At 34.4% G+C, this 57,671-nt stretch carries 48 protein-coding genes and 2 tRNA genes (1 of these 50 running past the window's edge); 27 read left to right on the top strand and 23 right to left on the bottom strand.

From position 1 onward, the window contains the following. Nucleotides 1–44, top strand: partial view of a Gfo/Idh/MocA family protein gene (locus GOQ17_RS11605; protein ID WP_159637576.1) — the end only. The gene continues 1,027 nt to the left of window position 1, outside the view; 44 of the gene's 1,071 nt are visible here — the last part of the coding sequence; its start codon lies off the left edge, out of view; its stop codon occupies nucleotides 42–44. Nucleotides 45–98: 54 nt separating this feature from the next. Here GOQ17_RS11605 and GOQ17_RS11600 read toward each other — a convergent pair whose 3' ends face one another. The 3 genes from GOQ17_RS11600 to GOQ17_RS11590 all read right to left on the bottom strand — a co-directional run bounded on the left by GOQ17_RS11600 (nucleotide 99) and on the right by GOQ17_RS11590 (nucleotide 1,356). After that, a complete protein-coding gene (locus tag GOQ17_RS11600) occupies nucleotides 99–1,052 on the bottom strand; it encodes a glycoside hydrolase family 43 protein (protein WP_159637575.1) in 954 nt (317 codons plus the stop codon). Between the two features lie 138 nt (nucleotides 1,053–1,190). After that, nucleotides 1,191–1,275: transfer RNA gene (locus tag GOQ17_RS11595), tRNA-Leu, on the bottom strand. Between the two features lie 5 nt (nucleotides 1,276–1,280). Next, nucleotides 1,281–1,356: transfer RNA gene (locus tag GOQ17_RS11590), tRNA-Gly, on the bottom strand. A gap of 525 nt (nucleotides 1,357–1,881) precedes the next feature. On the opposite strand from GOQ17_RS11590, the gene GOQ17_RS11585 reads away from it, so the two are divergent. After that, a complete protein-coding gene (locus tag GOQ17_RS11585; RefSeq protein ID WP_159637573.1) occupies nucleotides 1,882–2,913 on the top strand; it encodes a porin in 1,032 nt (343 codons plus the stop codon). An 80-nt stretch (nucleotides 2,914–2,993) separates the two neighbouring features. Here GOQ17_RS11585 and GOQ17_RS11580 read toward each other — a convergent pair whose 3' ends face one another. The 3 genes from GOQ17_RS11580 to GOQ17_RS11570 form a co-directional block, all read right to left on the bottom strand. After that, nucleotides 2,994–3,410, bottom strand: coding sequence for a tail fiber domain-containing protein (locus tag GOQ17_RS11580; protein WP_159637572.1), 417 nt, complete (start codon nucleotides 3,408–3,410; stop codon nucleotides 2,994–2,996). Nucleotides 3,411–3,465: 55 nt separating this feature from the next. Then, on the bottom strand, nucleotides 3,466–3,759 hold the full coding sequence (locus tag GOQ17_RS11575) for a hypothetical protein (protein ID WP_159637570.1): 294 nt from the start codon (nucleotides 3,757–3,759) through the stop codon (nucleotides 3,466–3,468). Nucleotides 3,760–3,849: 90 nt separating this feature from the next. Continuing rightward, complete coding sequence (locus GOQ17_RS11570; protein ID WP_159637569.1) at nucleotides 3,850–4,326, bottom strand: regulatory protein RecX; 477 nt, start codon at nucleotides 4,324–4,326, stop codon at nucleotides 3,850–3,852. A gap of 18 nt (nucleotides 4,327–4,344) precedes the next feature. On the opposite strand from GOQ17_RS11570, the gene GOQ17_RS11565 reads away from it, so the two are divergent. The 9 genes from GOQ17_RS11565 to GOQ17_RS11525 all read left to right on the top strand — a co-directional run bounded on the left by GOQ17_RS11565 (nucleotide 4,345) and on the right by GOQ17_RS11525 (nucleotide 16,952). Beyond that, nucleotides 4,345–6,828, top strand: coding sequence for a bifunctional UDP-N-acetylmuramoyl-tripeptide:D-alanyl-D-alanine ligase/alanine racemase (locus GOQ17_RS11565; protein ID WP_236537133.1), 2,484 nt, complete (start codon nucleotides 4,345–4,347; stop codon nucleotides 6,826–6,828). 14 nt (nucleotides 6,829–6,842) lie between these two features. Beyond that, on the top strand, nucleotides 6,843–7,439 hold the full coding sequence (locus tag GOQ17_RS11560; protein WP_159637568.1) for a DUF502 domain-containing protein: 597 nt from the start codon (nucleotides 6,843–6,845) through the stop codon (nucleotides 7,437–7,439). Between the two features lies 1 nt (nucleotide 7,440). After that, a complete protein-coding gene (locus GOQ17_RS11555) occupies nucleotides 7,441–8,031 on the top strand; it encodes a sensor histidine kinase (RefSeq protein ID WP_159637567.1) in 591 nt (196 codons plus the stop codon). A 243-nt stretch (nucleotides 8,032–8,274) separates the two neighbouring features. Next, nucleotides 8,275–11,511 (top strand): SusC/RagA family TonB-linked outer membrane protein, encoded by a 3,237-nt coding sequence (locus GOQ17_RS11550; RefSeq protein ID WP_159637565.1) that lies wholly within the window; start codon nucleotides 8,275–8,277, stop codon nucleotides 11,509–11,511. A 17-nt stretch (nucleotides 11,512–11,528) separates the two neighbouring features. Continuing rightward, nucleotides 11,529–12,995 (top strand): RagB/SusD family nutrient uptake outer membrane protein, encoded by a 1,467-nt coding sequence (locus GOQ17_RS11545; RefSeq protein WP_159637564.1) that lies wholly within the window; start codon nucleotides 11,529–11,531, stop codon nucleotides 12,993–12,995. Nucleotides 12,996–13,010: 15 nt separating this feature from the next. Continuing rightward, a complete protein-coding gene (locus tag GOQ17_RS11540; protein ID WP_159637563.1) occupies nucleotides 13,011–13,865 on the top strand; it encodes a PKD domain-containing protein in 855 nt (284 codons plus the stop codon). A 51-nt stretch (nucleotides 13,866–13,916) separates the two neighbouring features. After that, entirely contained in the window at nucleotides 13,917–15,020 is a 1,104-nt protein-coding gene (locus GOQ17_RS11535) for an acyltransferase family protein (protein WP_159637562.1), read from the top strand. Between the two features lie 38 nt (nucleotides 15,021–15,058). After that, nucleotides 15,059–16,597, top strand: coding sequence for a DUF4832 domain-containing protein (locus GOQ17_RS11530; protein ID WP_159637561.1), 1,539 nt, complete (start codon nucleotides 15,059–15,061; stop codon nucleotides 16,595–16,597). A gap of 88 nt (nucleotides 16,598–16,685) precedes the next feature. Further along, nucleotides 16,686–16,952 carry a hypothetical protein gene (locus GOQ17_RS11525; protein ID WP_236537132.1) on the top strand — a complete coding sequence of 89 codons (267 nt, stop codon included), beginning with the start codon at nucleotides 16,686–16,688 and terminating at the stop codon, nucleotides 16,950–16,952. Between the two features lie 59 nt (nucleotides 16,953–17,011). Here GOQ17_RS11525 and GOQ17_RS11520 read toward each other — a convergent pair whose 3' ends face one another. The 3 genes from GOQ17_RS11520 to GOQ17_RS11510 form a co-directional block, all read right to left on the bottom strand. Beyond that, entirely contained in the window at nucleotides 17,012–17,425 is a 414-nt protein-coding gene (locus tag GOQ17_RS11520; RefSeq protein ID WP_159637560.1) for an SPFH domain-containing protein, read from the bottom strand. Between the two features lie 10 nt (nucleotides 17,426–17,435). After that, nucleotides 17,436–17,903: a GNAT family N-acetyltransferase gene (locus GOQ17_RS11515; protein WP_159637559.1), complete on the bottom strand. Its 468-nt coding sequence runs from the start codon at nucleotides 17,901–17,903 to the stop codon at nucleotides 17,436–17,438. A gap of 121 nt (nucleotides 17,904–18,024) precedes the next feature. Then, the gene (locus GOQ17_RS11510; protein WP_159637558.1) at nucleotides 18,025–19,038 is read right to left on the bottom strand and encodes a pirin family protein; all 1,014 of its coding nucleotides are present in this window, start codon (nucleotides 19,036–19,038) and stop codon (nucleotides 18,025–18,027) included. Between the two features lie 155 nt (nucleotides 19,039–19,193). On the opposite strand from GOQ17_RS11510, the gene GOQ17_RS11505 reads away from it, so the two are divergent. From GOQ17_RS11505 to GOQ17_RS11495, 3 genes are all read left to right on the top strand, one after another. Continuing rightward, nucleotides 19,194–20,087 (top strand): hypothetical protein, encoded by an 894-nt coding sequence (locus GOQ17_RS11505; RefSeq protein ID WP_159637557.1) that lies wholly within the window; start codon nucleotides 19,194–19,196, stop codon nucleotides 20,085–20,087. A 49-nt stretch (nucleotides 20,088–20,136) separates the two neighbouring features. Then, on the top strand, nucleotides 20,137–21,087 hold the full coding sequence (locus GOQ17_RS11500) for a hypothetical protein (protein ID WP_159637556.1): 951 nt from the start codon (nucleotides 20,137–20,139) through the stop codon (nucleotides 21,085–21,087). A 79-nt stretch (nucleotides 21,088–21,166) separates the two neighbouring features. Then, complete coding sequence (locus tag GOQ17_RS11495) at nucleotides 21,167–22,399, top strand: IS256 family transposase (protein WP_159637555.1); 1,233 nt, start codon at nucleotides 21,167–21,169, stop codon at nucleotides 22,397–22,399. 98 nt (nucleotides 22,400–22,497) lie between these two features. On the opposite strand, the gene GOQ17_RS11490 is transcribed toward GOQ17_RS11495, so the two are convergent. The 7 genes from GOQ17_RS11490 to GOQ17_RS11460 all read right to left on the bottom strand — a co-directional run bounded on the left by GOQ17_RS11490 (nucleotide 22,498) and on the right by GOQ17_RS11460 (nucleotide 34,859). Beyond that, nucleotides 22,498–23,922: an arylsulfatase gene (locus GOQ17_RS11490; RefSeq protein ID WP_159637554.1), complete on the bottom strand. Its 1,425-nt coding sequence runs from the start codon at nucleotides 23,920–23,922 to the stop codon at nucleotides 22,498–22,500. Between the two features lie 71 nt (nucleotides 23,923–23,993). Then, nucleotides 23,994–25,775 carry a RagB/SusD family nutrient uptake outer membrane protein gene (locus GOQ17_RS11485; RefSeq protein WP_159637553.1) on the bottom strand — a complete coding sequence of 594 codons (1,782 nt, stop codon included), beginning with the start codon at nucleotides 25,773–25,775 and terminating at the stop codon, nucleotides 23,994–23,996. A 15-nt stretch (nucleotides 25,776–25,790) separates the two neighbouring features. Further along, entirely contained in the window at nucleotides 25,791–29,189 is a 3,399-nt protein-coding gene (locus GOQ17_RS11480) for a SusC/RagA family TonB-linked outer membrane protein (RefSeq protein WP_159637552.1), read from the bottom strand. 181 nt (nucleotides 29,190–29,370) lie between these two features. Then, on the bottom strand, nucleotides 29,371–30,438 hold the full coding sequence (locus tag GOQ17_RS11475; RefSeq protein ID WP_159637551.1) for a FecR family protein: 1,068 nt from the start codon (nucleotides 30,436–30,438) through the stop codon (nucleotides 29,371–29,373). Between the two features lie 83 nt (nucleotides 30,439–30,521). After that, nucleotides 30,522–31,064: an RNA polymerase sigma-70 factor gene (locus GOQ17_RS11470; protein WP_159637549.1), complete on the bottom strand. Its 543-nt coding sequence runs from the start codon at nucleotides 31,062–31,064 to the stop codon at nucleotides 30,522–30,524. Nucleotides 31,065–31,194: 130 nt separating this feature from the next. Continuing rightward, nucleotides 31,195–33,795 (bottom strand): ATP-dependent chaperone ClpB, encoded by a 2,601-nt coding sequence (gene clpB / locus GOQ17_RS11465; RefSeq protein ID WP_159637548.1) that lies wholly within the window; start codon nucleotides 33,793–33,795, stop codon nucleotides 31,195–31,197. Between the two features lie 203 nt (nucleotides 33,796–33,998). Then, complete coding sequence (locus tag GOQ17_RS11460) at nucleotides 33,999–34,859, bottom strand: sigma-70 family RNA polymerase sigma factor (RefSeq protein WP_079642450.1); 861 nt, start codon at nucleotides 34,857–34,859, stop codon at nucleotides 33,999–34,001. Between the two features lie 253 nt (nucleotides 34,860–35,112). On the opposite strand from GOQ17_RS11460, the gene GOQ17_RS11455 reads away from it, so the two are divergent. Continuing rightward, nucleotides 35,113–35,322 carry a helix-turn-helix domain-containing protein gene (locus GOQ17_RS11455; protein WP_159637547.1) on the top strand — a complete coding sequence of 70 codons (210 nt, stop codon included), beginning with the start codon at nucleotides 35,113–35,115 and terminating at the stop codon, nucleotides 35,320–35,322. Between the two features lie 16 nt (nucleotides 35,323–35,338). Here the strand turns inward: GOQ17_RS11455 and fmt are convergent, their stop codons facing one another. Continuing rightward, nucleotides 35,339–36,259 (bottom strand): methionyl-tRNA formyltransferase, encoded by a 921-nt coding sequence (gene fmt / locus GOQ17_RS11450; RefSeq protein WP_159637546.1) that lies wholly within the window; start codon nucleotides 36,257–36,259, stop codon nucleotides 35,339–35,341. A gap of 95 nt (nucleotides 36,260–36,354) precedes the next feature. On the opposite strand from fmt, the gene GOQ17_RS11445 reads away from it, so the two are divergent. From GOQ17_RS11445 to GOQ17_RS11430, 4 genes are all read left to right on the top strand, one after another. Continuing rightward, entirely contained in the window at nucleotides 36,355–37,572 is a 1,218-nt protein-coding gene (locus GOQ17_RS11445; RefSeq protein WP_159637545.1) for an ABC transporter permease, read from the top strand. A gap of 96 nt (nucleotides 37,573–37,668) precedes the next feature. Then, entirely contained in the window at nucleotides 37,669–39,804 is a 2,136-nt protein-coding gene (locus GOQ17_RS11440; protein WP_159637544.1) for a cation:proton antiporter, read from the top strand. A gap of 11 nt (nucleotides 39,805–39,815) precedes the next feature. Further along, the gene (gene icd / locus GOQ17_RS11435; protein WP_159637542.1) at nucleotides 39,816–41,081 is read left to right on the top strand and encodes an NADP-dependent isocitrate dehydrogenase; all 1,266 of its coding nucleotides are present in this window, start codon (nucleotides 39,816–39,818) and stop codon (nucleotides 41,079–41,081) included. Beyond that, the gene (locus GOQ17_RS11430) at nucleotides 41,081–41,338 is read left to right on the top strand and encodes a hypothetical protein (RefSeq protein ID WP_159637541.1); all 258 of its coding nucleotides are present in this window, start codon (nucleotides 41,081–41,083) and stop codon (nucleotides 41,336–41,338) included. The genes icd and GOQ17_RS11430 overlap by 1 nt, the downstream gene beginning before the upstream one ends. A 26-nt stretch (nucleotides 41,339–41,364) precedes the next feature. Here the strand turns inward: GOQ17_RS11430 and GOQ17_RS11425 are convergent, their stop codons facing one another. From GOQ17_RS11425 to serC, 5 genes are all read right to left on the bottom strand, one after another. Next, complete coding sequence (locus GOQ17_RS11425; RefSeq protein ID WP_159637540.1) at nucleotides 41,365–41,544, bottom strand: hypothetical protein; 180 nt, start codon at nucleotides 41,542–41,544, stop codon at nucleotides 41,365–41,367. Nucleotides 41,545–41,658: 114 nt separating this feature from the next. Next, the gene (lysA, locus tag GOQ17_RS11420; protein ID WP_159637539.1) at nucleotides 41,659–42,825 is read right to left on the bottom strand and encodes a diaminopimelate decarboxylase; all 1,167 of its coding nucleotides are present in this window, start codon (nucleotides 42,823–42,825) and stop codon (nucleotides 41,659–41,661) included. 16 nt (nucleotides 42,826–42,841) lie between these two features. Next, nucleotides 42,842–44,158: an aspartate kinase gene (locus GOQ17_RS11415; RefSeq protein WP_159637538.1), complete on the bottom strand. Its 1,317-nt coding sequence runs from the start codon at nucleotides 44,156–44,158 to the stop codon at nucleotides 42,842–42,844. 121 nt (nucleotides 44,159–44,279) lie between these two features. Next, nucleotides 44,280–45,227 carry a D-2-hydroxyacid dehydrogenase gene (locus GOQ17_RS11410; RefSeq protein WP_159637537.1) on the bottom strand — a complete coding sequence of 316 codons (948 nt, stop codon included), beginning with the start codon at nucleotides 45,225–45,227 and terminating at the stop codon, nucleotides 44,280–44,282. Between the two features lie 12 nt (nucleotides 45,228–45,239). Beyond that, nucleotides 45,240–46,307 (bottom strand): 3-phosphoserine/phosphohydroxythreonine transaminase, encoded by a 1,068-nt coding sequence (serC, locus tag GOQ17_RS11405; RefSeq protein WP_159637535.1) that lies wholly within the window; start codon nucleotides 46,305–46,307, stop codon nucleotides 45,240–45,242. A gap of 337 nt (nucleotides 46,308–46,644) precedes the next feature. Here serC and gyrA point away from each other — a divergent pair, with 337 nt between their 5' ends. Genes gyrA through GOQ17_RS11390 form a run of 3 tightly spaced genes read left to right on the top strand, consistent with a single transcriptional unit; the run spans nucleotide 46,645 to nucleotide 51,479 of the window. Further along, nucleotides 46,645–49,194 carry a DNA gyrase subunit A gene (gyrA, locus tag GOQ17_RS11400; RefSeq protein ID WP_159637534.1) on the top strand — a complete coding sequence of 850 codons (2,550 nt, stop codon included), beginning with the start codon at nucleotides 46,645–46,647 and terminating at the stop codon, nucleotides 49,192–49,194. A gap of 6 nt (nucleotides 49,195–49,200) precedes the next feature. Continuing rightward, entirely contained in the window at nucleotides 49,201–50,298 is a 1,098-nt protein-coding gene (locus tag GOQ17_RS11395; RefSeq protein ID WP_159637533.1) for a tetratricopeptide repeat protein, read from the top strand. A gap of 11 nt (nucleotides 50,299–50,309) precedes the next feature. Further along, entirely contained in the window at nucleotides 50,310–51,479 is a 1,170-nt protein-coding gene (locus tag GOQ17_RS11390; protein ID WP_159637532.1) for a tetratricopeptide repeat protein, read from the top strand. A 437-nt stretch (nucleotides 51,480–51,916) separates the two neighbouring features. On the opposite strand, the gene GOQ17_RS11385 is transcribed toward GOQ17_RS11390, so the two are convergent. Then, nucleotides 51,917–52,792: a 1-aminocyclopropane-1-carboxylate deaminase/D-cysteine desulfhydrase gene (locus GOQ17_RS11385; RefSeq protein WP_159637530.1), complete on the bottom strand. Its 876-nt coding sequence runs from the start codon at nucleotides 52,790–52,792 to the stop codon at nucleotides 51,917–51,919. A gap of 122 nt (nucleotides 52,793–52,914) precedes the next feature. Here GOQ17_RS11385 and GOQ17_RS11380 point away from each other — a divergent pair, with 122 nt between their 5' ends. From GOQ17_RS11380 to GOQ17_RS11360, 5 genes are all read left to right on the top strand, one after another. Beyond that, a complete protein-coding gene (locus GOQ17_RS11380; RefSeq protein WP_159637529.1) occupies nucleotides 52,915–53,949 on the top strand; it encodes an RluA family pseudouridine synthase in 1,035 nt (344 codons plus the stop codon). 13 nt (nucleotides 53,950–53,962) lie between these two features. Further along, complete coding sequence (locus tag GOQ17_RS11375; RefSeq protein WP_159637528.1) at nucleotides 53,963–54,820, top strand: aminotransferase class IV; 858 nt, start codon at nucleotides 53,963–53,965, stop codon at nucleotides 54,818–54,820. Between the two features lie 147 nt (nucleotides 54,821–54,967). Continuing rightward, nucleotides 54,968–55,903: an exonuclease domain-containing protein gene (locus GOQ17_RS11370; protein ID WP_159637527.1), complete on the top strand. Its 936-nt coding sequence runs from the start codon at nucleotides 54,968–54,970 to the stop codon at nucleotides 55,901–55,903. A 13-nt stretch (nucleotides 55,904–55,916) separates the two neighbouring features. Next, nucleotides 55,917–56,876 (top strand): thioredoxin-disulfide reductase, encoded by a 960-nt coding sequence (gene trxB / locus GOQ17_RS11365; RefSeq protein WP_159637526.1) that lies wholly within the window; start codon nucleotides 55,917–55,919, stop codon nucleotides 56,874–56,876. Between the two features lie 340 nt (nucleotides 56,877–57,216). Then, the coding region (locus GOQ17_RS11360; protein ID WP_159637525.1) for a DUF4372 domain-containing protein at nucleotides 57,217–57,671 on the top strand (455 nt) is incomplete at its 3' end.

The raw sequence follows: 57,671 nt of genomic DNA, 5'->3' as shown, positions 1-57,671 counted from the left end.
CTTGTGACGAAAGTGTTAAAACTGGAGAAATTATCAAGCTTTAATTAGTGCTGAATTAACAAAAATGTCCCTTATAAATTATAATAAGGGACATTTTTTTATTTTAAGGGTTGTTTGACACCTTCAAAAGTCATTTTCACGGGTAGAATTTTTCCGTCCTTATCAAATTTCATTTCATCAATACAAGTAACACGGTCATGCGCGCTTGTTTTTCCTAATGGACGACGGTGGTATACGATATAGTATTTTTCTTCATTGGGAACTTTAATAACTGAATGATGTCCAGCTCCAGTGGCAATATTAGGATCTTGTTCTAAAATCGTATTAATACGTTCAAATGGACCTAATGGATTGTCTGCAATGGCATATGCAACTTTGTAGTCGGGGCCTGTCCAACCACCTTCAGACCACATAAAGTAATACTTACCATTTTTTATAAACATAGTGGGACCTTCAACATAATCCTTTGGAGTCACTTCTTTGTAATATGTGCCATCGTCAAAGGGAATTAATTTTGTGAAATCTGGACTAAGCTTAACGACATTGCAATGTTTCCAACCACCATAATACATATAAAAGGTGCCATCTTTATCCTTAAATACATATTGATCTATAGGTTGTGCGCCATTAATGATGTCGCTGATTAACGGTTTTCCCAGTAAATCTTTATAGGGTCCTTCGGGTTTGTCTGCTACTGCCACACCTATACCTCCAATTTGACCTTGATGGACATCATTTGCTGCGAAGAAAAAATAGTATTTACCATTATTTTCAATGACTGAAGGTGCCCACATGGCACGTTTTGCCCATTTAACTTCATTATTATCTAAAATATTAGGATGTTTTGTCCAATTCACTAAATCGTTGGAAGAAAAGGCATCGAATTTAATTTGTTCTTCAAAAGGCGCAGAATAGGTGGGATAAATCCAATATTTGTTGTTATAAATAATTGCTTCAGGATCCGCATAATTTCCTGGGAAAACAGGGTTTTGTTGACTAAGTGCATTTAGCCCACAAAATAAAAACATAGATAGTATAAATGATTTTCTCATAAAGTATAAGGATTGGTAATAGATTGAATTAAAGATAGTGATTAAAAGTTATGTTGAAAGTAACATATTAATCACAATACCATTTACTTTGAATAAGTATAAAACAAAAAAAGCCCGACATTATTGTCGAGCTTTGCGTACCTAGGGCGGGAATCGAACCCGCACTCCTTTAACAGGAACAGGATTTTAAGTCCTGCGTGTCTACCAGTTCCACCACCTAGGCAACTCTGGAGCGAAAAACGAGATTCGAACTCGCGACCCCAACCTTGGCAAGGTTGTGCTCTACCAGCTGAGCTATTTTCGCTTTTGTAAGTCTTTCAATTTTGTTCCGAACATCGCGTCCTTCCCGATTTGATGATGCAAATATAGAGCTATAATCCATTTCTGCAAAATGTTTTTGAAAATAAAATGCCTATTTGTTGATGAAATTAGGCATTTATTTGATAATCAGTAAGAATAATTTATATGAACGTTTGAGAGAGGAAGATTTAAGTAATTATTTCTGGAGTAATGTTGTTTTTATTGATTGATGATTGGTTTATTTTACTTTTTTACATTGTTATTTCTGTTTTTTATTATAAAAAATTCTATATATTCTTAAAAGTTTGTATTAATAAATTATTTAATTAGTTTTCTTATATAAGAATTTCAATAATTGTTGTTTTGTATTGAAAAATTTCCATTATTTGTATTTTTAATTTCAATAATTCAGATTTTAGTATAAAAAATATTGGTTTTAGTGTTTTTTTATTTGTATAATTTGTTTTATTGTAATTAATATTATGAGAATTTTAAAAATTAACCTATTAAATCAACTAAAAACAAATTTATGAGAAAAAAATCTTTACTTTTATCACTATTTATGATGGGGGCTTTTGCGTATGCGCAAGAAAGCATCAGTGGAATTGAAATTACTGGCTCAGCAGACGCGTATTATAAATATGATTTCGCTAAAGGTGAGAATATTGAAACATATTTCGCTAATGATCATAACTCAATTTCTTTGGGTATGCTAAATCTAGGATTGAAAAAGTCGACCGGTAAAGCATCCTTTGTGGGTGAGGTATCATTTGGTCCTCGAGGTCAATATTTAACCATTCCAAATGGAGATGGCACAGATGATAATTCTTTTCATATCCAAAATTTATATGTTGATTATGCTTTTACCGATAAATTTTCAATGACCGCAGGTTACATGGGAACATTTATTGGTTATGAAGTTATTTCTCCTGCTGCTAACTTTCATTACAGTACATCCTATCTTTTCGGGGCAGGACCTTTTCAGAATGCTGGTATTAAGGGAACTTATGCTTTTTCGGATAAAGTATCTTTAATGGCTGGATTATTTAACGATTGGAATGTCTATAAAGATTTGAATGGTGTATCACATTTTGGTGCACAGCTAAGTTTAGCACCAGTAGATGGTTTGAGTATATATGCGAATTTTTTGACAGGTTCTTCTGCCGGAGGTAAGGAGGAATATTCTTCTGGAACAATTTACGACTTAGTAGCGAGTTATGATGTGTCTGATAAATTCTCACTAGGACTTAATGCTGCGGATTATTCTTTTAAATCAGAGGGAGGCTACCAAGGAGTGGCATTATATCCAAAATTTAATGTCACAGATTATGCGCAAATTGGTTTAAGGGGCGAGTATTTTAAATGGAAAGACGTAAGTGATACAGAAGGAGCATCGGTTACTTCATTAACTCTGTCAGGAAAATTAACGCATGGTGGTTTGTCATTAATTCCAGAATTCAGATTTGATTCGGATGATTCTAAGCCATTCTTTAAAAGTGATTTTACCACGCCAACGAAATCTGCTTCACAATTTTCATTAGCATTGGTATATGCTTTCTAAAAAAGAAAATCTATAATTAGTCAATTGGTTTTATAAATGGAAGAAGGGATTTTGAGTCATTCAAAATCCCCTTCTTTTTATTATTCAGATACCTTTTTAAGGTTTTCTAGTTCCTTACGGAGGGCTTCTATCTCTGCTTTTTGTTCTTTAATGGCTGCTACTAATACTGGAATTAAATTTTCATTATTTACTTCGTCATATTTAAATGCTTTAGTAGCGTTTTTTCCAGTTTTATATATTTTTGATTGCGTCTGAAGAACCTCAGGTGAGGCATTTTCCGTGGTAAAACCATATTGTTTTGCTTTTGGTAATTCAAAGGCTTTGTATTTTACAGTGTTATAATTAAATGTCACTGGTTCTAGGCTGTTTAGCACAGCAAAAGGCTGAGAAATTGTTTGTACATTAACTTTTAATTCTTTCTCATTGATTTGTTGAGCATTAGCTGTATGCGCAACACCAACAATTGCGCCTATGATGACGATTGATTTTAAAGTCATAGTTATATGTTTTAAAAATGAAATACTTGATAATTAGTCTAAACGTATTGTAAGACTACACGTTAGGAGGCGGGTAATGCAATTGAAAATGCCTTAAAGGTAAGCTATTTATGCGATCAAAATAGTTGTGTGCAATACTATTAGGTAGAAAGATAAATGAGAAACTAGACAGAAAAAATACTTCTATTTCATATAGTTTTTCTATTTCTTTGGTTTCTTTTTCTGTAGAAAGTTGTTCAACGAATTCAATTTCTTGTGTAGCAATATGTAGGATAGAAGAAGTCGTCTTGTATGCCAAGCAGATCAATAAAATTACAGAAAGAGAATATTGAACTAATTTTCTATGCATTTGCTACATTTTCATTTTTGTAAAAATAGAAAAAAGTTATTTTTTGTGAAATATTAATTCTGTTACTTTTTTGTCATATATTATTAAAGGCTAATGCTTTAACCTTTCGAATATTAAATCACTTTCATAACCTTTGGATTGAAGATAGCGAACTATTTTGCCTTTATCTTCATAAGATAAATTTTTAGAATTTGAAATGCCTCGCTTTGCTATCAATATATCAATCTTGGTTAAGTATTCTTCGTAGTCAATTTCTTGAAGAGCGATTTTTATTAATGGAGCAGATATTCGCTTTGCTTTTAGATGTTGAATGATTTTTATTTTTCCCCAATCTTTAAGACGGAATTTTCCTCGTGCAAATGCTTTGGCAAAGCGTTCTTCATTCAAGAAATTATCTTCAATTAGCGTTGCAATAATATTTTCAACATCCACTTCATGCAAACCCCATTCATATAATTTGTCACGTACTTCTTGTTGTGCGCGCTCTTGATATGCACAATAGCTTTCGATCTTCAGCTTTGCTTGATGTGGAGTGTATTTTTTCTTCTTTCTTTCGAAATCATCCATACTACAAATCTTCAAAAAATGATAGACTTATTAAAAAATAATGGTGAAATTTGTATTAACTATAAAGCTATGTACGTAATTTCTGATTTCCTTACTCGGTTAAAACCTTTCAAAACAATACTTCATCATCCTAGTTTGCCGTTTGATATACTATCGTATGATTCCCGAAAGATAAAAAGTGGACAGCGTTGTTTGTTTTTTGCATTGAAAGGTCAGAAAGATGGACATCGCTATATAGCAGATGCATATGAAGCTGGAGTAAGGAATTTTGTGTTGTCAGATGCCAAATTTGAGGTCGATGGTTTCGCTGAGGGGAATTTTTTGTGGGTTGATGATACACTAGTTGCATTGCAAGAAATTGCTTTGCAGCATCGGGAGAGTATTGATGCATTAGTTATAGGAATAACTGGAAGTAATGGTAAAACCATTGTGAAGGAGTGGTTGACACAATTGCTGCAAATTGATAAAAAAGTGTATCAGAGCCCTAAGAGTTATAATTCCCAATTAGGTGTCGCTTTATCACTTTGGAATCTCCATAATGATTTCGATGTAGCTCTCATAGAGGCAGGAATCAGTAAGACGGGGGAGATGGAAAGATTGGAAAGGATAATTGAGCCTAAATGGGGAATATTCACTTCTTTAGGAACAGCACACCGTGAAGGATTTCCTTCAAAGGAGGTCAAATTAGAAGAGAAATGGAAATTATTTGAAAAGGTTGAAAAAATAATTGTTCCATCGGGACAACTTTCTGTAGATTACTTAATTGATGAAAGAATAGTTAGTTGGGGTAATCTATCTGAAGATAAGCTTTATGTAAACTCCATGCTTACAACTGGGCAAAGCACGTTAGTTAATTTGTCTTATAATAAACAGGATTTTAAAATTGAAATACCATTTTCGGATAAAGCATCCATCGAAAATATACTAACCTGTATTTTGACAATGCTGGAAATGGGATATACCTCGCAAACAATTTGCGAACGCATAAGTAACCTGAGACACTTGGATATGCGCCTACAATTGAAAAAAGGCAAAAATAATAGTAGCATTATAGATGATACGTATTCAAATGATTTAGCCTCATTGAGCATTGCTTTGGATTTTTTAAATCAGCAAAATCAAAATCCAAGAAAGAAATTAATACTAAGTGATTTTGAAGGGGAGGCATGGACAGAAAAATTTCAATTAAAACTTCAAGCATTGTTGTCGTCGGTTCATTTGGATGAAATTATCTTTATTGGAGAGCGTTTTACAGATTTGAAATTAAAAATTCCAAGTCAAGTTCGAGTTTTTAACTCTACAGATGATCTGATCTCTGATCTATCAGATTTAGATCTATCTAACGCTGTAGTCTTGATCAAAGGTGCGCGTAAGTATAAGTTAGAGCTTATAAGTAGAAAATTGGTGGAAAAGTCTCATGAGACTGTATTTCAAATTAATTTGCAATCACTGGAGCACAACTTGAAACAATATCGTTCTATAATAGCGCCTCAAGTGAAAATGATGGCTATGGTTAAGGCATTTTCGTATGGAAGTGGATCTTTTGAGGTGGCTAATGTGTTGCAATTTAATAATGTTGATTACCTTACTGTTGCGTTTGTAGATGAAGGTAGTGAATTGCGACGAGCGGGTGTTAAACTTCCAATTATGGTATTAAGTCCACACGAAAGTACATTTGAAGATGTAGTATTATACTCGCTTGAGCCAGAGATATATTCTGTAAGAATACTTAAATCTTTTGTTGAGTTTTTGTCAGAAAGAAATATTGTTGATTATCCTATTCATATTAAGCTCGATACAGGTATGCACAGACTTGGGTTTATGGAGAATGAAGTCGACGAATTGATGCTGATATTACAAGAGCATAGAGAGCTAAAAGTTATTTCTGTTTTTTCTCACTTAGTAGGTGCTGGCTCAGATGTATTGAAAGAATTTACCAATCGGCAAATAACTGTTTATAATAAAATGGTCAATAAAATTAAAAAAGTACTTGAGTATGATTTTATTCGACATATTTGTAACACATCTGGGATAGTTCATCATCCAGAAGCACATATGGATATGGTTCGGCTGGGGATAGGGCTTTATGGTTTTGATTCCAATTCTAAAGATTTGAATTTAGAAGAGGTAGGTCTTTTAAAGACGACAATTACACAAATAAAACATTTAAAGGCGGACGATACTGTTGGTTATGACCGTAAAGGTGTTTTGAAAAGGGATTCAAAAATCGCTACAGTAAAAATCGGCTATGCTGATGGATATAGTCGTAGATTTGGAAATGGAGTGGGAGAAATGCTTATTAATGGAAAATTAGCACCTACTGTAGGTAACATATGTATGGATATGTGTATGTTGGATATTACAGATATAGATGCGCAGGAGGGAGATGAAGTAATCGTGTTTCCAGATGTACACTTAGTCGCACAGCGAATAGGTACTATTCCGTATGAATTGCTTACAGGTATTTCAACACGTGTAAAACGTGTGTATTTTTATGAATAAATTTAACAGAATATATGTTTAAGAGAATATTTCAACGAATTTTATATTATTTAATTAAGGGGATATTGGTTGTAGTTCCAGTAGCAGGTGCTGTATTTTTAATTATATGGATTTTTGCCTCTTTAGATAATGCGCTTAACATTTCTCAACATTTTCTAGAAGATGAATACGGGCATCCGCTATACATCCCGGGTGGTGGATTGTTGATGGTCGTATGTATTTTAATATTAGTTGGATTTATCTTTACCACATTTGTTACAGCTCCTATACGAAATTGGTTGAATCGTACTGTTAACAAAATTCCGCTTTTCAATACGCTATATTCTTCGATCAAAGACTTTACGGAGGCATTTGTTGGAGATGCTAAAAAATTTAATGAGCCCGTATTAGTCAAAGTGAACGATATGGGACTAAAAAAAATTGGTTTTCTTACACAACGTGATCTTTCTAAAATTGGTATGGAAGGTGAAGTTATTGTTTACTTTCCTTTTTCATACTCTTTTGCTGGTCAGGTTGTTGTCGTGGAATCAAAGTATGTTGCCAAACTAAATATGTCTGCTACAGACGCGATGAAGTTAGTTGTTTCGGGCGGTGTGTCAGGTATAGAATAAAATGAAAAATTTTATTTCTCACTTATTTTCTGAAAAAGAAAAAGTTGATATTGAAAAGCTTCAATTAGCTGCTGATTTGAGTTTTCATAATGCAAAAAATGATCCTTACTTATTAAGTTTGGCAGCTGAACAGCAGAGACTTGATGTTTTACAGGAATATTTTTCTTGTGTGAAAGATATTGATAGTATGCATAAAATTTTGCTAAATGAGGAAATTATAAACGTCCAAGCATTAATCAGTGCTTATCAAATCCTACAAGGAGAAAGAATTAATATAAGAATTCAAAATAATATTCCTCCACATTCAGAATTTAAAATTGAGCCATTTATACTTTTTCCGATAATTCAAAATGCAATACAGTATGGATACAATTCTCTCGAAAAATATCCACTTCGTGTAAAGTTTAATTTAGTCGGTAATTCGCTTAAATTTGAAGTTAGCAATAGAGTAAATCATAATATTGAAAATCAATCAAGTACATCTATTCTGATCAATTTAGGCAATCGTTTGCGTTTGAAGTGTCCTGATAATCATACTGTTCTCTATAACAGTAATACAATGATTTTTAAAGTAACATTACTTTTATACTAATCCCAACTAGCTAAAAATTATTTTAAAATTGGACAAACGGTTGCGTTGTCCATGTGATTTTCTAATTGTATATATTAGCTTCATCAAGTATTAATCGAACCTATTGAACCAATATTTTATATCTATGAATTAGTGCCTATAGTCGATATTGTTGCCTGATTTTTATAAACCTAATAGTCTATTAAAGTTAGCTGTAACCTTATTTGATAGTTCTTCATTAACCTTATAAAATTATGAATGCTTATGAAATCTAAAAGTAAACTTATTAGATATGGGCTATCTTCCCATACCATGAAATTTTATGCTGCTATTCCCCTCAGTGTTTTATGCATGCAAGAAGTTTCAGCCAAATCAAATTATGAATTTAATATAAACTCAAGTATTTATCACATTGACATCCAAAAGGGAATTCGTGGTATCGTCACTGACGATAATGGAAATCCCTTGCAAGGGGCTACAGTTAGGATAAAGGATAGTAGTCAAGTTACAATGGCGGATAGTAGAGGAGAATTTTCATTAAAAGATGTTTCTGCCAATGCTATTCTAGTCATCAGTTATAGAGGCTTTGCTACACAAGAAGTTTCGATTGGCAATAATACATTTATTACTGTAAAGCTTTCAACAGAAGAACTTGGTTTAGAAGAATTGGTGGTAATTGGATATGGTACGCAGACTAAACGAGATCTTACAGCTGCTATATCATCCGTAAAGACAGATGACTTGGTGCTTTCTCAAGGTCCAGAAATTGGAAATATGCTTAAAGGTAAAGTCCCTGGACTTACAATAGTTCAAAATTCAGCTCAGCCTGGTGGTGGTTTAGATATTTTAGTACGTGGAGCAGGTTCCGTTATGGCAAGTAATCAACCGCTAATCGTGGTAGATGGCTTTCCCATTTCTGATTTACAACAACCTAGCAGTGGAAATAGATATGAGGGTGGTACACAAAGTATTTTAAATTCTTTCAACCCAAATGATATTGAATCCATAGAGGTGCTTAAAGACGCAAGTGGAACATCTATTTATGGTTCGCGTGCTGCAAATGGAGTTATTCTAATTACTACAAAAAGAGGTAAGGAAGGACAAGCACGAGTTGAATATACCAATAACTTCTCAACACAGATTTATGACCGTTCGTTTGATGTCCTCCCGTTGAATGAATGGATGGAAGTACGCAATGAGGCGGGCTTTGAGCATTGGATGTGGGAAAATGGAGTTTATCCTTATGGTACCAAAACTGTAGACGAGGCGGCGGCAACTGCAGGTGCTTTTATAAAACCATATACACAAAATGCAATAAATAATGTAGGAAGAGGTACAGATTGGTTTGAACTTGTCACTAGAAATGGAATGGTAAATCAACATAACGTTTCTATTTTAGGAGGAACTCCTACTACTAAATATATGATCTCGGGTAACTATTATGATCAAAATGGTATTGTGAAAAATTCAGATTTTAGCAGATACTCAATTCGTGCCAATATAGATCAAGAGATTGGAAAGTACTTTAAATTTGGAGTGAATCTTACTGCAAGTCGTATAGACAACTCTAATACACAATTAGGAGGAGAAGAATATGAAAAATCAGGATTAATACGTGCAGCTATTCAAATGGGGCCACATATTGAAGCAATTGATGAAAATGGAAATTATCCAATAAACCCTCAATTAGCACTACAGCCAAATCCTTATTCTCTCTTGACTGTAAGTGACAATGGACGTATCGAAAGGATGCTGTTAAATTCTTTTTTAGATATTAATCCTTTTAAAGACTTAACAATTCGCTTAAAGGCGGGTTTTGATAGAGGATTTACAAAGAGAGCTACTTATTTGCCAAAAACAACGTTGCATGGTGCTCTTGAAAACGGGAGAGCGTCTATAAGCAACTTAGATAAGGATGATTATTTGTTAGAGGCTACTGCTAATTATACCAAAATAATTGGTGATGGACACAAATTTGATTTGTTAGGCGGTGTTTCAAAGCAAAAGTTTATTGAGCGTTATTCGAGTAGTCAGGCTTCAGGTTTTATAACCGATGCATTCTTATGGAATAATTTGGGCGCAGGAAGTATGCCATTGCCTTCTGAATCATATGGGCCTGAAAACATGATTGCATCATATTTCAGTAGGTTAAATTATAATTATAAAAGTAGGTACATGGCTACTGTCACAGTACGTACTGATGGAGCTAGTGTCTTTGCAGCGAATAATAAATGGGGAACTTTTCCATCTGCGGCCGTAGCATGGAATGTCGCTGAAGAGCCATTCTTTAATTCTCTGCGTAATTCGATTTCTCAGTTAAAATTAAGAGTGAGTTACGGACAAACTGGTAATGCTACGATTAATAGTAATGCATTTGCAGCTTATTCTGCATATCCAGGATGGCTTTCTTCTAATGATACGCGTATGATAGCAGTTTCATTATCGAGACTTGAAAATCCTAATTTGAAGTGGGAAACTACCACAGGATTAAATATTGGTGTGGATTACTCCATATTAAAAGGTAAGATTGAAGGTTCATTAGAGATATTTAATAATGAAGTGTCAGATCTTTTAGATTATAAGCCTTTGAACTCTTACCATGAGGTAAATACAATTATCGCTAACATCGGAAAAACGAGAAGTCGTGGTATTGAGTTGAGTGTGAATACGCGTAATATCAAACGTGAAAAATTTGAATGGCGAACTATTTTCAATTTCTCTCGATATAAAGATACTTGGTTAGAAAGAGCTCCAGATTGGAAGCCTGCTGTATACCAAAGTGTAAATGATCCTATTAGAGCTAGGTATACTAGATTGTCTGATGGAATACTTCAATTAGGCGAGGACAAACCAGCAGCTCAGCCTAATCTTATACCAGGACAAATTAAGATTCGTGATATCAATGGCTACGTACGTGATGATGCAGGAAATCCTGCAGTAGATGATTTAGGGAGATTTTTAAGAACAGGTGCACCAGATGGTATTATAGATGACGCTGATTATGTCTTAGCTGGTACTTATGATCCGAGCTGTATGATCGGGTTTACGAATATCATTAATTACAAAAACTTTAGTTTGAATTTTGATTTCAATGGATTACTTGGTCGTAGCATAGCAGATCCGAATTTCCAAGCCTATGGTTATAGTGCATTTGGATTAGTAGCACAAGGTTATAATGGATTAAGATCTATTAAAGATAGATGGACTCCAACGAATCCTTCTGAAACTCATCCAAGTACGTATTGGGGATTTTCTAGCTATGGCGTGGGTGACTTCTTCATGCAAGATGCTTGGTTTATCAGGCTACAAAATGTTTCGTTAGGTTATGATTTTTCTAATAAATTTTTAACCAATGTTTTCAAATCAGCAAAAATAAACGTATCTGCGCACAATTTATTTGTGATAACTCCATACAGTGGCATTGATCCAGAAACAGATTCATATACAGCTGCATATCCTAATATTAGAACATATAACGTTGGTTTAAGTTTAGGTTTTTAATTAAAGAATTTGACAAAATGAAAAAGATAAAGATTTTAATTGCTGGTTGTGCATTGATGATAAGCGGATGTACAAAAGATTTAGTTCCATTGGATTACTCTGAAATAAATCCAGCTATTTTTCCTAAGTCTGCAGAAGATTTAGAAGCTATGGTTAATTCGGTTTACTATCCTATGCGCGGGTCATGGTGGAATGGTTTCTTTTCAACTTCTGAACGTGGTGTAATGATGGTGAGTGATGCTTCTACAGAAATTTTAACGGGCTGGTATGGTGCCCAGCATTCTGCTTCAACACATAATTTTAGACCAGATGATGAAGGAATTACGGGATTCTATGATCGATTTTACAATATGATTAGTCGAATGACTATTACAATAGATCTTATAGAAAAATCGACAGTCAATGAAGCGTTAAAGAAAAAAGCAATAGCAGAAGTACGATGCGCTAGAGGTTTAATGGCTTATTATCTATTTGATTTATATGGACCAATAGTAATAGCTCCTTTAGAAGTATTACAAAATCCACTGATTGAAGAGCCATTAGCTAGGTTGCCTTATGATGAAATGGTAAAATTTATCGAGGAAGATCTTATTGCAGCAGCAGAGGATTTGCCTCTTCCGGCTGATGCAGAATATGGAAGATTTAACAAAGCATTAGCCAAAATGCTTTTAATACGATTGTATCTTCATGAAAAAGAGTGGTCTAAGGTTGTGAATGTTTCCAATGACATAATTAATTACAATCATTATGCATTAGACAATGATTATGTAGGTATGTGGGGATTGGAAGGAGCTAAAAATAGCAATGAAGTAATTTGGGCTATCCCATGTGACTATGAAGGTACGAGTGAAAATCAATGGCAATTGATGGTATTACCATCTGTATTTCCAAATAAAGGCGGTTGGGGTACAGTGCAAAGTTCTTGGTGGTTTTATGATTCATTTGAACAAAGAGATGTACGTAAAACTATGTTAATATCAGAATTTACGGGGACTGATGGAATTACATATACGCGGGCGAACCCTGGTAACTATCTAAATTATGGTCCTTTGCCCTTAAAAATTCATGAGGATGCTGCACGTACGACAGCATATACTACTGTGGATATCATAATGTTTAGATATGCGGATGTACTTTTATCTAAGGCAGAAGCTATAGCAAATGCAGCAGGTAGTCCTACTCAAGAGGCAATGGACTTAGTGAATGTTGTAAGAAAAAGAGCAGGTCTGGAAAACCTAAGTTTAGCAAATTACGGTTCTTTATCTTCATTTAATAACATGATTTTGAAGGAACGTAGTCATGAGTTTTGGTGTGAAAATGGTCAATACAGAGCAGATTTAATTCGTCATGATAAATTTGTGTCCAGACAATTGGAAGTACGCCCAAATACTTCGTCAGATAAGACCAAAGAAGTTTGGCCATTTTCTCGTGACAAAATCAATGAAGGTAAAGGTAAATTTATTCAAAATCCAGGTTATAATTAATCAAACATAAATATTATGAAACAATTAATTTTATATATTATAGCAAGTACACTCATCTTCTATGGATGCAGTAAAGAAGATAATGAACCTGCATTTAAGTCGGTTTTCAGTAGTTCAACTGATGGATTCAAAGTTACTTTTACTAATTTTTCAAGAGGGGCAACTTCCTATCTATGGGATTTTGGGGATGGTCTAGGTTCTACCTCAACATTAAAATCACCTCAACATATATATAAGTCTAAAGGCCAATTTATTGTTTCCTTAACAGCTATCAATGGTGAGCAAGAAAGTACATTTAAAGACACAGTTGTAATTGTCGGTCCCAATATAAAGATTGATAGTGATTTTTCTGATTGGGATTATGTTGATTTTACTGTTGTGAATCCAGAAGGTACTAATACCATTAAAGGGATAAAGACCTTTGCAAATAGTACGGATTTATTTTTTATGCTAGAAGGTAACGAAGAAATGAATTTGTCACCAGTGGTGATGTATTTTGATACGGATAATAATACACAGACAGGATATAATGCTTGGCAATTTGGTGGTGGCTCTGGAGCGGATTATAAATTAGAAGGCAGTGTAGCAGGAGGGTGGGGTGCTCTTACCAAACATACTGGTGTCATGGCTGATGGTTGGGGTGGTTTTAGTACTACTGTCGCAGATTTCTTAGGAGCTGCCAATTTCTCGCAATTCAAGAATTCGGGTGATGGTAAACGTAGGGTAGAATTCTCTATCAAACGAAGTTTATTCCAAAATATTTCAGGAAATATCAAATTCGGATTTGTTGAGAATAACTCAGGATATGCTGTGATTGGTTCTATTCCAGCTATTAGTGGTACTACTACATTTGGAACATTTCCGCTCTAAATAATTATGAAGGAGTAATCCATATGGATTACTCCTTATCAACCAAAAATTATGACAAATCAAGAATCAAATAGATTATTGTCTCTCGATGTAATGCGTGGTATGATCATGATTTTACTCGCAGCAGAGAGCACAAGATTATACGATAATATAAAGGGTTTTACAGAAGAAGGTACTTTCGGAAGGATACTTATTACACAGTTTGAACACCATCAGTGGCACGGATTATATTTTTGGGATCTAGTACAGCCCGCATTTATGTTTATGGCAGGAGCGGCATTATATATTTCTTTTCACTATAAATCTAAAAAAGGAATAACATGGAAAGCAAATCTCAATCACATTTTAATTCGTAGTACTAAACTTTTCTTTTTTGGTGTTGCCTTGCATTGTGTCTATTCTGGACAATTAGTTTGGGAACTTTGGAATGTGCTTGTTCAATTAGCATTAACTACAATTATTGCCTACTTAATCATTACTAAATCATTTCAATGGCAAATAGGATTTACAATTTTGCTATTAGTATTGACAGAGTTGTTATATAGATTTACGAATATTTCAGGTTATAATGAACCATTTGTAATGTCCAAAAATTTCGGCTCTTATATGGATATGGTTTTGATGGGCAAAATAAATAATGGTGGCTGGGTTGCGGTCAATTTTATTCCAACGGCTGTTCATACAATTTGGGGATGTTTAGCTGGTAAGTTAATTATTTCTGGACTTGATAAGATCGAAGTGGCAAAAAGACTTTTGATTGTGGGATTAGGTCTTTTGGTGGTAGGATATACATTAGATTATACCATTACGCCAATTATAAAAAGAATTAGCACTACTTCATTTGCGATTGTATCAGGAGGCTATGTGTTTTTGATATTAGCTGGCTTGTATTGGTTCTTTGACATTAATAAAAGGAATAAATACGCTTGGATTTACACTGTAGTTGGGATGAATGCTATATTTATTTATCTATTTTTTGAAACTGTAGGAAAGCAATGGCTAAATAAAACAGTCTACATTTTTGTAGGTGGATTAAGCAATTTGCTTGGTGTTGGAGAACAATGGTCTATGGTTATTAGTAGCATGATGACGTTATTCGTATTGTGGTCTCTCTGCTATTGGCTTTATAAACGTAAAATAATATTTAAATTATAAACTTAAAATTATAAACTTAAAATTATAAACTTAAAATTATGAACAACCTAATTACAACATATGCGGCAACTTGCCTTCTCTTGTTTGCACAATGTGGCAAAAACCAAGATAGTTCAAAGAAAGAGGAAGGTAAGACAGAGCGAATAACTTATTTAGAGAGTAATGAAGATTTTGCTAATCCAGAGCGTGGTTTTTATAGGTATTCGCAAACTACAAGCAGTAATTATTCTGTCTTGAATGCAGCTACATTAAAAGGCTATAGAAATTTACAAAGTATTTCTAATGCTAATTATCAAGTATATAGCACATTAGTTTTTAGGTATTTCATCCTTGATGATGTCAAAGACAAGGATTTAACTCCAACTTTTCTCAGTAATGTACAAAAGGACATGGATGCGGCTCGTGAAGCAGGTGTCAAGTTGATTCCCAGATTTGTATATTCTGTGCAGCAGACAGCGGGCAATTGTCCTGAAGGGTTCATTTGTCCTCCATATGGTGATGCGCCAAAAAATATTGTCTTGAAACACATCGCAAGCTTAAAAGACGTATTACACAAAAATGCAGACGTCATCGCCTGTGTTCAAATTGGATTTATTGGTACATGGGGAGAGCAGTATTATACGGATTATTTTGGAGATCCTTCTTCAAATGGCTCTCAGCGTAAACTACTTGATGAAAATTGGAACGACAGAAATGAAATTTTAGCTGCTTTGCTCGATGCGGTTCCAGATAGTCGTATGGTTCAGATCAGATATCCTCAACAAAAACAACGCTTTATTTATGGCGTAAATGCTACTATTAATAGTGCTGCATTGAAGGAAGAGGAAGCATTTAAAAATACCGATAAAGCCCGTTTAGGTTTTCATAATGATTGTTTCATGGCTAGTTCTAATGATGTAGGTACGTTTGAGGACTATGGCAACACATCAAGTGGCCGAACTTCTAGTGCAAATGTCGTAGACGTATTGAAAAAATATAAAATGGCTGATAGCAAATATACTGTTGTGGGAGGGGAAACTTGTCGTGTTTTTGAGTCTATTTCTAATTGTGCACCTGTGGGAAGAGCTGAAGAGGCATTCAAAGAGATGCATTACAGCTACATCAATGCGCATTACAACAATGAAGTGAATAATAAATGGCAAACTGATGGGTGTATGGATAATATCAAAAAAAATCTAGGATATAGATTTGTATTAGAAAGTGCAACAATTTCAAAATCAGCTCAAGTAGGTGGAAATATATCTTTGAATATGAGTGTAATCAACAGGGGATATGCTTCACCATACAACAAAAGACCAGTTTATCTGGTTTTTAGAGCTACAAATTCTCAAAATTTTGTTAAAGTATTATTAGACACAGATGTAAGACATTGGTATAGTGGTGCTATAAAATTGGAAACAAGTGTAAAATTACCGACAGAACTCAAGGCTGGTGAATATGATGTACTGTTAAGTATGCCAGATGATTATGAATCAATTTCCAATAGACCTGAATATAGTATTCGTCTTGCGAATAGAGATGTTTGGGAAGCTAATACCGGTTTTAATAAGTTAAATCATAAGATTACAATAAATTAAAATCTATTCAGTATTTCTTTTGTTGCAATCTTTATTTTAATTTATCAAATATTTATATTTACTTATATAAGAAATAAATCTAAATATCATGATTGGAACAATTATAGAAAAAGAAGATATCGTAAATCATAAAATATTAGCTGCAGAGGTAAATAGATCCGAAGAATTGAGAGGAAAATTAGTTGATGCTCAAAGATTAGGCAATGAATTTAAATCAAAAGCTACCATAGTTTTTAATAGTGTCGATGGTCCACTTCGAGTAGAAACTACTGTTTGGTCTGTCACAGACAAATATGTACAAATTAAAAGTGGTGTTCTAATTCCTCTTAGATCTATAATTCAGGTAGAGTTTTAGAGGTATTTACATTCATCCATAAAAATGGCGCAGTCGATATTCATGACTGCGCCATTTGTTTATTCAACAGGCTGTACTGATTTTTTCGTATGGTTGACATCCAATACTGGAACAAGTCCTTCGGCTGGCATATAAATAATTTGAGGTAAATCGCCTTTATCAGCTAATTTCTCTAATGTTCGAATGAATAAATACTGATTATACGTAGTATTTAAAGTTCCGTTTTCTAATTTCATCGCTTCAGCCATACCTTTAGCACGCTCAATTTCGGCTTGTGCATTCAATTTTTCAGCTTCTAAACGTGCACGAGCTTCTTCAATCAAGATTTTTCGATTTTGTTCTGCTTTCGCCATCTCTGCTTTTCCTGCCATCTCTTGTTGCCATACATTATAAAGAGGAAGACCGAACATTAAAATAATAATAATCAGAACTACTGTACCAATGATAATTCCGATGGGTTTTGTACTTTTCATATACTATTGATTATTTATCTACTAATTTTCTGTTATAACTCATTTTATACATATCAAATCCTTCTGCCCAATAATCTTTATGTCGCTCCAAGAGCTTAAAACCATTCTTTTCATAGAATGCGTAGGCATGCTGAGAAGTACGAACTATTATAGACTTTATATTTTTGCGGTTAGCAATTATTTCTAAACGATGATTTAATAATAAAGTTCCAATACCTTGCTTATGGAATTCCGTATCAACTATATCCCAACTTATTTTGGCAAGTTGTTTATCTTTATCATAGTTAATACCTGCCCCAGCAATAATTTTATCATCCAATTCCGCTACAAAGTAATCCTGAACTTCTTCATCAAGATAGGTTATATAATCATCGATTTCAGTCTCTGCAAAGTATTTTGGAATATTATTTTTAATTATTTGCAGTAATATACTTTGGTCTTCTGGCTTGTATTTTCTTATTACAATTGCACTATTCATAATTCTAACATACTTTGTCAGAATATACATCTTTTCTTCATAAAAAGAAAATATGCATAGAAACTAGTACAAAAAAATAGCGCTCAAATCAATTGAACGCCATTCTAGCCTTTGGATTTATTTATGCACTTGGTTTATCCAATTCCTTACCAAAATTATAACTCGCAAATCGCCCTGCATCTTTTGGATGAACTACATCAATCTCTTCATGCCCCCAAGGCCATCCACCAAATTGAGTTTTGCGATAATCTGCAAATGCCTGATCTAATTCTTCTTTTGTGTTCATGACAAAAGGTCCGTAAGCTGCCACCGGCTCATTAATTGGTTCACCTTCCAAAATTAGCAACTTAGCACGCTCTGTATTGTTTTTAATCACGATTTCTTCTCCTCCGTTCAATTCAGCAATAAAGTTTTGATTAAGCTCATTACCCTCAATTTGTATTGTTCCTTTTCCATCATAAAAGAAAACAAATCTGTTCATAGTCTCCGAAATTGCTTCTAATTTATAGGTAGCGTTTGGTGCTAAATCCACTAAAGCAACTCCCACATGATGATTTGGATCTTTTGCCCAAGAGTATGGTAAAGCATCTATGGATTTAATTCCGTTATATTCTCCCAATATAACTTTCACTTTGACACCCTCGCCAACTTTAGCAATTGGAATATTTTCATGCCACAACATTTTATATTGTGGTTCAGTCATTTTGCTAGAAGATGGTAAGTTCAACCAAATCTGAAACAATCGCATGGGATTTTCTTTATCCTCATATATCAAAGGAAACATTTCGCCATGCAATACGCCTGACCCAGCGCTCATCAATTGCACATCACCTTCACCATAACGACCTTTTGATCCTTTGGAATCAAAGTGATCCGCAAATCCTTCTTCAGCTATGGTGATAATCTCAAATCCTCTGTGCGGATGAAATGGAAAACCAGGAATCTCTTTGCCATGGTACATACGCCAATCGGCATTTCTGTCAAAGTCATTCCCCAAGTTTTTGCCTTCTAAAGAGGCTTTAGGACCAAATTTTCCATTGCCTTTGGGATATTTGTCATAGTGGTAAGCACCTAATATAAATGGATCACCTATTGGCATTGGACCTACTACTTTTTGGATATTTTTTACTTTCATTTTTTTAACCTTTCTTTTGCTGTATAATCATCAAACCCTATGCCGTAATATGCCAAAAGGCGACGGAGTTACCTCAAGGTAAGTGACCAATTTTATAATTAGAATTCCTCTATCTAATTGATTAACTTTAGTGTTACGATTAGAACGCTTAGCTTATGACCAATTATTTCTTAATTGCTCTATTGATGATTTTGAACTATACATCAATAGCACAAACCAAATCAACTTTATTTGATAGTCTGGACAAAGAATTTAGATACAAAGTTATTGGTAAAACGTTACAAGATCGTGGGGAAGATTTGTTGATGAAAGAATTAGTGAGTCTTTTGGCTAAAACAGAGGTTTTTAAAGATTATGAAGATGGCATATCTAATTTTACTATCCACATCGATTACACTAACAAAATACCATCTATTGAGAAAATAGATTATTGGACTAAGGATACCAACAGAGCGCTAAGGTGCAAAAATGATTTGTCAAAGTATGTAAACCAACTTTTAAGCGATTTTAAACCAGCGGTATATCAGGGTAATGCTTTTTATAGGAAGTATAGAATAGATGTTCAGATAAAGAAAGAAAAAAAATTGAATATTTACAGAATAAGATTTGATAAAACTAGACCCGATTATTATTTAAACACCAATTGTTTCGAAATTTATAGAGAAAAGAGTGATAACCATCTTTTCAATTCTGTAGAAATATTTCCTGAGTATAAAGGCGGGAAGGAGATTTTAATTTCTCATTTAAATAAACTATTTAAAAGTAGTAGGATAGGTTCTAATAATAAAATTGACAGTTTGGATATTGATTTTATAATTACTAAGGATGGACATTTTTCCCTCGAGGGAAATTATATGTCCAAATCTAAAACGGAGTCTATTATTATTGAAAATTTGAAGCTTTTAAGTTGTAATTGGTTCCCTGGATTAATGAGCGGAAGACCTTTTTTTGTGAAAAATAAATATAGATTTTACTATACAGCATTTTTGAATTATACGGGGAAGGTAAATTTAAAAATTTATGATTTAAAGAGAGTTAAGAATTATTAAAGGGTCGTTATTATTGATAAAGTGTAAAATCATTATAAGAATTATAATTATGATAAAACTTGTTTATTTATTTCTTTTAATCATATGTAATTTAACAATTTATGCACAAAATCTGCCAAATTATACAGTTGATTTAGATCAGGAAATGCGTTATAAAATAAATGCAAGTAATTGGCAAAACCGTGGAAAGAGAGAATTTAAAAGGGATATCGAAGTTTTATTTAAAAAGATTGATTTTGGTGATTTTGTTACTGATAAAAGGCCACTTGATATTTTTTATGAAATTGAATTTGACGCTGTTGGTAAACCAAAATTGAGTTTATTGGGAACTTCATATTCTAATGATAGCGACCTTGTTCAGAAGACGATCAAAAGAAAACTAACAAATATTGTAAAACATTTTAAACCTGCGTCTTATAATGGTAAAGTAATTTCTAAAACGTATTTGATAAGTTTTACTTTATGGCTTAATGATAGTGTGATCTCTGTTCGCAATATAAACTTTGAGCCTACTTTGACTTTTGATAGTATAAAAGCAGATTGTTTTACAGTCTATAATAATGCGGAAAAAAATTTTCCAACTGAAACTATTTTTACTGCTGCAGAAATACAACCAATATATAAAAGTGGGAATCAATTCTTATGTTTTAAAATAAACAGGATTTTAAATACTAAGAAACGTGAAAATAATTATTCAAATTTTGGTATAGATAGTGTCGAAATTCCATTCATAGTTGATAAAAATAAGAAATTGGGCTTTTTGGATATTTCTTTTGGAACGAATCTTCTAAAAGATGAAATTCTAGATTATATGATTAAAACTTCATGTGATTGGTTCCCAGCAATGTTTTCGGGACGACAAGTTATTTTTGGCCTTAGGATGAGATTTATATATGAATATTATATGGATGCTATTACCAAGAACAGGAAACTAATTTCGTTACTTAAAATTAAAACCGTTAAAGCAAAATCAGATGATTTTGCTCAGATAGTAAGGTAATAATATAAGGTTCTTCTCAGAAAGAGGGTGTAAACCGAACTGTGTCAATAAATAAATACTTATTTTTAGACACAGTATAATGAACAACGAAAAATTTGATTTTGATCGATTCAAAGAAGAAGCGATGAAAGGCCTTTACGAAGGCAAAAAGATGGGTGGTACAGATGGAGTTTTTGCTCCGATGCTAAAGCATTTATTAGAATCGATGTTAGAAGGTGAGTTAGAAAATCATCTTTTAGAGAATAAGGCTTCTGGAGAATCAAATCGCAAGAATGGTAAAACCAAGAAAACAGTTAGAAGCTTACAATCAGGAAGCTTTGAACTTGAAAGCGGTCGGGATCGTAATGGTACCTTTGAGCCAAAAATAGTAGCTAAACGCCAACTTATTATTACGGAAGAATTAGAAGATAATGTTATCTCCATGTATGCTCGAGGCATGAGTACCCGTGATATAACAACCTATATTAGAGATATGTATGCAATGGAAATTTCTGCTACAGAGATCTCTCATATCACTGATAAAGTCATACCTGCGATGATTGAGTGGCGAAATCGACCATTAGAGCCTCTGTATCCATTTATTTTCCTGGATTGCATGCACTTCAAAGTTAAGGATAGTGGCAGTGTTCAAAGCCGTGCAGTGTATAATATTCTTGGGCTTAATCAAGATGGGAAAAAAGAACTATTAGGAGTGTACTTGTCGGAGAATGAAGGGGTTAAATTTTGGGTTTCGGTACTAAGTGATTTAAAACAACGAGGAGTAGAAGATATTCTGGTTGCTTGTGTGGATGGCTTAAAAGGCTTTCCCGAGGCTATAGAAGCAGTTTATCCAAAGACCCAGGTTCAATTGTGTATAGTTCATCAAATACGCTCAAGTCTAAAATATGTTCCTGAGAAAGACAAAAAAGCTGTAGTAGCAGACATGCAACCTATCTATAAAGCTAATACTCAAGAATATGGTTATCAAAAGCTTTTAGAGTTTGAGGAAAAATGGGGTAACAAGTATCCATTAGCAGTAAGTGGTTGGATTGATAATTGGACAAATCTATCCACTTACTTTGAGTACAATGCAGAAATAAGAAGGGCTATATATACAACAAATGCTATTGAAGCTATGCACCGTCAAATTAGGAAAGTGACTAAAACAAAAGGAGCGTTTACTTCAGATCAAGCGTTATTAAAGTTAATTTATCTAGCAATACAAAACATAAGCAAAAAATGGACTATGCCAATTCGTAATTGGGGCTTGACAATGCAACAACTACACCTTAAATTTGGTGATAGAATTAAAGCCTTCGGCGGCTCTAAATAGATATAGGTCCGAAGGGGACCTATATCTATTTAGAGCTCACTGACACAGTTTGCTTTACACTTCCCTCAGAAATGAAAAGAACCTTATATGTTATATATCTATTTAGTTTTAAGACTTATTAAAGGATATATTGCGCTTTCAATATGCGCTTCATCTATCAATTTAGCAAGTTGTTTAACTTTCTTAGGATTTGAAGTCGCTAAATTATTTTGTTCGAATGGATCTTTATCAATATTATAAAGCTCATAGTAAGAATCTTTAGGTGATTTGACTTTTTGTTTAATCAATTTCCAACCTTTGGATAGAACAGCTTGTCTTCCTCCATCTTCATGAAATTCCCAATACAAATATTTATGTTTTTTTTGTTTACCATTCTTTACAAGTGTCGGCAAAAATGATATGCCATCATTTTGAGTTGATGGTGTTAAATTAGCTAGTTCTAACATTGTGTTATATACATCCCAAAATGCACCAACATGCGTAATCTGTTGGTTTGGGGCAATTTTGTTTTTCCAATTTACTATAAGAGGAGTACGCACACCACCTTCATAAAGAGATCGTTTAACACCTTTAAAATTCGCTGTACTATTAAAAAAGTCGGGGTCAGCTCCACCTTCACGATGCGCACCGTTGTCACTAGTAAATAGTATGATTGTATTTTCACGTAAACCTAATTCATCAAGTTTATTAATTATTTGACCTACGTAAGCATCCATTCGCGTGACCATTGCAGCGAAGGTAGCACGTGGCTTGTCCACAGAAGCATATCCACCTATGGTTGCATTTGGCCCGTAATCTTGACCTTTGTGCGGAGTCTCCACAAAAGCATTTTCATACATTTTGAAAAATTCATCATCAGGGCCAGCTAATTCAGCATGAGGCAATACTGTAGGTACAAAAAGGAAGAATGGTTTTTCTTTATTGTCATCAATAAATTTCAACGTTTGTTCTTGGATAAGAGTAGGCGCATAATGAACTTTGTCTGTTAGATTGTTTCCAGCAAGGATTACGCGGTTGTCATTGTGCCACAAATGCGTAGGGTAGTAGCGGTGTGATTGTCGCTGACAATTATATCCGTAAAAGGTGTCGAATCCTTTGAGGTTTGGATCTCCGCTCGTTCCGACCATTCCAAGTCCCCATTTCCCAAATGCTCCAGTTACATATCCGCTTTGTTGTAAATCCATCGCAAAAGTTCGTATAGAGTCAGCTAAGGGTTCTTGACCTTCGGGCTCAATTTCTTTGTTTCCACGTACATAAGTGTGTCCGGTATGCATTCCTGTCATTAGGGATGCGCGTGATGGCGCGCACACAGATGTACCTGCATAGAATTGTGTAAATTTTGCTCCCTGCTGAGCCAATTTATCTAGATTGGGAGTTTTGATTTTGGTCTGGCCATACGCACCAAGATCACCAATACCCAAATCATCAGCCATTATAAATACAATATTTGGCTTTTTTGATTGTGCATTTGCAGATAAGGCTAAAAATAGGATAAAGTATAGTATGTGTTTTATCTTAAGCATATTTAAAGTATTTTGATTAAATAGAAATATAATGTCTAGTAAGTGAATTTTCTAGACATTAATTTGTGTACCTATTCCCATCCAGGATTTTGTGTTATATTATTGTTTAATACAATTTCTGCTGAAGGAATCGGGTATAAATAATAATGATCAGAGAATGCGGGAGGTACATCTTCGTAAGCGATATATCCCGCTGATGCACCATTCAAAATAGGTATAATCGAATTTTGCGGTACATCAATTCCTTTTGTAATATATCTTCCAATTTTACGTTTTGCAGCATAATCCATTTTTTTCCAACGTCGAAGATCATCAAATCTAAATCCTTCACCCATAAGTTCTACCGCACGTTCTCTACGGATTTCCCAAAGTATTGGAGATACATTAGGGTCTCTGGTTGGATCATTTGCAATAGTAGTAATTTGTAGGGAAGAAACTTGACCTCTAGCACGTAACTTATTGATCGTACTATTAGCTATACTTTGATCAAATTCTCCTAATTCATATTTTGCTTCAGCATAATTTAATAATACTTCGCCCATTCGGAAAATTGGAGCGTCATTGATGTCCTCATTTTGTAACATCTTTATTTTATTACTGAATTTGTAGAATCTATATCCTGTATAAGTTACATTAAATGGCTGTCCAAGATTATAATCAACGAAATGTGGCTCTTGTGCTAATACTAAACCCTGCCAATTCACAGCTGGTAAGGTTTTGCGTGTAGGAATAGATAATGTGTTCATCAAATCAATGTATTCACGATCAGCAGGATTCGTAGTATGTGTCCAAGTGTAACTTGGGTGATTCACTACAGTTTTATATGGAGGAGGAACTGTGAAATATAAACGTGTATCTCTATTTCTGAATTCTTTGTAAGGATCAGTATCTCCATCAAACATAGGGCTTGTGTATCTCGTTTGACCATCTTTCAATAAATATAAATCTACTGCCGCCTTTGTCAAATCCCAACGTCCTGAAGAGTTACGAGCTAAAGAAGCCAAGGTGTGTGTGATTTGATTTACCTCATATTGTTTATACAATAACACTTCTTTATTGCTTGCTAAAGATTCACTATTAAAAAGTTCATCATAATCAGAATGTAAATCAGGAATAGTAGTAATTAATTTTTTAGAAGCTTCAGCGCTAGCTCGTAAATATACTTCTGCTTGTTGCAATCCGTGATATTTTCTCCATGTTCCTTCGCGCAAGCCAAATCGAGAGAGTAAAGCGCGCACTACATTCGTGTTTATTGAATTTGCGCCGTCTCCAGTTGGTTTAATATTTTCTTCAGCATAGTTGAGCATTTCTAAAATTTTAGTAGCGATCTCTTCTCTTGATGAGGTATTTCCATAGAGAATATCATCATCGCCATCGGTAAGTGCATTCTCCACCCATATTGCTTTGCCATATTTATTTAACAAATCCATATAATGATAAGCCTTAAAGAAATAGCCGACACTACGCATATGTTTTTTTTCCGTATCTGTCAATTGATTCGGCTTATCAATATTATCCAGCATAATATTAATAGTGCGAATATTATTGTAAGGTGTGTTGTAATCTCCAGAGCTACTTGGTGTTACTACACGAATCCAAAGCCAGTCTGAAGTCGCATTGGCATTTGCTAATGCAAATAAATCGGTATTGACTTCTGAATTAGGTACAGAATTACTATAACCAGGGAATGTCCCATAAAATTGCCATGAATAGGCAACAAAATTTGAATAAGATGTAAATGTCGTATTTTCTGTAAGTGTACCTTCGGGTGATAATTCCAAAAGATTACTACAACTTGTTGTTGATAGTCCTAAAGCGATTACTAGACCTATATGTAAAATTGATTTTTTCATTGTACGATTCACCGTTTAAAAGTTAACATTCAAACCAAAACTATATTTCTTCAGGAATGGATAAATACCCCCTGAACCCAAATCAGCACCATCAGCTTCAAAGCCTGTTGGTAGATTGTCAAATGTGAATAGGTTTTCACCTGTCGCGAATAAACGGACTGATTTGATAAATTTGGTGCGTAGAAGCTCTTGTGGCAAATTATAACCCAAAGTGATGTTACGGATACGCAAGTACGATCCATCCTGTAAGAATCTGGTTTGCACTCTTTTATTCGCAGAAGTATTTAAGCCCGCATTTGCATACACGCGACCATAGTGTGATTCTGTGTTTTCTGGCGTCCAATAATCCATATTATGCTTGAATACAGTATTGAATTCATTGTTAAATGGCCAAAAAATATGATTACTCATCCAGATATCTCTCTTTCCAACACCTTGTAGGAAGATGGAAAGATCTATGTTTTTGTAATTAAAGTTACCATTTATTCCATATTGATATCTTCTCGTATTATTTCCAATGACTTTCATATCTCCTGGATTAGACAGTGTCCCATTACCTGAGAAAATTACACCATCACCATCTAAATCGGCATACTTGATATCGCCTGGATTCTGTGCAACGCCCGTAAATCCTGCAATTCCTTGTTTTAATGTTCCTCCTGTCAGATTTGCATTTAGTGAGCCTTCTACAAAGTCCTCAACTGTATAAAGGCGTTCTGAAACATAACCCCAAATTTCGCCTATTTGCTTTCCTTCATAATATGAGTTGATTAATCCAGTGCTGTTTTCAAGTTTGGTAATATATCCTTGGTTATCGGACAAATTAAATCCTAATGAATAATTAAATTTATTGATGTTGTCTTTCCAAGTCAATTCCCATTCCCAGCCTTTAGATTCTAAGTTTGTACTGTTTTGGAATGGAGGAGTTGCACCTAATACTGCTGGCAAATCAGCTCCTTGATATAGCATTCCAATTGTTTGTCTTTTGAACCAATCAAAGCTAGTGTTAAGTCGGCCTTGAAGAATGCCTAAATCCACACCTAAATTTAATGTACGCACATTTTCCCAAGTAAATGTTGAAGAAACAAGACTAGGAGGCGCGATTGTTAATTGTCTAATACCTGTTATTGGATTAATCCAGTTGGCATTAGAAGTATTCATATTAGGTGTAACTGGAAAATACACTTGACTTCCTGAACTATTTAATACAACCTGGTTTCCAATTTCTCCAAATGACCCTCTTAACTTCAATAGGTTTACTTGATTTTTTATGTCAGACATAAAGTTTTCTTCTGCGATATTCCAACCAGCGGAAACAGATGGGAAAAATCCAAATTTAGAACCTTCTAAAAAGCGTGAAGAACCATCAAATCGACCGTTTATTTCTATCAAATACTTATTGTTATAATTGTAGTTGATACGCCCAAAATATCCTAAGACTGCGTATTGACCGAAACCATCACCTACACTCTGATTACCAGTACTTGTGCCTAAAGAAGGTGAGCTTGGACTTAATAAATCAGCACGATTAGCCCAAAAGCTTTGGTTATGACTTTTTTCATAGTTAGTACCTATCAAGTACTTGAAATTATGATTTTCTAGTGCATGGTTATAACTAGCATATAAATTCAAAGCGTTGTACTGCGTTGTATAATTCATGCGTTGATAGTATTCGTTGTTAAAAAGATATTCTTCGGTATAATTATTAGGATTCATGTATTTATGACGCACTTGATAGTAAGTGTCGTTATCGTGGTTTTTATTAAAAGTGTATTCACCAGTTACATTTAATCCTTTAATAGGAGAGTACTCCAATTTTCCGAATAATCGTAAATCATCTCTTTTTAAGACACTTGGTTCTTCATATTTCAAGTAATTATTTGGTGTGCCATAAGGAACTTCAGTTCCATCCATTCCGATATCAAATCCTGTATTGATGAAGGAGCCATGTGAGATTGCTCTATAAAACATTTCACCCATATTCATTGGTGTTCTTCTTGCATCATTCCTATACAAGATATTACCTGAAATATTAAGGTTTCGAGCGATCTCCGCACTCACATAAGAATTCAAATTGTATTTTTTGTACGAATCTTTATCACTAGCCATGATGCCATCTTCGTTCGTAAACATACCAGATAGACGATAGGCAATTTTTTCACTACCTCCACTTACTGATAGATTATGTAGTTGTTCAAAGCCTTTTTCAAAAACTTCATTGTACATATCGTATTCTTTTAAGGCATAGCGAGTTCCGTTTACAGTAGTAATTCCTTCTGGATATTTAGTTGGATTGCTCTGATATTCTTGTAATAATCCTAACCATGTATCCACATTCTGTCCTGTCCAATATGTTGTATTTCCAAAATCTTTAAGTGCTTGGATAAACTCCAGCGGTGAAGCTTTTTCTGGTAGACTTGTGGCACTCGATGAAGTTAGATTTGTGGAATAATTGAATTGTGTAGGTTGGTTTTTAGCTCCTTTTTTGGTTGTGATCAAGACAACACCGAAGGCTGCTCTTGCACCATATATTGAAGCTGCTGCTGCATCTTTCAATACCGTGACATTTTGAATGTCTTTGGGATTAACATTATCCAAAGACATAGGAACATTATCAACTAAAATTAATGGGGATCCTCCGTTAATTGACGTGATTCCTCTGATATTTAAATCAGTACTTTGGCCTGGTCTCCCGCTACCAAATGTAACCTGCATTCCTGGTACAGCTCCTTGCAAAGCTTGAGAAGCAGAACTTACAGGTCTATCTCCAAGTACTTTCTCCATATCAACAGATGATACAGCTCCTGTTAAGTTTGCCTTTTTCTGTGTACCAAAACCAACAACTACGATTTCATTTAAAGCTGTCAAATCTTCATCTAATACAACTTTTAAATCAGCCGAGGAATATGGAATCGTCTGTGTGATATAACCAACGTAACTAATTATTAATGTCGGCTCTTTGATTGTAGTTTTTATTTCAAACATACCATCAATATCCGTACTACCTCCTGTATTGTTTTCCTTCACAACAACACTGACACCAGTAAGTGGTGTTCCTTGTTTGTCTGTAATGATACCCTTGATAATAGCTCCTTCTTGAGTAGGTTTGATAGGAGATAAGACAATGCGATTATCATTAATAGATTGAAGAGATAAACCTACATTTTGTAAAATGGGACCTAATACTTGATTCCAAGGTTGATTAGAAATGTTTAGCTGTTCTATTTCTTTATTTTCAACCAATTTATCTAAGTAGACAAATTTCAGGTTTGTTTGTTTTTCAATAGCATTCAATACAGTTTTTAGATTACTATTATGCAATCTAAGACTTATTTTTTCTTGCCCTTTTAAATTGTTTGCTGCGACTTGTAGTGTGCTCGTAATAATAAAACAAATGATGAGTTTTACCATCATAAAAGTTTTTAATAGCAGTGATTGTTCACTGCAATAGAGTGAATTAATTTTCATAAATTTGATTGAATTGGTTAAAGTACATTACTTTCTCAGGGCATTGTACTTAAAAATTGATTCATTACATAAGTGGGGGATGGATTCTGTCCCCTTTTTTAATTGATTTCCTTATCTCATTTCATAGTTAGTAAAGTGTTATTTGGTTATTATTATCTTTTATATAATTAATAGTAAGTCCTGACAATTTTAAGATCTCAATTAATTCTTCAATACTTTGTTCTTGGAACGATCCAGTAATTTTTACTGTATCTAAGACTGGATTTTGAATAGTTAATTTTGAACCAAACCATCTTTCAAGTTTTGGTAATGCTTCTTTTAAACTTTCGCCTTCCATAATGAGAACATTTTCTTTCCAAGCTGTTTCTTGGAGAGATGTGTTATTTTCTAAAGGTGTGATTTGTGTTTTTGAAATATTTAAAGGTGTATTATTACTTTCAGTTTCTTTATATTTTAGATTAGTCGATAGTAATTGTTGATTCTCGCTAAGAACCTTTATTTTCTCACCAGGGCTCATTACAGTTTGTTGAATTATTTTATTATCAGATTTTATTTGAAGTTCAATCTTGCCCGATATTAAACTTGCTTCGCTTAAACGTTCATCTTTATAAGCGCGAATATTAAAAGATGTGCCTATTACTTTTATTTCCAATTCTTTAGCCGATATTTTCATCGGAAATTCTTTATTATGTGCTACATCAAAAAATCCTTCTCCATCTAATCTAACTACTCGTGTTTTTTTCGATTTGTCTAATTTATAGTGTATCGAAGAGCCGGCGTTAAGCCATACTTTCGTTCCGTCAGGTAATATAAATTCTTTTCGTTCACCATATTTGGTTGAAATATTATAAGTATTTCTGGAATTTGAGTCTGAAAAAATTGTTTGAAAGGAGAAATAGCCTATGATAAGAATTAAAGCCGCTGCAATATATCTAGATATATTTTTGTAAAGTTTTATTATAGATGATGAAAGATCGCTGAATTCTTTGCTTTCAACATTATTTAATATTTTTTGAAATTTTATATCAAGGATCTCAGCACTATCTTTTTTTACTGTGCTTTTTGTTAGATAGATAAATACCGACTTGTGATCAGCATTTCGTTCTAATTCCTTATTTAAAAGTTCCAATTCATCATTCGAAATTGAACCTGCAATATATTTATGTAGTAGATTATAAAATTGATCTTCAGTCATTATGTCTTGGTTATATAAATAAGACAAACTACCTGATCATTATCACCAATACAAAATTGAATATTTTTGTATAACTATGGTTATTAGCTCTTTAAAATGGATAAAGTTGATTTTATTTTTTGAAATGCGATTTGAATATGCCTATCAACCGTGTTTTTACTTATGTTCATAATATCAGCAACCTCTTGATAGGTGAGTAAATTGTCTTTAACAAGTACAAAAGCCATTTTAGTCTTTTCAGGTAGATTATTTATGGCATTATCCAATAGATCTTTTAATTCTTTATCAATTAGTAATTGTTCTGGGCTACTAGCATATTCTGTTATAACTTTTGAATGCACATACTTGAGATGGATCTTATCTCTATTAATGGTATTTAAGCTGCGGTTTTTTGTAGCCTTGAAAAGGTATGTTTTTACATTTTTAATTGACTTTAAATCAATTTTGCCATTCCAAATAGCTAGCATGATGTCGGAAACAATATCTTCGGCTAATCCAAGATCTCCTACTATAGCATTAGAAAAGTGTACTAAATCATTATAAAAATGAAGAAATAATTTTTGAAAAGCCTTTTCATCTTTGTTTATAAAGATTTTTGCCCAGACCTCATTCCAATTAATTTCCACAGATTTATATATTAGTTATCTGTCGCTAAAATATTATTTATTTATGAATACGCCTTCAATAGATGTAAAAAAAATAATAAGGTTCTTTCCATCGCTGAAAAGAACCTTGTGAAAGGAGAATTATTAAATCTTATCCCTCTGTTTTATTTAAAAATACAAATTTGCCATCGAAGACATCCAACTGAATAGCCGAATCTGAAGTTACTTTTCCAGCTAGGATTTCTTTGGACAATTCGTTCAATATTCTTTTTTGAATAACGCGTTTCAAAGGACGTGCACCGTAAATCGGATCGTATCCTAATTGTGCCAACCAATCTAAAGCTTCTTCAGTAGCTGTCAATTGAATATTTTGTTCGGCCAATTGACGTGTCACATGATTGAACTGCATGCGTACGATATCACCGATTTCATTTCTGCTCAATGGTGTGAACATTATGATCTCATCAATACGGTTCAAAAACTCAGGACGAATTGATTTTTGCAACAATTCAAATACTTCGTCTTTTGTTTTCGCTATGATTTCATCACGATTCACATCTGTCAACGAAGAGAAGTTCTCTTGGATGATATGTGAGCCTGTATTCGAAGTCATAATGATAATCGTATTTTTAAAGTTTACAACACGACCTTTGTTATCTGTCAAGTGTCCATCATCCAATACTTGCAACAAGATATTAAATACGTCTGGATGTGCCTTTTCAATCTCATCCAATAAGACTACTGAATAAGGACGACGACGTACAGCTTCAGTTAATTGACCACCTTCATCATAACCCACATATCCTGGAGGCGCACCAATCAAGCGAGAAACGGAATGACGTTCTTGGTATTCAGACATGTCTATACGAACTAATGCTTGTTCATCATCAAACAGAAATTCAGCTAAAGCTTTTGCTAACTCCGTCTTACCTACACCAGTGGTTCCTAAGAAGATAAAAGAACCAATCGGACGTTTTGCGTCGCTTAATCCAGCTCGCGAACGACGGATAGCATCAGAAATTGCTTCAATAGCTTCTTCTTGACCAGCTACACGTTTATGTAACTCTGATTCTAAGTTCAATAGTTTTTCACGCTCAGACTGAACCATTTTGTTTACAGGAATACCAGTCCAACGAGATACAACATCTGCAATGTCTTCAGCAGTAACCTCTTCTTTCAGCATGCGCGAACTTTTTTGTTTTTCGTTCAGTTCTGCTTTTAGTTTCTCAACTGTATCCTGAGCTTCCTTTATTTTACCATAACGTAATTCTGCCACTTTTCCATAATCGCCTTGGCGTTCTGCTTGGTCAGCTTCCAATTTATAGTTCTCAATATTTTGAACTTCTTGGTTTACACGATCGACCAAAGTCTTTTCTGATTGCCATGCAGCTTTCAAGGAATCACGTTCAGAAGATAAATTGGCAATAGTCTCCGACAATTCTGCAACCTTTTTCTCGTCTTTCTCACGTTTAATCGCTTCACGCTCAATTTCCAATTGCATGATACGACGATCCAATTCATCTACCGCTTCTGGCACAGAATCCATTTCCAAACGTAGTTTGGAAGCTGCCTCGTCCACTAAATCAATAGCTTTATCTGGTAAGAAACGATCTGTTATATAGCGTTGAGACAATTCCACAGCCGCAATAATCGATTCGTCGAGAATACGCACTTTGTGGTGCGTTTCGTAACGCTCTTTCAAACCGCGCAAAATAGATATTGCATCTTGTGTATCTGGTTCTTCGACCATCACCTTTTGGAAACGACGTTCTAAAGCTTTGTCCTTTTCAAAATATTTTTGGTACTCATTCAACGTTGTCGCACCGATAGCACGCAATTCACCACGTGCTAAAGCTGGTTTCAATATATTTGCAGCGTCCATTGCGCCTTCACCGCCTCCAGCACCAACTAAAGTGTGAATCTCATCAATGAATAAGATAATTTCCCCATCTGAATCGGAAACCTCTTTTACAACTGCTTTTAAACGCTCTTCAAATTCTCCTTTGTACTTTGCTCCAGCAATCAAGGCGCCCATATCCAAAGAGAATACAGTTTTAGTTTTCAAGTTTTCTGGAGCATCACCTTTGATGATACGATGCGCAATACCTTCTGCGATAGCGGTTTTACCCACACCTGGTTCACCAACTAAGATTGGGTTGTTTTTGGTACGACGAGATAATATTTGCATCACACGGCGAATTTCTTCATCACGACCGATTACAGGATCCAATTTTCCTGATTCCGCAAACTCATTTAAGTTGCGGGCATATTTACCCAATGCATTATATGTAGCTTCTGCGTTAGGGTCTGTTACTCTATTATTTCCTCTCAATTCTTTTATAGCTAATTTTAAATCTTTTTCATTTATTCCTTGGTCTTTCAAAAGGGTTCCTACTTTGTCCGAAGAGGAGAGAAGTCCCAATAAAAGATGTTCAATCGATACATATTCATCGTTAAACTCTTTCAGATAACTATTAGCTTTCTGTAATACTGATGCCGTATTGTTACTTAGATAAATATTACTTCCAGAAACTTTAGGTAAACCTTCCACCAATTTATCAGTTTCAGAACTGATATAATTAATGTTGGCATTTAGTTTCTTTAGTAAATGAGAAATTACATTCTCGTCTACAGCTAGTAATGCTTTGAGTATGTGCGCTGGCTCAATTGCTTGTTGTTGATTGCCTGTAGCAATTTCCGAAGCTTTTTGTATAGTTTCTTGAGCTTTTATGGTATAATTATTAAAGTTCATTTATTGTTATCCTTTCTTACATTAATATTTTAACAAATGATATGCCCTTGAAGTTTTAGATTACTAAATCGGAAATTTTGGCTGATTTTAATAAATATTACCGACAAAATTTCATGTATTTGTCGATTTGCAATGAATATTTGACAAAAAATAAAGCGCAAGATACTATCTTGCGCTTTCCAAATTTTTATGAGGCTTAAGAATTAGCCTAAATAAGATTTTAAAATTTTGCTACGAGATGTGTGACGTAGACGTTGCAAAGCTTTGTCTTTAATCTGACGTACACGCTCTCTCGTTAAGTTAAATTTCTCACCGATCTCCTCAAGTGATAGGGGGTGATTTGATCCTAATCCAAAGAATAATACGATAATCTCTCTTTCTCTTTCTGTCAATGTAGATAGTGAACGTTTGATTTCTTCAGATAATGACTCGTCGATCAATGAGCTATCTGTATCTGGGTCAGAATTTTCTAATACATCTAATAATGTATTTTCTTCACCTTGTACAAATGGAGCATCCATCGATACGTGTCTACCTGAATTACTCAACGTATCTGAAACTTTATCTACTGTAGTTTCTAAGATATCCGCCAATTCTTCTGGAGAAGGCTCGCGTTCGTACTCTTGTTCTAATTTCGAGAAAGCCTTGCTGATTTTACTTAAAGATCCCACTTGGTTAAGGGGAAGACGTACGATACGTGATTGTTCAGCGATAGCTTGCAAAATAGACTGACGAATCCACCACACCGCATAAGAAATAAATTTAAAACCTTTTGTCTCGTCAAAACGTTTTGCTGCTTTGATTAGGCCTAAGTTACCTTCATTAATCAAGTCACCTAAAGTAAGACCTTGATTCTGATATTGTTTAGCTACAGAAACGACGAAACGTAAGTTGGTTTTTGTTAATTTCTCTAATGCCACTTGATCACCCTCGCGAATACGTTGTGCCAAGATTACCTCTTCTTCAGCAGTAATCAAGTCAACTTTACCAATTTCATGTAAATACTTGTCAAGAGATTGTGATTCACGATTCGTGATCGATTGTGTAATTTTGAGCTGTCTCATTAATTTTTATACCTTTTTTCTGGATGTTGCAAAAATACTAAATTTTTACGTCATTTATTGTAATAAATTTGTAATTTATCCATTCATTATTAGGTACTTAGAAATAATTGTTGAGCTCTCGTCTGTCTTCAAAAATCATTCCAAAATTTATTAAATAATGTTAAGTCCTAATTATAAAGCGATAAATTATTTTTGTTTAATAATTAAAACCTTTTTGTAGCTAAAATGTTTTTCCAATATAAACTTTATTACAATGAAAAAGCTAGTTATCCGATTAGATCAAGTCATGGCCAAGAGACGAATGTCACTTAACGAATTAAGTGAACATGTCGGAATTACTCTTTCTAACTTGTCAATATTAAAGAATAATAAAGCAAAAGCAATACGTCTATCAACTTTAGCGGCTATATGCAAGGCTTTAGAATGTCAACCCGGGGATATCATCGTTTACGAAGAGGAGTAATTAATTGCTAATATAATTATTTTTCAAAACGATATCCTTTTAAAAAATCATTTATTTCCATTCTCTTTTTGCCCTCAATTTGAATTACTTTTAAGTTGAGATATCCATCTTTTGTGGAGAATTTAAGGTAACTTCTGCCATCAGATTCAATAGATCCTGCATCTTTACCGTGGTTTTCTAGTTCTTTTTGGGTCTCAAAAACTTTTAAAACTTTATTATGAAGATATGTAAACGCAGCTGGATATGGACTCAGCCCACGAATTTGATTATAAACTTTTTCTGTAGTGTTGTTCCAGTTAATTAAACAATCCTCTTTAAAAATTTTCGGAGCATGTTTTAATTCTTCTTGCGGAAAGTCTTCTTGTGGAATTGGGGTGATTGATTTGTCACGTAAACCGTTAACTGTTTTAATCAATGTCTCGGCTCCAGCAATCATCAATTTGTCGTGTACAATCCCTGCATTATCGTTTTCCTCAATGGCAACTTTGGTTGCTAATAGCACATTTCCGGTATCAATTTCATGTTGCAACAAAAACGTTGTAACGCCGGTTTCTTTCTCTCCGTTAATCACGGCATGATTAATGGGAGCAGCGCCACGATATTGAGGAAGTAATGATGCATGAACATTAATCGTACCCATTGGAGGCATATTCCATACAATCTCAGGCAGCATGCGAAAGGCTACTACCACTTGCAAGTCTGCTTTATAAGATTTTAGATCAGTTATAAATTGAGGATCTCTTAACTTCTCGGGTTGTAATACAGGTAATCCATTTGCTTCAGCAAATACTTTGACAGCAGATTGGTTTAATTTTTGTCCTCTTCCAGCAGGTTTGTCGGGAGCGGTGATTACGGCAACAACATTTTCTCCGGCATCCAACAGTGCTTTTAGTGAAGCAACTGCGAAATCTGGAGTTCCCATAAAAACGATACGCATATTATCTCGGTACTTTTATTTTAAAACAGTATGGCTTGAATTTGTCAAGTGCCAAAAATTATTAACTTTGCGAAGTTACAAAATATTATTGCAGGTTGAATTTTCCGTTGTTTTTAGCCAATAGAATAAATGTAAAGGGTCAACGTACCTTTTCAAAGCTTATAGTACGTGTGACTATAGGTGCATTGTCTATTGCTATAATAGCTATATTACTTTCGGTTGCAATTTTGAGAGGTTTTAAAGAAGAAATCACTACAAAGCAACGTGGTTTTTTCGGCGATATTGTCGTCACAAAACAAACATTAGCTGATTACGATTTAACTCCGGTGTTATTATCTGATTCACAAACTACACAAATTCTTTCCATTCCTAACATTGAATCAGTAAATGGCTTTGCAACTAAAGTCGGCATAATCAATGTCAATGATGAGGTCGAGGGTGTGATGTTAAAAGGAGTTGAGGCTGATTATGATCAAAGTTTTCTTAAGAGTAGTTTGGTGGATGGTTCAGTCTTAGAATTGAACGCTGAAAATGCTGAACAACAGTTGCTAATATCATATTATCTCGCGAATAGGTTAAATGTTATGGTTGGTGACGATGTGATTATGTCTTTTGTTCAAGAAAATAGGACACGAAAACGAAAGTTTCTTATTAAAGGGATTTACCGAACTAATTCGGATGATTGGGATAAAAATTATGTTGTAGGCTCTATAGATATTATAAGAAAATTAAATCACCTTCAAGAGAATGAAACTGGGGCTTACGAAATTCGGGTTAAAGAATTTGAAAAGCTTCAAGAGACAACAGAGTCTGTGAATGATAATCTTCCTATCACCTTGAAAGCCACTAATGTCATTGAATATTGGGCAGATGTTTTCAATTGGTTAGAAATGCTTGATATGAATGATGATATTATTTTCGTTTTAATGGTTATTGTTGCTGTTATCAATATGATTTCATCATTGCTGATTACCATTTTGGAAAGGACTAATATGATAGGCATACTGAAAGCTTTAGGTATGAATAATACAGCCTTGCGTAAAGTATTCATGATGAATTCTTTATATATAATCGGCTATGGATTATTAATTGGCAATGTAGTTGCCATCTCCGCTTATTTTTTTCAACGTGCAACACATTTCTTTAAGTTAGATCCAAGTATTTATTATTTGGAATTTGTTCCAATGCATATTGATATATTTACTGTATTGATATTGAATGTTTCTGTCGTTATTTTGGTATTTATTACTACAATTATACCATCTATGTTGATCACTCGTATATCACCCATTAAGACAATTCAGTTTAAGTAATTACATCTACAATTCCTGTTTGCCGTGTTTTTTTTGTATTTTAACTGCGGTTAATTAATTTTTTTTAAAAAATTAAAACAGTTATAGCAGAATACGATGAATAATAAGGTAATAGATCATATAATCCATGCTTTCGAAGCTCCACTTACCAATCCAGTCTTAATTTTTTCTCTAGTTTTACTCATTATTTTATTAGCACCAATATTATTAAGACCAATTCGTGTACCTGGGATCATTGGCTTAATAATAGCAGGTGTAGTTATTGGTCCTCATGGACTTAATTGGCTGGAAAATAATTCAGCTGTCAACTTATTCTCGACTATTGGTTTGCTTTATATTATGTTTATTGCTGGTCTTGAGTTAGATATGAATGAGTTCAAGAAGACTAGACATAAAAGTGGTCTTTTTGGTTTATTTACTTTCATTATTCCTATAGCAATTGGTTTTCCTGTCTGTTATTACATATTAGGCTATAGTTTTCTTCCAAGCATTTTGATTGCAAGTATGTTCGCTACACATACATTAGTATCCTATCCTATCGTTAGTCGTTACGGTATTTCAAAACATGAAGCTGTAGCGATCACTATAGGAGGTACTATTTTAACAGATACTGCTGTCTTAATTATTTTAGCGGTTATAACAGGAGCATCTCAAGGAAATATTACACAGGAGTTTTGGGTTACACTAGGTGTTTCTTTTGCGGTGTTTTTATTTATCATGTTTGGAATTATTCCGCGAATTGCGAAATGGTTTTTCCAAAAAATAGACTCCGAAAAAACTGGTCACTATATTTTTGTATTGACGGTGGTATTTTTCTCGGCTTTCATGGCTGAAATAGCAGGATTAGAACCTATTATTGGTGCTTTCGTGGCTGGTTTGGCACTAAACAAATTAATTCCACATTCATCAGCATTAATGAATCGTATTGAATTCATAGGAAATGCAATTTTTATTCCTTTTTTTCTTATTTCTGTAGGAATGATAGTAGACGTCAGTGTATTGACAAAAGGACCTATGGCTTTGATTGTCGCAGGAACACTAACGGTTGTAGCAGTGTTAGGAAAGTTTTTAGCAGCAACCGCTACACAGTTGACATTTAAATATTCAAAAAATCAACGCAATTTAATTTTTGGATTGAGCAATGCTCATGCTGCTGCTACACTTGCTGTGATTATGGTGGGGTATAACAACAATATTATTGATGAGAATGTCCTAAATGGTACAATTGTTTTGATATTAGTAACTTGTATTATAGCCACAATGGTTACAGAAAGTGCTTCAAAGAAAGTGGTGCGAGAGGGACATCAGGATGATGAACATATCGAGCATGTATTGGAATCTGAAGAACAAATCATGATTCCTATTGCTAATATGAACAATATGGAACCTATCTTGGATTTTGCTACATTAATCAAATCTACAAAATCACCTTATCCTCTAAATATTTTAAGTGTAGTGCCAGATGACGAGCAAGCGGAGAAAAATATCATCGAAGCTCGCCGGAATTTAGAAAATACAGCGAAATATGCATCTGGAGCAGAGACGGAAGTTGAGTTACTTACTACTGTAGATATTAATATTCCATCAGGTATAGCGAGAATGTCTGATAGAATTATGGCAGATTGTATTTTGATGGGGTGGCCAAGTGTAGCGTCTATTGTTGATAAAATAGTAGGAGAAAAGTCTGAGAGTATATTGAATCAAACAGACACCACGTTGTTTATGTGTAAAATTGATAAACCGTTGGTGTCGCATCGATCCATTACTGTTTTTGTACCTCCTTTAGCGGAATCTGAAGTAGGTTTTGAATATTGGATGGAAAAAATATTAAAATTGGCTCAAGAATTGTCTTTACCAATATGTTTCGTATGTGATACACGTACTGAAAATAAATTGGAGGTAGCTAGGGTAAAGTTAAAGTCTAGTGTTCAAGTGACTTATGGCAATTACGAAGATTGGGATAATATATATGGATTGGCGACATTTAGTAATTCTGACTCATTATTAGTGTTCGTTTCAGCTCGTAGTGGTGAAGTTTCATACAGAGATTCTTTGGATGGATTAGCCAAACGTGTAGGACGTTACTATAAGAATCAAAATTTACTTATCATTTTCCCTAGTCGCCAAGAGAATCAGCATATTGATGAATATGAATCGTTGCAAACTTCTCCTATTTTCAGAAAAATATCACGCGAAATTGGAAACATGTTTAATAAAGACAAAACCAACTAAAATTATTTGTTATGGGCGAAAAAGTTACTATGGGAGCAAATGGAAAATTGAATGTTCCTAATAATCCCATTATTCCTTTCATTATAGGTGATGGCATTGGTCCAGATATTTGGAATGCATCAGTTAGAGTGTTTGATACAGCTGTAGCTAAATCATATGGAGGTGAGCGATCTATTTTATGGAAGGAAGTTTTAGCAGGAGAGAAGGCTTTCTATGAAACTGGAAGTTGGCTGCCAGAAGAGACCTTATCAGCATTTAAAGAGTATTTAATAGGTATCAAAGGCCCTTTGACCACCCCGATTGGTGGAGGTATTCGTTCGTTAAATGTAGCTTTGCGTAAAGAATTAGATCTTTATGTATGCCTTCGTCCCACAAAGTGGTACGAGGGGGTGCCTTCACCTGTGAAAAGACCTCAAGATGTAAATATGGTTGTCTTCCGTGAAAATACAGAAGATATTTATGCTGGTATTGAATTTTCCGCAGAGGCGCAAGAATCAATAAAAATGCAGCAATTTTTATTGCATGAAATGAATGTTGATTATTTGTTTAACCCCAATACAGGTATAGGAATTAAAATTGTATCTGAAGAAGGTTCAAAACGTCTTATCCGTTCGGCTATTGCGCATGCTATCAAACATAAATTGCCATCTGTAACCATTGTACATAAGGGTAATATTATGAAATTTACGGAAGGCGCATTTAAGCAATGGGGATTTGATGTCGCGGAAGCAGAATTTGCTGATTTTACGTATACCTGGGGTCAGTGGGAGAGAACAAAAGCTGAAAAGGGGCAAGACGCTGCAAACGCAGAGCAAAAAGAAGCAGAACTAGCTGGGAAAGTAATAGTCAAGGATATGATTGCCGATAATTTTTTGCAGCAAATTTTGTTAGCACCCAAAGATTTTTCCGTCGTAGCTACTCTAAATTTGAATGGAGATTATATTTCTGATGCTTTAGCAGCTATGGTTGGCGGAATTGGAATTGCTCCAGGCGCAAATATCAATTATAGAACTGGTCACGCTATTTTTGAAGCTACGCACGGTACTGCACCACGATTTGCAAATACTAATACGATGAATCCTTCGTCGGTTATTTTAAGTGGAGTAATGATGTTAGAATATATGGGTTGGCAAGAAGCTGCTGATATGATTGTAAATGCATTGTCCCAAACTATCAAGGAGAAAACCGTGACCGTGGATTTTTATAATCTTATGGAAAATGCCACTCTTTTAAAAACAAGTGAATTCGCAGATAAAATCATTGAAAAATTAAAATAATGTCCATAGGTAATTTGCCATCATTCGTAAGAAATTCTACAGTATTTTCTGATGAAGACAAAGTAAAATTAGCTAGTTTATCTCCTCTTCCAACGGAAGTTGAAGTGGATAAATTTCGTGTGGATGCATCGATACAAGAATTAATGAATGCATTCATTGGTGATGAATCAACACGCGATATTCATCTGCAGGAAAGGGCTAAAGTTTATTTGCAGCATAATGATATTTTGTCAGCTTGGAAAGTGATATTACTCTAATTTGTTAGAGTAATATCACTAAAATATTAGCTAAACATATTCTCTGTGTCTCTGAAAAAGAAATAGTAAACTATTGCAAGGATTATTATAGCAATAATTATTACTAGAATAATATTTTTCCCAGCTGGCTTGTCATCTTTCTCTTCATTGACTACTTCGGGTACCTTTCCTTCCCATTCTTCTTTTTCATTTCTATCTTCTTGCATAACAATAAGTAATTAGTCTAAAATAAGAACAATTATATAGCTAAGAAGTTTGATTTGGTTGTATAAAACAACAAATGTCCAATCGATTAAATTGGACATTGTTTTTGAGTGTTTTTATTTGCTCTCTTTGTAGTAATGTCTTATCTCATTACGTAGATTGTAATGCGAAGCCATAACTTCGCCGTATGCTCCAGCTGTTCGAATCGCGATTAGGTCACCACGCTTGCTTATTGGAAGTTCGACTTCTTTTCCAAAGCAGTCCGAACTTTCACAGATAGGGCCTACAACATCATAGTTAAGTACTTTTTCCGTTTCAGAAATTTCAGCAATTTTCTCAATTTTATGATAAGCCTGATATAGCGCTGGACGCATTAATTCAGTCATCCCTGCATCCAGGATTAAGAAATTTTTCTTTACCCCACTTTTAGTATATAGCACCTTGCTTACTAAAGTTCCACATTGAGCTACTAAAGCTCGCCCTAATTCGAAATGCACTTCGTGTTGTGCCGTTCGCTCCAAGAATTTGTCGAAAACATCAAAGTATGCTTCAAAATCAGGAATTGGATTTTCATCAGGATTCTTATAATCCACGCCCAATCCTCCGCCGACATTAATGACTTTGATATATGTACCACGCTCTTCAAAAAAGCTTTTCCACTCATTTACCTTTACACAAAGACTTTTGAATACGGTCATATCCGTTATTTGTGATCCAATGTGAAAGTGCAACCCGATAAGATTGATATTCGCACAACTTTTTATTACAGAAGTTGCTTTTTCTAATTCAGAATTCGGAACACCGAACTTATTTTCATCTAACCCTGTCGTAATGTAATGATGCGTATGCGCATCGACGTTAGGATTAATGCGTAATGAAACATTCGCTTTTTCTCCGACTTTTACGGCTAGTTCATTAATAACTTCTAATTCTTGGATTGATTCTACATTGAAAGCGAATATTTTATGTTTTAATGCAGCAATAATCTCTTTGTCCGATTTACCTACACCCGCAAATGTAATCTGCTCGGCTGGAAAGCCAACTTCAATTGATTTTTCGACTTCATTTCCACTTACACAATCCGCCCCAAAACCCTTAGATTGTATAATTGATAAAATCTTGTCATTGAAATTTGCCTTAAGAGCATAGTGAATATGAAAATTACGTTTGTCAGCAGCTTTTTTTGCCTCATCCAACGTACGATTTAATAACTCTAAATCGTAAAAATAGAATGGCGTTTCTTGCTGACTTAGATTTTTTAGAATTTCTTTATTTTGAAACATGGTAGATTCCTAACAGTTAAAATAATCTATTATGTAATGAGCGTAATGCTTCTGTTTTATGTTTTGTATCCAATAAAATGGATGTATTGTGATCAGATCCACCGTAAGAAATCATTCTAACTGGCAAATGTTTTACAGCATCCAACACGCGTGCTGCATAACCATGGGTATTCGCGCCAAAATCACCAACTACACATATGATAGTCTGACCTTCATCAACTCCAACTTTACCAAATAACTCGACTTCTTTAATGATTTCTAATAAATTACTTGTATCATCAATTGATAAAGATACAGCTACTTCTGAAGTTGTAATCATATCAATAGGTGTTTTGTAACGCTCAAAAATCTCAAAAACTTTACGCAAGAAACCATACGCTAACAACATGCGTGAAGAGTGAATGTGGATAGCAGTAATACCATCTTTGGCTGCAATTGCACGAATTGAGCCTTTCTCAGCGCCATTTTTTGAAATCAATGTTCCTGGAGCCGTGGGATCCATCGTGTTTAACAATCGAACCGGAACGTTATATTTTTGTGCAGGAAATACAGATTGAGGATGCAAAATCTTTGCGCCAAAATACGCCAATTCAGCGGCTTCATCAAAACTCAAGTTGGCAATTGGTTTTGTGCCTGTAACTATACGAGGATCATTATTATGCATACCATCAATATCTGTCCAGATTTGAACTTCTTCAGCTTTGATAGCAGCACCAATCAAAGATGCTGTGTAATCTGAACCACCGCGACGCAAATTATCAATCTCACCGAATGAATTTCGACAGATATACCCTTGTGTGATAAATAATTTGTTTTCAGAATTTTGTTCTAAGAAAGGTGTTAATTTTTCGGTGATATACTCGACGATTGGTTCATTGTCTTCGTCTATTTTCATGAAATCCAATGCAGGCAATAAAACTGAAGGTACATTAATTTCAGTTAAATGTAAATGCCACAAAGTAGTTGATAATAATTCACCCTGAGCTAATATTATTTTTTCTTCTGTAGGCGTGAAGACATCATGGTTTCCAAATTCAGCTATCAAATTGAAGTGATAGTCAATTAGTTCTTTGCCTTTTTGTAAACCTTCAGCAGATGCAAAAAGTTCCTTAATTAAATCTTCGTATTTATCTTTATGTGCTTTAATTAAATCTAAAGCTTTTGATTTATCTCTATCTGAGAATGCTTGAGAAATCTCCACTAAGGCATTTGTAGTGCCTGAAACCGCAGATAAAACTACGATCTGACGCTCATTTGGGTTTACGATATCTAGCAACCCTTTGATGCGTGCTGCACTTCCTACGGAAGTACCACCAAATTTTAAAACTTTCATGTTATAATTAGTAAATATTTTTAGCTATGTTAAAATAAATTTCACAAATATACTTATACAAAAATGCGGCACAAAATGCTTGATAAAGCTCTTGTGCCGCATATGTTTATATGCGGAAGAATTACTTCTTCAGGTTTTCAATAAGCAATTGTGCTAACTCTTCACCTATACGCTCTTGTGCTTCATTTGTCGCTGCGCCAATATGCGGTGTCAATGATACTTTAGGGTGTTTCAATAAATCGATACGTGGATTAGGCTCGTCATCAAATACATCTAAACCTGCAAATGCAACTTTACCTGAATTCAACGCATTAATTAATTCCAACTCGTCAATTACACCACCACGAGAAGCGTTCACAAGACCTACACCATCTTTCAACAATTCGAATTCTTCTTTACCAATAACTGGTTTTTCTAAGAAAGGAACGTGAACAGATATAAAATCTGAAGCAGCGAATAACTCTTTTAATTCCACTTGTTTTACGGGAATATCAACAGATATATTTCCTGAGAAATCAAGTGTCAACGCTTTAGGACCTTCGAACAAATCGTAGTATACTACATCCATACCTACACCTAAAGCAATTTTAGCTGTCTCACGACCGATACGACCAAAACCTACAACTCCTAATGTTTTACCTTTCAGCTCAACACCAGCAGCGTAAAGTTTTTTCAAACCTGCAAAATTTACATTGCCATCAACAGGCATTTTACGATTTGAATCGTGCAAGAATCGTACACCAGTTAATAAATGTGCAAATACCAATTCTGCAACAGAATGTGATGAAGCCGCTGGCGTATTCACAACAGCAATACCCTTCGAACGTGCGTATTCTACATCAATATTGTCCATACCTACACCACCACGACCGATAGCTTTGATATTTGGACAAGCGTCGATTAATTCTTTGCGAACTTTAGTTGCACTACGTACCGTGATAGCATCGTATTCGTTTAATCTTTCTGCTAACTCTGCTTGTGGAATATGTTCTGTATCCACAGTGAAACCAGCATTTTGTAATATAATTTTACCGATAGGATCTATCCCATCATTGGCTAATATTTTCATTATAGTTATTTATTATTTATGATTTTCTTCAAATTCACGCATGGCATCAACCAATGCATTAATGGATGTAATTCCAAGCGCATTGTAAATAGAGGCTCTGAAGCCACCTACAGAACGATGCCCTTTGATACCAATTAGGTTACGTTCTTTTGCCAAAGCTAAGAATTCTGCTTCTAATTCTGGTGTATCCATTACAAATGTAATATTCATTCTTGAACGATCTTCTACCTCAGCGGTACCTTTAAAGAATGGGTTTCTTTCAATCTCATCATAAAGAGTACGCGCTTTAATAATGTTTTCTTGTTCAATAACTTTGATACCTCCTTTAGCTTTTAACCATCGTAGATTCAACATCGAAACATATATTGAATATACAGGAGGAGTATTGTACATTGAACCCGCTTTAATATGTTCGTTATAATTGAAGATACTTGGAATTGTACGACCAGATTTTCCTAATAAATCATTTTTAACAATAACTAATGTAACACCTGCAGGCCCCATGTTTTTTTGTGCACCTGCATAGATTAAATCAAAATCAGCAACATTGATTTCTCTACTTAAAATATCCGAAGACATATCTACTACTGTTGGAATAGTTGTAGTAGGTTTTTCGAAAATTTCTGTACCGTAAATTGTGTTATTGGATGTATAGTGGAAATACGTTGCGTCCGCAGGAATTTCAAAATCCTTAGGAATGTACGTATAGTTGCTGTCTTTTGATGAAGCTACAATATCAATTTGACCAAAGTTTTTAGCCTCTTTAGCCGCTTTACTCGCCCACACACCAGTGTCTAAATAAGCAGCTTTGCCACCTTCAGGAAGTAGGTTCATAGGAATCATCGCAAATTGTTGACTAGCTCCACCTTGCAAAAACAGCACGGAGTAATTTTCTGGAACATTTAATAATTCGCGAACTAAACTCTCCGTCTCTTCTACAACCTCTTCAAACTCTTTAGAGCGGTGAGAGATTTCTAATATTGATAAGCCAGTATTATTGAATTCAAGGACTGCTTGTGCAGCCTCCTGAAATACCTCTTGAGGTAATATACATGGCCCTGCTCCAAAATTATGTTTCATCGTTGTTTGTGTTTGCTTTAATTTTTCTGGCAAAGATAAAAGGTTTTTTGATTTATTAGCAAAATAAAATAGCATTCTTTATAAAATATTCATCATTCAACACTTTTTTGTAAAATTTAAATATTAAAACTCTGTTTTTGATATAAGCAACATCTTTCTGTAAACTTTTAAATAACACATATTTAAGGTATTAATATTTAGCTACAATCTATACAATATTTACTAAGTTTAAATACCAAAAAATCACCTTTTTGTCGATAAAAAATTGTACCTTCGCAAGGTATCGTATTGTGATAATTCGTATCATAAAATTAGTTTACAGATTCCTATTTAAAATATGGCTGAAGAAACAGAAAATGACAATAATTTAATTCCTGCTAACGACAGGATCGTAAAGATTAATATTGAAGACCAAATGAAATCTGCTTACATCGATTATTCGATGTCGGTAATTGTATCTCGTGCTTTACCCGATGCGAGAGATGGTCTGAAACCAGTACACCGCCGTATCTTGTACGGTATGGAAGAGTTAGGTGTGACATCTGGCAAACCGTTTAAAAAATCAGCCCGTATAGTAGGGGATGTTATGGGTAAATATCACCCACATGGTGACTCTTCTGTGTATGATGCTATGGTTCGTATGGCGCAAGATTGGTCTATGCGCTATCCGATGGTAGATGGTCAAGGTAACTATGGTTCGTTGGATGGTGACCCACCAGCAGCGATGCGTTATACGGAGGCTCGTCTTCGTAAAATAGCTGAAGAAATGTTAGCTGATATTAATAAAGATACAGTTGACTTCCAACTTAACTTTGATGATTCGTTAAAAGAGCCAACAGTTTTACCAACACGTATTCCTAATTTATTAGTGAATGGTGCTTCAGGTATTGCTGTAGGTATGGCTACTAATATGGCGCCTCACAACTTAACTGAGGTGTTAAATGGTACGATAGCTTACATCGATAATAGAGATATTGAAATCTCTGAATTAATGCAACATATCAAAGCGCCAGATTTCCCGACAGGAGGTTTAATATATGGACACCATGGCGTGCGTGAAGCATTCGAAACTGGTCGCGGACGTATTGTAATGCGTGCAAAAGCAGAGATTGAAACTACAAAAGCTGGACGTGAAATAATCGTTGTTACTGAAATACCTTATTTGGTTAATAAGGCAGATATGATCAAGCGTACTGCTGAGTTAGTGAATGAGAAAAAATTGGAAGGTATTTCTGAAATTCGAGACGAATCTGCTAAAGATGTACGTATCATCTACGAAGTAAAACGTGATGCAAATGCGAATGTTGTCTTAAATAATCTATTCAAATATACGTCTCTACAAACATCTTTTTCGGTAAATAATATTGCTTTAGTGAAAGGCAGACCGATGATGATGAATTTGAAAGACATGATTGAGGTGTTCGTTGAGCATCGTCATGATGTAGTCGTTCGTCGTACGAAATACGAACTATCAGAAGCTGAAAAACGTGCACATATCTTAGAAGGATATCTGATTGCATTAGATCATTTGGATGAAGTAATCAAATTAATTCGCAATTCAGAAACGCCAGAAGAAGCTCGCGTAGGCTTAATGGAGAAATTCGGTCTTACGGATATTCAAGCACGAGCTATCTTAGACATGACTTTACGCCGTTTAACTGGACTAGAGCGTGATAAGATCAAAGATGAATACGCTGAATTGATGAAGACTATCGAATATTTGAAACAGATATTAGCGGATGAAGGTTTACGATATCAAATCATCAAAGATGAGTTAGTTGAGATCAAAGAGAAATATGGTGATGAACGTCGTTCTATGGTAGTGCATTCAGCGGAAGACATGACTATGGAAGACTTTATTGATGACGAAGAAGTAGTAATTACTATATCGCATAATAGTTATGTAAAACGTACACCATTAACAGAGTACAAGCGTCAAGGTCGTGGTGGTAAGGGTTCTATCGGTTCTAATACGCGTGATGAAGACTTTACAGAACATATCATTACTGCGACTGCGCACAATTATATGTTATTGTTTACAGAATCAGGACGTTGTTTCTGGCTAAGAGCTTTTGAAATACCTGAAGGAAGTCGTACTTCGAGAGGTAGAGCTCTGCAGAATATTATTAATATTCCTAAGGAAGAGAAAATTAAAGCTTACATTCTGGTGAAAAACTTGAAAGACCAAGAATACTTGGAAAACAATTTCATCATCATGTGTACTAAGCAAGGTACGATTAAGAAAACTTCTTTAGAGGCTTATTCTCGTCCTCGTGCTAACGGTATTAATGCAATCAATATCAATGAAGGAGATCAATTAATTGAAGCTTGTTTGACTAGTGGTACTAGTGAAATTGTAATGGCATTACGTTCTGGTCGTGCTATTCGTTTCAATGAATCAACTGTTAGACCAATGGGCCGTACAGCAACTGGTGTAAGGGGAATTACTTTAGCACATGAAAAAGATGAGGTTGTTGGCATGATTAGTGTTGATAGTTCTGAAGTATCTGTGTTGGTTGTTTCGGAAAAAGGTTACGGTAAACGTACTGATATTGATGATTACCGTATTACGAATCGTGGAGGAAAGGGTGTAAAAACTATTAGTGTAACCGAAAAAACTGGTGAACTTGTTGCGATAAAAGGCGTGACTGATAATGACGATCTAATGATTATCAACAAATCAGGAATTGTTATTCGTATAGGAGTAGATACATTAAGAGTAATGGGACGTGCCACACAAGGTGTCCGTTTGATTACCTTAAAAGAATCAGATGAAATTGCTTCAATCACGAAAGTTGCCCGAGAAGAAGATGAAGAAATAGAAGTGGTAGAGGGTTCAAAAGATTCAACTGCAGATCAAGAAAATAATACTGATACAGAAGAATAAAGCAATATGAAAGCATTAACAGCTTCAATATTATTTGTATGCTTAAGCACAACTGTTGTAGCTCAATCCAATTATAAGGAAAGTTCCAACAGTTTTGCTAGGTATTCCATACGTGGTGAATTTAAGGATTTAGAGAATGCTAAAAAATTCATTGATGCAACTTATAAGACTAAAAGAGATTCCTCCTCTACTAAGAATAATATTTTACGAGCTATGATATATAGTTCTTTAGCTTATGCTGATTCTACTCGTAAACTTAAAGGGGACAAGGATCATATAGATGTTACATTACAATCTGTTGATTTTATTCGACCTAAAGTTCGTTCGAGTTATGATAATGAGCTCAACTATGTAACTCAAAATCTTATTGCAGCTTATATTTACAGGGCTAATAAAGAAATTGAGAAAAAGGAATATGAAAAGGCGTATAACAGCTTTTTGGAAGTAGAACGCTTAGGATCACAGTCTGAAGATGTATTGCGTAATTTAGCTTTTTTATCAGCTGAAGCAGGTAAAACAGAAGAATCTATCAATTACTATAAAAAATTAGTGTTGACATCGCAAGTGGAGCCTCTCACATATATTTCTTTGGCAAAACTGTATAAAACCAATAAGGATAATCAATCTTATTTGAATACACTTCAAAAAGCGAGAGAGCTATATCCAGAAGACAAGACAATTCTTTTCTTATTGATAGACGCATTCGCAGAAAATAAAAGTTATCAAGCAATTACGCCTATAATCGCTGAAGCTATTAAATTCGAACCTGAGAATAAGGATTTATATTATTTAGCTGGTTTTGCCAATGATAATATTGGAAATATTTCTGAGGCTAAGAAATATTATGCAAAAGTTTTAGATTTGGATGAAAGTAATTACGATGCAAACTTGGCATTAGGTTTGATTTATTTAAATGAATTCTTAACAAATAACAATAACCTTGAAGCTCAATATTCAGCTCAAGATTATTTGTTAAAAGCGAACGGTATTAAACCTTACGCTGAGAATGCATTGAGAGGATTAGCATTATTTTACGAAACATCTGATGATCAAGAACAATTGGATAGAGTGAAAACTCTACTTAATCAAATTTCGAATAATTAAATACTAAACATATGAACATTAAAAAAGGTATAATTTTTACAGCTTTATTCGTTTCGGCAGGTTCATTATTTGCTCAAACGGGTAATGTGAAAAAAGCACAAACTAACTTCCAAAAGTATTACGAAGTTAAACAAGCAGGTACACCACAATTAGGCGCTACTTATATTTCTTCAGCTAAAGAAGCTATTGATGCAGCTGTAGTCCATGAAAAAACTAAAGAGTCAGCTGAAGCTTGGACAGTTTATTCTTTAATTTATGGCAATCTTGCCTCGGATAATAGTAGTGAAGAGGATTTGAACAAAGCTAAAGAAGCTATAGCTAAAGCTAGAAGCTTTGATAAAGATAAAAAACAAGAAGAGAATATAAAAAATAGTGAACATAATTTGTACGCTTTTAACTTCAACAAAGGTGTTGCTTTATGGGAAAAACAAGATTTTCCAGGTGCTTACAATGCATTCAATGAAGCATTGACTTTCATGCCAGGTGATACTACATTGACTTATTATGCTGCTGTAGCGGCTGTACAAAGTCAAGATTACGAAAAAGGTATTGAGAAATACCTTGCATTAGTAGACAGAAAAGATTATTCTGAACATAAGAAAATTGTTAAAGATATACCGAATCTTTATTTGACGATGAACGATACTACTAATGCACTTAAATATGCGGGAGAAGCAGCCAAGATGTATCCAGATGACAATGAAATTGCCAATCAAAATATTAACTATAACATAGCCTTAGGTAATACTGCAGGTATTATGAATGAGTTAAAGTCGCAGATTGAAAAAGAGCCGAGTAATAAAACTTTATATTTTTATTTAGGTATAGCTGAATCTTCATTAAACAATAATCAGGCAGCTTATGACGCATACAAAAAAGCATTAGAAATCGATCCTGCTTATGTGGATGCAAATATCAATGCTGGAGTATCTTTAGTAAATATTATTAAAGATGATTTGAGTACTATTAACGCTGACAAAGCTTTGAGTAACAATCAATACAACGAAAAGGTAAATGCTTTGAAAGAAAAAATTAAACCTGCTGAAACTTACTTCAGTAAGGTTGTTGAGGTAGAACCTAATAATGAAAGTGCATTACGTGGATTGAAAAGTGTTTATGACTTCTTACAAGTTGAAAATAAAGCAAAAGCTATTCAAGAAAAATTAGACGCATTGAACTAATTTCATTTTATTTTAAATTTCAAAACAAGGCTTAACGATATAAACGTTGAGCCTTGTTTGGTTTAATATACAAGTAAAGATAACAGTAATTAAGATTTTCAATATAAACACTTTTCATTAAGTATGCATTATTGAAGGTTCTGATTATCTTCTTAAGTATGGTTAACTTTACATCTGCAATTAAGACTTGTGAGTTCGAGTAGAGGTATCAAACAAATACAATAGTAACCTAATGGTTAATACTGTATATTTTATGTATTTTTAATCTTTGTAAATACGTGTCGTATTTTCCAGGACTAGACAGTTCTCTCTATTCTTCTAGCTATTCGAACTATATAACAATCCAAATGGAGCTAAAATTTGGTGTATATTTTAAAATCCTTAATCCATTTAGATAAATTGGTATTGTGAGTTTTAGTATAAATTTTCATAATGCTTTAACAAAATTTCTCCATTTGTCCCAATAAGCCCGTTAATCCACCAGTATGTACAAAAAGTATTTTACTTTCTGGGCTAAAGTAATCATTCTGAATTAAAGCATGTAAGGCATACATGGCTTTTCCTGTATAAGTTGGTTCAATCATTATACCAGTAACTTGGATGTAATCTTTGACAAATGAGATAAGCTCAGGTTTTACTTTTGCATATCCACCGAAGTGGTAGTCCAAATGCAATTGGATTTGAATCGTTGGTGAATTGAATTGAGCAATTTCATCCAAAATAAAACCACCGTTTTTTAAAACTGGAATGATGTGTAATTGTGTATTTAAATTACTGTCTGAAATTCCCTGTGCAATGCCAGCCGCGGTAGTTCCCGTTCCAGCGGCACAGAACATGTGATCGTATTGATTTTTTAATTCATCAACTAATTCTTTGCAACCATAAGTTGCTTCAAGACTTGCGCCACCTTCGTCAATAAAAAAGCATTCTTCTCTATTCTCCAATTGATCAAAAAGCTGAAATTTATCTTTATACTCTTCGCGTGATACAAACCGCAATTGCATCCCAAACAGTTTGCACATATTCAGCACAGGATTACTGATTTCTTCCCCACGTACAAAACCAATAGTTTTGAATTGAAAAGTAGCTCCAGCACACGCGGTAGCCAAAAGATGATTAGACCAAGCTCCTCCAAATGTAACTAGTGTACTCTTGTTTTCTTGCTGTGCTTTTTGTAGATTGTATTTAAGTTTTCGCCATTTATTCCCAGAGATAAAAGGATGAATCATATCATCTCTTTTAAGATATACGTGCACTTCTTTGCTTTCGTAAAGTGGATGATTTATCTTTTGTTCTGGGCTATAGATTTGCATGTAATATTAATTGTAATCTTGAGGTTAAGTTTCTAAAAAATAATCATTGAATAATCAGTGATTTTAATACGAGAACACTCCAAAGTTAATAGATTTCGGCTTAATTCCTGTACTTTTGTACTATGTCTGAAGATTTGGAATTAATCGAACAAGAGGAACAGGAATTATTTGAACACGTACGAATTGTAGCTGAAAAAGGTGTCACTTTGATACGTGTAGACAAATTCTTGATGAATAGAGTAGAGAATACCTCGCGTAATCGTATTCAAAATGCTATCGATGCAGGGTCCGTACGTGTGAACGATAAACCTATCAAAGCAAGTTACAAAGTAAAGCCGTTTGATGTTATTACAATGGTTTTACCAGATCCTCCGCGCGATAATGAAGTATACCCAGAGAATATACCGCTCGATATTATTTACGAAGATGATGATGTGTTGCTGGTTAATAAAGAGGCGGGAATGGTTGTTCACCCAGGATTTAATAATTATACTGGAACATTAGTAAACGCTTTAACATATCACTTAAATCAATTGCCTACATTACCAGGCAATACAGGACGTCCTGGCTTGGTACATCGTATTGATAAAGATACTTCGGGCTTATTGATTATAGCGAAGAATGAATGGGCGATGACTTTTTTAGCAAAGCAATTCTTTGAGCATACAATCAATCGTCGCTATATTGCATTAGCTTGGGGAGATATTGCTGAAGATGGCACGGTGAGTGGTTATATTGGGCGTGATTTGAAAGATAGACGAATAATGTCTATGCATGAAGATCCAGAAAAAGGCAAATGGTCGGTAACGCATTATCGTGTTTTAGAACGTTTGGGTTTTGTGACGTTGATCGAATGTCAATTGGAGACTGGAAGAACGCATCAGATTCGTGCGCATATGAAATCTATTGGGCATCCGTTATTTTCGGATAGTACATATGGTGGTGATAAAATTTTGAAAGGAACAGCATTTACTAAATATAAGCAGTTTGTAGAGAATTGTTTTGATATATTACCTCGACAAGCACTTCATGCTAGATTATTGGGTTTTGAACATCCTGTAAGTAAGCAAAGAATGGATTTTGAAGTTCCGATGCCACAAGATATGCAACAGGTTTTAGAAAAGTGGAGAGCGTATGCAGCGCAAATTAATAGTTAATTGAAAAGAGTTTATGCCGATACATTATATAAATTTTAATGGAGAAATAGTTGCAGAAGATGCAAAAATATTGACTGTTGAAAATAGAGGTTTGCGATATGGAGATGGTATTTTTGAAACTATGCTCTACCAAGGTGGGGAGATAAGGTTTTTGCATTTACATATCGAGCGATTGCAACGCAGTATGCAGAAGATTCAATTGGAACAATCTGCTATGTTTGACGAATACTTCATCAAAAAAAATACTGATGAATTGATTCGAAAAAATAATATGGTTGGCCAACGTGTACGCGTGAGATTGATTGTATATCGAGATGGTGGAGGAATCTATTCACCTGCGACAAATAAGCCAGCTTATATTTTGCAAGTGCAAAAAGTAGATATTCAAGTTCGAGATAAAAAGGTTGGTCTTATTGTAGATTTGTATTCGGAAATCAAAAAGCCTTATAGCGATTTGTCAGAACTAAAATCAAATAATTCATTGATTTATGTTTTGGCAGGGAATTTTAAAAAAAAATTTGATTACGATGATGTCTTTATCTTGAATCAAGAAGGATTCTTGTGTGAAGCGTTGACCTCTAATATTTTTGTGTATTACGATAAAGTATTATACACACCAGCTTTAAATCAAGGTTGTATTGATGGTGTCATGCGACGTGTTGTGATGGATATGGCAGAAGATGAAGGTATACCTGTTGTCGAAGCACAAATTAGTCCAGAAATTATGAAAAAAGCAGATGAGCTATTTTGTACAAATGCCGTTCAGGGAATTCAATGGGTAATGGGGTATAAACAGAAGCGTTACTTCAATAAAATATCGCGCATCCTGCAAGAAAAATTACGTACTTGGAATTATAATAATGAAGATTAGGCTTTGATTTTTGGTTAAAGTCAGTCTTTTGTTGAAAATATTTTAAATGTAGAGTTGTGACAAAATTTAGATGATGCGACGCTAGCAATTGTTTATTTTTGTCCTTAATGATTTTACCCTCATGGTTAAAAATATAAATATAGATTCATGGAACTAAAATTAAAACGTCCATTAGCTTTTTTTGATTTAGAAACAACTGGTGTAAATATTGCATCCGATAGAATTGTTGAGATTTCAATACTAAAAGTGAATGTTGACAATTCAGAAGAAGTATATACGCGTAGAGTAAATCCTCTAATGCCAATACCAGTGGAATCGTCAATGTTTCATGGAATCTATGATGAAGACATCAAAGATGCACCTACATTTAAAGATTTAGCACAGGAAATAGCAGATTTCATAGGCAATTCTGATTTAGCAGGATACAATTCAAACAAGTTTGATGTTCCCATGCTAATGGAAGAATTTCTAAAAGCGGGTGTTGATTTTAGTTTGGATGGTCGTTCTTTTGTAGATGTTCAAAATATATTCCATCAGATGGAACAACGTACACTGAAGGCGGCATACAAATTCTATTGTGGCAAATCTTTGGACAATGCCCACCAAGCAGAGGATGATGTACGTGCAACTTACGAAGTACTAAAGGCGCAATTGTCAAAATATGAAAACGAAAGTTTTATAGACAAGCATGGTGCTGTGTCTTATCCAGTTGTGAATGATGTAGAAGCCTTGCACAAGTTTACAAATCTTACAAAGCCTGTTGATTTTGCTGGACGTTTTGTTTATGACGACCAAGATGAGGTATGTATCAATTTTGGTAAGCATAAGGGTAGAAGATTAACAGATGTGTTTGACGCAGAGCCAAGCTACTACGCTTGGATGCAAAATGGTGACTTTCCTTTGTATACAAAACGCATTTTAGAGAAACACTGGAATGCCTACAAAAATGAGAAAAATGCACAGAAGCAACCAGCTGACAAAGCAGCGAAAGCTGATGTACAGAAGCCTAAAGTAGCGGAGCCTGCTAAGCCTATCACAAATGATATGTTGGCGAGTCTGCAAAGTAAATTCGGTAAAAAATAAATTTTAACATATAATGAATAAAGAGCAAGTATCAGAACATGTTAATTGTTTGATCATTGGGTCTGGACCTGCAGGATATACTGCGGCGATTTATGCAGCTCGTGCTGATTTGAAACCTGTAGTATATACTGGAATCGTTCCTGGTGGACAGTTGACACAAACTACTGAAGTAGACAATTTCCCAGGCTATCCAAATGGCATTACAGGAACTGAAATGATGGAAGATTTGAAAAATCAAGCTGAGCGTTTCGGTACACAAGTACGTTTTGGTTATGCTACGAAAGTTGATTTTTCACAAGATGGTGGAATTCACTATGTAGAAATTGACGGTAAAACCGTGATTTCTGCGGATACTGTTATTATTTCCACGGGAGCGACTGCTAAATGGTTGGGTTTAGAGTCAGAGCAAAAATATAACGGTTTTGGTGTATCTGCTTGTGCAGTATGTGATGGATTCTTCTACAAAGGCCAAGATGTAGCGATTGTTGGGGCAGGAGATACGGCAGCAGAAGAAGCAACATATTTAGCTAAATTGTGTAATAAAGTATATATGTTGGTTCGACGCGACGAATTCAGAGCTTCTAAAGCAATGTATCACCGCGTTATGAATACTAAGAATATAGAAGTGTTATACAATACAGAGACGGAAGAAATTCTAGGAGATGGTCAGGTAGTAACAGGTGTACGTGTGAAAAATAATAAAACAAATGAAACTCAAGACTTAGATGTAACAGGTTTCTTCGTAGCTATTGGTCACAAACCTAACACTGAGTTATTCCAAGGTATTTTGGATATGGACGAAACAGGCTATTTAATTACACAGCCAAATGTTACTGCGACAAATATCCCTGGTGTATTTGCTTGTGGTGATGTGCAAGATAATGTATATCGTCAAGCTATTACAGCAGCAGGAACAGGTTGTATGGCAGCATTAGAAGCTGAAAGATACTTAGCAGCAAAAGGAGATCACTAGTTTTTAATTATATTTTATCCTTTATAAACTCAATAATCATTAACGCTCACTTTCTGACTTTTGGAAAGTGAGCGTTTTATTATCAAATAAATTTTATCATATTACAAGATTTCACCACTATTAAATTCCTTCAATTTTGTCTCAATAATTTTAAAATAAAATTTTGTTAAAATATTGTGGTTAAGGGTGTTTATAAATTTTTCCTTTACATAAAGTTCCGTAGTATTTCTTTTTTTATTTCAAAATATATTCAGAAGCGTCCTAAATAAGGAAAAAAAATGACGGTGGATTTATATAGCAGAGATTGCTATATTTATTTCGCTAAAAACCACCAACCGCCATGGTAAATATAAATGTATTTTCTCAAATATTAGGACTAGTAAATCGCAATATTTTCAACAAATTGGTTCAACAATATCAGTTCGATAAACATCACAAGGGAATTAATAGCTGGACACATTTTGTGAGTATGCTTTTCTGCCATCTTTCATCGGCTGATTCCGTTCGTGATATCTCTAATGGTCTTCGTAGTACTACAGGAAACATGAGTCATATGGGTATCTCTAGAACGCCTAGCAAATCCAATCTTTCCTACATTAACAAACATCGTGATCATCGTCTATTCCGAGACCTTTACTACAAACTTTTAGATCATCTGTGGCATAAATATTCTCCTAGACGAGCTGAGCTTAATAGGCTTAAACGTAAAGTATATCTCATGGATGCTACTATTATTCCCTTATGCTTAAGTGTATTTGACTGGGCTAAATTCCGCAGTGCAAAGGGAGCTGTTAA

This window comes from Sphingobacterium composti, from assembly GCF_009829075.1.
Classification (GTDB): domain Bacteria; phylum Bacteroidota; class Bacteroidia; order Sphingobacteriales; family Sphingobacteriaceae; genus Sphingobacterium; species Sphingobacterium composti.
The sequence above is the reverse complement of the archived record's forward strand: the minus strand, read 5'-3'. Positions and strand labels throughout refer to the sequence as shown.

What these genes read in the sequence shown, in the direction of transcription:
- GOQ17_RS11600 (WP_159637575.1), bottom strand. Translation starts at nt 1,052, where the DNA reads ATGAGAAAATCATTTATACTATCTATGTTTTTATTTTGTGGGCTAAAT.
- GOQ17_RS11585 (WP_159637573.1), top strand. Translation starts at nt 1,882, where the DNA reads ATGAGAAAAAAATCTTTACTTTTATCACTATTTATGATGGGGGCTTTT.
- GOQ17_RS11580 (WP_159637572.1), bottom strand. Translation starts at nt 3,410, where the DNA reads ATGACTTTAAAATCAATCGTCATCATAGGCGCAATTGTTGGTGTTGCG.
- GOQ17_RS11575 (WP_159637570.1), bottom strand. Translation starts at nt 3,759, where the DNA reads ATGCATAGAAAATTAGTTCAATATTCTCTTTCTGTAATTTTATTGATC.
- GOQ17_RS11570 (WP_159637569.1), bottom strand. Translation starts at nt 4,326, where the DNA reads ATGGATGATTTCGAAAGAAAGAAGAAAAAATACACTCCACATCAAGCA.
- GOQ17_RS11565 (WP_236537133.1), top strand. Translation starts at nt 4,345, where the DNA reads ATGATAGACTTATTAAAAAATAATGGTGAAATTTGTATTAACTATAAA.
- GOQ17_RS11560 (WP_159637568.1), top strand. Translation starts at nt 6,843, where the DNA reads ATGTTTAAGAGAATATTTCAACGAATTTTATATTATTTAATTAAGGGG.
- GOQ17_RS11555 (WP_159637567.1), top strand. Translation starts at nt 7,441, where the DNA reads ATGAAAAATTTTATTTCTCACTTATTTTCTGAAAAAGAAAAAGTTGAT.
- GOQ17_RS11550 (WP_159637565.1), top strand. Translation starts at nt 8,275, where the DNA reads ATGAAATCTAAAAGTAAACTTATTAGATATGGGCTATCTTCCCATACC.
- GOQ17_RS11545 (WP_159637564.1), top strand. Translation starts at nt 11,529, where the DNA reads ATGAAAAAGATAAAGATTTTAATTGCTGGTTGTGCATTGATGATAAGC.
- GOQ17_RS11540 (WP_159637563.1), top strand. Translation starts at nt 13,011, where the DNA reads ATGAAACAATTAATTTTATATATTATAGCAAGTACACTCATCTTCTAT.
- GOQ17_RS11535 (WP_159637562.1), top strand. Translation starts at nt 13,917, where the DNA reads ATGACAAATCAAGAATCAAATAGATTATTGTCTCTCGATGTAATGCGT.
- GOQ17_RS11530 (WP_159637561.1), top strand. Translation starts at nt 15,059, where the DNA reads ATGAACAACCTAATTACAACATATGCGGCAACTTGCCTTCTCTTGTTT.
- GOQ17_RS11525 (WP_236537132.1), top strand. Translation starts at nt 16,686, where the DNA reads ATGATTGGAACAATTATAGAAAAAGAAGATATCGTAAATCATAAAATA.
- GOQ17_RS11520 (WP_159637560.1), bottom strand. Translation starts at nt 17,425, where the DNA reads ATGAAAAGTACAAAACCCATCGGAATTATCATTGGTACAGTAGTTCTG.
- GOQ17_RS11515 (WP_159637559.1), bottom strand. Translation starts at nt 17,903, where the DNA reads ATGAATAGTGCAATTGTAATAAGAAAATACAAGCCAGAAGACCAAAGT.
- GOQ17_RS11510 (WP_159637558.1), bottom strand. Translation starts at nt 19,038, where the DNA reads ATGAAAGTAAAAAATATCCAAAAAGTAGTAGGTCCAATGCCAATAGGT.
- GOQ17_RS11505 (WP_159637557.1), top strand. Translation starts at nt 19,194, where the DNA reads ATGACCAATTATTTCTTAATTGCTCTATTGATGATTTTGAACTATACA.
- GOQ17_RS11500 (WP_159637556.1), top strand. Translation starts at nt 20,137, where the DNA reads ATGATAAAACTTGTTTATTTATTTCTTTTAATCATATGTAATTTAACA.
- GOQ17_RS11495 (WP_159637555.1), top strand. Translation starts at nt 21,167, where the DNA reads ATGAACAACGAAAAATTTGATTTTGATCGATTCAAAGAAGAAGCGATG.
- GOQ17_RS11490 (WP_159637554.1), bottom strand. Translation starts at nt 23,922, where the DNA reads ATGCTTAAGATAAAACACATACTATACTTTATCCTATTTTTAGCCTTA.
- GOQ17_RS11485 (WP_159637553.1), bottom strand. Translation starts at nt 25,775, where the DNA reads ATGAAAAAATCAATTTTACATATAGGTCTAGTAATCGCTTTAGGACTA.
- GOQ17_RS11480 (WP_159637552.1), bottom strand. Translation starts at nt 29,189, where the DNA reads ATGATGGTAAAACTCATCATTTGTTTTATTATTACGAGCACACTACAA.
- GOQ17_RS11475 (WP_159637551.1), bottom strand. Translation starts at nt 30,438, where the DNA reads ATGACTGAAGATCAATTTTATAATCTACTACATAAATATATTGCAGGT.
- clpB (WP_159637548.1), bottom strand. Translation starts at nt 33,795, where the DNA reads ATGAACTTTAATAATTATACCATAAAAGCTCAAGAAACTATACAAAAA.
- GOQ17_RS11460 (WP_079642450.1), bottom strand. Translation starts at nt 34,859, where the DNA reads ATGAGACAGCTCAAAATTACACAATCGATCACGAATCGTGAATCACAA.
- GOQ17_RS11455 (WP_159637547.1), top strand. Translation starts at nt 35,113, where the DNA reads ATGAAAAAGCTAGTTATCCGATTAGATCAAGTCATGGCCAAGAGACGA.
- fmt (WP_159637546.1), bottom strand. Translation starts at nt 36,259, where the DNA reads ATGCGTATCGTTTTTATGGGAACTCCAGATTTCGCAGTTGCTTCACTA.
- GOQ17_RS11440 (WP_159637544.1), top strand. Translation starts at nt 37,669, where the DNA reads ATGAATAATAAGGTAATAGATCATATAATCCATGCTTTCGAAGCTCCA.
- icd (WP_159637542.1), top strand. Translation starts at nt 39,816, where the DNA reads ATGGGCGAAAAAGTTACTATGGGAGCAAATGGAAAATTGAATGTTCCT.
- GOQ17_RS11430 (WP_159637541.1), top strand. Translation starts at nt 41,081, where the DNA reads ATGTCCATAGGTAATTTGCCATCATTCGTAAGAAATTCTACAGTATTT.
- GOQ17_RS11425 (WP_159637540.1), bottom strand. Translation starts at nt 41,544, where the DNA reads ATGCAAGAAGATAGAAATGAAAAAGAAGAATGGGAAGGAAAGGTACCC.
- lysA (WP_159637539.1), bottom strand. Translation starts at nt 42,825, where the DNA reads ATGTTTCAAAATAAAGAAATTCTAAAAAATCTAAGTCAGCAAGAAACG.
- GOQ17_RS11415 (WP_159637538.1), bottom strand. Translation starts at nt 44,158, where the DNA reads ATGAAAGTTTTAAAATTTGGTGGTACTTCCGTAGGAAGTGCAGCACGC.
- GOQ17_RS11410 (WP_159637537.1), bottom strand. Translation starts at nt 45,227, where the DNA reads ATGAAAATATTAGCCAATGATGGGATAGATCCTATCGGTAAAATTATA.
- serC (WP_159637535.1), bottom strand. Translation starts at nt 46,307, where the DNA reads ATGAAACATAATTTTGGAGCAGGGCCATGTATATTACCTCAAGAGGTA.
- gyrA (WP_159637534.1), top strand. Translation starts at nt 46,645, where the DNA reads ATGGCTGAAGAAACAGAAAATGACAATAATTTAATTCCTGCTAACGAC.
- GOQ17_RS11395 (WP_159637533.1), top strand. Translation starts at nt 49,201, where the DNA reads ATGAAAGCATTAACAGCTTCAATATTATTTGTATGCTTAAGCACAACT.
- GOQ17_RS11390 (WP_159637532.1), top strand. Translation starts at nt 50,310, where the DNA reads ATGAACATTAAAAAAGGTATAATTTTTACAGCTTTATTCGTTTCGGCA.
- GOQ17_RS11385 (WP_159637530.1), bottom strand. Translation starts at nt 52,792, where the DNA reads ATGCAAATCTATAGCCCAGAACAAAAGATAAATCATCCACTTTACGAA.
- GOQ17_RS11380 (WP_159637529.1), top strand. Translation starts at nt 52,915, where the DNA reads ATGTCTGAAGATTTGGAATTAATCGAACAAGAGGAACAGGAATTATTT.
- GOQ17_RS11375 (WP_159637528.1), top strand. Translation starts at nt 53,963, where the DNA reads ATGCCGATACATTATATAAATTTTAATGGAGAAATAGTTGCAGAAGAT.
- GOQ17_RS11370 (WP_159637527.1), top strand. Translation starts at nt 54,968, where the DNA reads ATGGAACTAAAATTAAAACGTCCATTAGCTTTTTTTGATTTAGAAACA.
- trxB (WP_159637526.1), top strand. Translation starts at nt 55,917, where the DNA reads ATGAATAAAGAGCAAGTATCAGAACATGTTAATTGTTTGATCATTGGG.